The following is a 57,671-nucleotide window of genomic DNA, read 5'->3' on the forward strand; positions in this document are numbered from 1 at the left end:
GCAGTCTTCCTCGTCACCGCCACCGGAGCCATAGCCGCCACCATGGCCACCACCATGGTGACCACCGCCATGACCACCAGGCTGGTCGCAGTCTTCCTCGTCACCGCCACCGGAGCCATAGCCGCCAGCGGAATCGGAGCCGGGGTCAGAGTCCTCGGAACCGTAGCCACCACCGGAACCGGAGCCGGGGTCAGAGTCCTCGGAACCGTAGCCGGAGTCGGAATCCGAGCCGTAGCCGGAGTCGGGGTGGGAGTTGGGGTCGGGGTCATCGGACCCGTAGCCGGAACCGGAGCCGGGGTCAGAGTCCTCGGAACCGTAGCCGGAGTCGGAATCCGAGCCGTAACCGGAGTCGGAGTCGGAGTCGGAGTCGTCGGAACCGAAGCCACCGCCGGAACCGGAACCGGAGTCGGAGTCCTCGGGGTCATCCTCCGCGTACGACATGCCGAACGGCGCCGACGGGGAGGGGACGGGACGATGGGCGTGACCCGCGCCTGAGACGTTGGCGCAGAGGTTGCCGAGGGCCGGGCTGAGGGCGGCAATCAGGTCGGCCGAGTTGCCGCAGGCGTTGACCGGAGCCTCGACCGGGACTTCCGCGGCGTCCCCGGACACCACGCCGGGAGAGTTGATTGCCTCGCCGGTTGCATGCGTGTCGGCTAGGGCTGGACTTCCATACAGGGACAGAATGCTTGTCGCAGCTGCGGCCACGACCATTCCCCTGCTCAGGGTCTGTCGCAATCTCGTGGTCTTCCTGCTTGAAGAAGTGGGAAAAGGCCGGCCTTGGGTACGGAGAGAGCACTTGTCCAAGGCCGGCCTCGACACAGCCGTACGGCTGGTGGGTCAAGCCGTCAGTGGTTGACGCAGACGTTGCCGAAGGTCGGGCTCAGCACGGCGGTGACGTCGGAGGAGTTGCCGCACGCGTTGATCGGCATGTTGACGGGCATCTGGATGACGTTGCCCGACAGGACGCCCCCCGAGCCGATGGCGGCGCCCAAGGCACCGGCGTCGGCGAAGGCCGGGGCGGCACCGCCGAGAGCCAGGACGAGGCCCGCGACGACTGCGGCGCTCTTCTTCATGGAGTTTCCCTTCTCTGCGGTCACGCCCCTATGTCGGCCCGGCCGTTGACGGGCCGAACCGAGCGAGCACAGCCGGAACGGCTCGCACCATGACCTGCAGGCTGCAAACGAGACATAGACGGCGGGAGAACCTGTGGAACGGGGGCCGCAGGGGAATTCACTCGAATGCCTTCAGAGAATCGACATGGGGGACCCATAAGAGGGGAAGCGATTCACCTGAGTGGCAGAGCGAGCGCCGGGTGAAGATCGGAAAAGCAGAGGAACACATCGGTGCACGGCGCGCGGAGGCGCCCGGACGGGCCCGTGCAGAGGAAGCACGGGGCTGTCCGGGCGCGGGGCCGCGGCGTGGGTCAGCCGTTCCGGACGCCGTTGCCCGACAGGGTCGAGATGTCGTCCAGGATGTGCGACAGCGGCTCGTCGCCCTTGGCCTGGGTGGAGTTCTCGACGCACTGCTGGTTCTGCGGCGCGGACAGGACGGGGATGTCCTGGAAGCCGGCGTCGGCCACCTCGAGGATGCTCTGGACGTTGCCCTTGGCCGGCAGACCGATGCAGGGCTTGTTGAGCGAGCCCTGGACCAGCGACAGCTGCGGGCTCATGTCGCCCTTGGTCACCGAGTTGCCGAACTTTTGCGAAGCACCGTTGCCGCTGGCGGAGGTGGTGCCGCTGTCGTCACCGATGGCGAGCGCCTGGGGGGCCGCCGCCGCCGACACGCCGACGAGGGACGCTGCGACCGCCGCCGCGGCCATTGCCTTCTTGAGCATTTCGCACTTCCTTTCCTGGCTCCTGGCCAAGACGCGGGTTCCTGCCCCCCGCATCAACCCGGCGGGAGGGGATTGGTTGCGGGCCTTCACCCGATCGGTGCGTGCGCGGTCAGGGAATTCACGGACAACATCAGCGGGTGAGAACGCGCCGACCTGTTCGACGCCGTGGGCCATCGGAGTGAATCGCAGCAACCAAGCAGGCCCGGCGGAGTTGTCCAGAGCGCTCCGGTGGACGGGGTTTCTCCAGAAGGGACACACAAGTGATCAAGAAGGTACTGGCTTCCGCCGCGGTCGCCGCTTCCATCGTGGGCGCCTCTGCCGCCGCCGCGCCGCAGGCCCTGGCCATCGGCAATGACAACGGCACCACGTCCGCCAGCGGCAACGGGGCCATGCAGTCGTTCGGCAACTCCGCCACGTTCGGCAACATGAGCCCGCAGATGGCGCTCATCCAGGGCTCCTTCAACAAGCCCTGCATCGGCCTGCCGGCCAAGGTCAACACGCAGTCGCTCACCGGCACCGTCGGCGTCCAGGACGTCCCGATCCTGTCCGCGCCGCAGAACCAGCAGTGCGTCGAGAACTCCACCCAGGCCAAGGGCGACGAGCCGCTGTCGCACATCCTGGACGACATCGCGACCCTCTCGGGCAACGGTGCCGCCAACCACTGAGCATCTGTTCTGAACAGCCTCGGGGCCCAGGCTCTCGGGCCCCGCGAGCGGGCCGCCGACCACATCGGCGGCCCGCTCGCCTGTCAGGGCCGTGACGGCGGACCCGGGCCCCTGCCGTCGCCCGCAGGACCAGGTCCGTGGCGGCCTGCGGGGCGGTGGCGCGCCCCGGGGAGCCCGCCGGGGCGCGAGCGAGGCTCGCACCTGACCCGGAATGCGCTACTCCGTTCGGGGTACAAGCCGAAACCCGGAAGGCCTGCGCGCGTTGACGATCATGCAACTCCTCCCCCGGAGTCCGCCTTTCGAAGGGAACGATTATGAAGAAGCTGTGGGCGACCGCGGCTCTTGCCGCCTCCATCGCCGGCATGTCGGCGGTGACCGCCCCCCAGGCTCTCGCCATCGGTGACGACAGCGGCACCACCTCCGCCAGCGGCAACGGCGCTTCGCAGGAGTTCGGCAACTCGGTGACCAAGGGCGACATGAGCCCGCAGCTGTCGCTGGTCCAGGGCTCCCTCAACAAGCCCTGCGTCGGCCTGCCTGCGAAGCTCAACACGCAGACGCTCACCGGCACCGGCACCGCCTTCCAGGACATCCCGATCCTGTCCGCGCCGCAGAACCAGCAGTGCGTCGAGAACTCCACCCAGGCCAAGGGCGACGAGCCGCTGTCGCACATCCTGGACGACATCTCGACCCTGTCGGGCAACGGCGCGGGCAACGGCTGACCGGCCTTTGCACCGCACGGCGGGCCACCGGTTCCTCCCGGTGGCCCGCCGTTCGCATGTCCGGACGCCCCGGACGCGGGCGCCGCGGGCTGCCGCAGGCGCGGTGACCCGTGTCGACGACCCTGCGGGGCCGATACCGTCGGCAGCTCGGGCGAGGTCCACCGAGGGTGCGGCGGCGCCCCCGAAGGGGCGGGAGGAACCGCGCGACCGGCCACGACGGCGCTGCGGTCGACGGACATCGCACGGCGGACGCCCCCGGCGGACGCCCCCGGCGGACGCCCCCGGCGGAGCGCTCAGTCCCGGTGGCGGGACGCCTGGTGGACGGCGTCGGCGAGCCGGCGTACGTCCTCGTCCTCCGTGGTCCGCGCGAGGCGGTCGGCGTGCTCGGCGAGGCGGTCCAGGGCCGGGGCGCCCGGCAGGGTGCCGTGGCGGGGGTCGGGCGAGCGCAGGGCGTCGGCGAAGTACGCCGCCGTCGCCGTCACCTGGAAGCGGGGGCTCGCCCGCCACACGTCGTCCGTCAGCGAACCGGTCTCCAACTGCCCGGACCGCTCGTGCGGGGTGCGGGAGTCGGGGTCGAGCCAGCGCACCGTGGCGGTCGCCAGACGGCCGCGGGCACCGGGCACGGTGCGGACGGCGTACACAGCGGTGACGGTGTGGCCGGGGCCGACCTCGCCGCCGTCGACCCGGTCGTCACGGAAGTCGTCGTCGGCGACCCGCCGGTCGTCGTAGCCGATCAGCCGGAACTCGGCGACCGTGCCGGGGTCGAAGGCGACCTGCGCCTTGGCGTCGCGGGCTGTGAGGTCGACGTTCCGCGTGAGTTCCTCGCTGAACACCCTGCGGGCCCGCTCCTCGTCCGACACGTACACGGTGTGGCCGTCGCCCTTGTCGGCGAGGCGTTCCATGAGGGCGTCGCCGTAGTCGCTGCCGACGCCGACGCCGAAGAGGGTGATGCCGTGCTCGCGGCGGGCGGAGGAGATGCGCTCCAGGATGGAGTCCGGGTCGGTGTCGCCGGTGTTGGCGAGTGCGTCGGAGATCAGGACGACCCGGTTGGTGGCGCCCTTGCGCAGGCCCTCGACGGCGGTGTCGTAGCCGGTGCGCACACCGGCGCCGAGGTTGGTGGACTCGCGGGCCCGGAGGCCGTCGATCGCGGCGTGGATCTTCCCGCGATGACCGTCGAGGCGGGTCATGGGCAGGACCGTCCGCGCCTCGTCGGTGAAGGTGACCAGGGCCACCGAGTCGTCGTCGCGCAGCCGGTCGGTCATCACGCCGAGGGCCTTCCGCGCGAGGTCGAGGCGGCCCGGTTCGTCCATGGAGCCGGAGACGTCGATGACGAAGGTCAGCGCGGCGGGCGGGCGTTCGGCGTCGGAGCCCGCCGGGCGGGTGGCGAGGCCGACGCGGACCAGGGACCAGTCGCCGTCACCGGTCCGGGCGCCGTCGACGGTCACGGTGAAGCCGTTGCCGTCGGGCCGCGGGTAGTCCTGGCGGAAGCTGTTGACGAACTCCTCGGGACGCACCTGGCCGGGATCGGGCCGCCGGCCCTCGGACAGCAGGCGGCGGGCGTAGTCGTAGGAGGCGGTGTCGACGTCGAGGGCGAAGGTGGAGAGGAAGTCCGGCGGCGCACCGGACCCCGGCCCGTTCTCGGGCGTCCGGCCGTCGGCCCCGGTGCGGTTCGGGGCGGGTGCCGGGAGCCCGCCCCTCTTGTCGGCGGCCGAGTCGCCGATGCCTCCCGAGCTGCATCCGGTGAGCAGCAGACCGCCGAGTGCGGTGAGAGCGAGCAGGGCGCCGCGCAGCCGTCGTGTCCGGTACCGCTTCATGATCCGTTTCCCCCTGAATCGGTTGACGTCGCCTTCGACGACTGTGACGGCTCGGGGGAGGGGAGCGTGCGGGACGGGGCGTTGCGGATCGATCTCGAACAGGGCACGGCGGGGGCCGTCGGGACCGTTAGGTGATCCTCCGGTGATCCGGGCCGCGACCGGAGGGGTTCACCGGCCCGCGGCGGGCCCTTCCGGTCGCACCGGGGCCTGCGGCGAAGGGCGCCGTCGCCGGCGGGGCGGGGGCGGCACGAGTTCCCCGGCGCCCTCAGCTGACCACGTCCTTGCGGGCGAAGCCGCGGAACGCCAGGGCGAACAGCACGAGCGCGTACGTGACGGAGAGGACGGCGCCCTGGATCGTCCCGGACCACTCCGGGCGGGGCTGCACCACGTCCGCCCAGGCGAACTGCCAGTGCGCGGGCAGGAAGTCGCGCCAGTGGCCGAGCGCGGTGACGGCGTCGAGGACGTTGCCGACGATGGTCAGCCCGACGGCGCCGCCGACCGCGCCGAGCGGGGCGTCCGTCCTCGTCGACAGCCAGAACGCCAGTCCCGCGGTGACCAGTTGGGACACGAACAGGTAGGCCACGACGACCACGAGCCGCTGCGCCGCCGTGCCCGCGTCCAGCGCGCCGCCCGTGGGCAGTTCCAGCGGGCCCCAGCCGTAGGCGGCCGTGCCGACGGCCAGGGCGACCAGCGGCAGCAGCAGCATCGCGGCCAGGCTGAGCCCGAGGCCCACGGCGAGCTTGGAGGCGAGCAGCCGGGCCCGGGGCACCGGTGCCGCCAGCAGGTAGCGCAGGGAGGACCAGGACGCCTCCGACGCCACCGTGTCCCCGCAGAACAGGGCGACCGGGATGACCAGGAGGAAGCCCGCGGAGACGAACAGGTTGACGGCGGCGAAGTTGGCGCCGGACGCGGTGGCGGTGTCCATGAGGGTGAGGGCGCCGTTGCGGCTGCCCGGCTCCCTGCCGATCGCGAAGGCCGTCAGCAGCACGAAGGGCAGGGCGGCGAGGACACCGGCCATGACCAGCGTGCGGCGGCGGGTGAGCTGGCGGACCAGCTCGACGCGGAGCGGCAGGGTGCGGCGGGCCCGGTAGCCGGGGGCGGCCTCGGTGCGCGAGCTCATGCCGAGCCTCCGATCAGGGTGAGGAAGGCGTCTTCCAGACGGCGGTGCGGGCCGGCCGAGTTCACGGTCGAGCCGGACCAGGTCGGCGACCAGGCGGGCGGCGGTGCCGTCGGCGTCCAGCCGGATCAGGAGTCCTTCGTCGGCCCGCACGGCGGAGGCGACGCCGGGCAGCGCGCCGAGCTTCTCCAACACCTGGTCCGGCACGGGGGCGGCGGTGCCGACGAGCAGGGTGTCGCCGGCTCCGACGATCTCGCCGACCGGGCCGGCCTGGACGAGCCGGCCGCGGTCCATGACGACCAGGTGGGTGCAGGACTGCTCGACCTCCGCGAGCAGGTGACTGGAGACGATCACCGTGCGCCCGCCGGCCGCGTACCGGATCATCACCTCGCGCATCTCGCGGATCTGCGGCGGGTCGAGGCCGTTGGTCGGCTCGTCGAGGATGAGCAGGTCGGGCAGGCCCAGCATGGCCTGGGCGATGGCCAGGCGCTGCCGCATGCCCTGCGAGTAGGTGCGCACGGCCCGTTCGAGGGCGTCGCCGAGGTCGGCGATCCGCAGTGCCTCGTCGAGGTGGGCGTCCTCGGCCGGGCGGCCGGTGGCCCGCCAGTACAGGTCCAGGTTCTCCCGGCCGGACAGGTGCGGCAGGAAGCCGGCACCCTCGACGAAGGCGCCGACCCGGGACAGCACGGGTGCGCCGGGGCGGACGCCGTGGCCGAAGACACGGATCTCGCCGCCGTCGGGCCGGATCAGGCCCATCAGCATGCGCAGTGTGGTCGTCTTGCCCGCGCCGTTGGGGCCGAGCAGGCCGAGCACCTGGCCCTGCTCCACACGGAAGGTCAGGTCGCGCACGGCGTACCGGTCACGGGCGCCGGCGTACCGCTTGGTCAGACCGGTGATCTCCAGCGGCACGTCGGCCAGGCCGGGGTCGGGTGCGGGGGCGGTGGTGCGGCGGCGGCCCGACAGCAGCAGGGCCGACGCGGCGGCGGCGCCCGTCAGGGGCAGCCACCACACCCAGGACGGCAGGGGGGCCGGGGCGGTTCGGACGCCGGGGGCGGTGGGGACCGACAGGTCTCCCCTCAGGGTGACCGTGTAGGTGGCCGGGGCGGCCGGGGAGGCGTAGCCCAGGTCGGTGGAGGCGACGACGAGCCGCAGGCGGTGGCCCTTCCGCACCTGGTGGTCGATGGCCGGGAGGGTCAGGGTGACGTCCTTGCCGGACCGGGCGCCCTGCACGCGCAGGGGGGTCACGAGCCGGGCGGGCAGGACGGGCCGGCCGCCGTCGGGGCCGACGTCGTAGACCTTGCCGAAGAGGACGGCGTCGTCGCGGGTGGACGTGACGTGGAGGGTCGCGGTCGGGGTGCCGGTGATACGGAGGTCGTCGGCCAGGGGTGCGGACTCGAACGACGCGTACTGGCCGGGGAAGTCGAGCGAGACGCCGACGCCGAGGGAGGACAGCCGGGCGAGGCCGCCGCCCGCGCCGAGGCCGGGCAGGGCGGAGACCGCGGGCGGGGTCGCGCCGGCGGGGTGGGTGACGCGCTGCGCCCGCCCGGTGAGCGGGATGTTCCGCGGTGCGTTGCGCAGGCCGGGGTAGGTGTCGGCGCTCGCCCCCCGCAGCCGGGCGGCCCCGTCGGTGGAGTCGATGCCTCCGGTACGGGTGACGCGGAATCCGGGGCCGGTCGCGGTGCCCTTGCCGTCCTTGAGGTAGCGGTCGAACCAGGCGGTGACCCGGGCCTGGACGCGGGTGCGCTCCAGGTCGCCGCCGTCGTGGCCGCCGGCGATCCAGTCGACGTCCACGGGGGCGCCGTTCGCCCGGATCGCCCGTGCCGCGGCGTCGGCCTGGCCGAGCGGGAAGAGCGAGTCGGTCTGGCCCTGCACCAGCAGGGTGGGCACCTTGATCCGGTCGCCGATCGCGGACGGCGACCGCTGCTCCAGGAGGGTGCGGGCCTGTGCGTCAGGGGTGCCTGACTCGGCGATCCGCTCGTACATCCGGCACAGTGCGGGCTCGAAGCGGGCGCAGCCGCCGCCGCTGCTGACGAAGAGTCCGGCCCACAGCTTCTTGAACACGCCGTTGGGCAGGAGGGCGTCGGCCAGGTTCCAGTAGGTGATCGACGGGGCGATGGCGTCGACGCGGGAGTCGTACCCGGCGGCCAGCAGGGCGATCGCACCGCCGTAGGAGGCGCCGGCCATGCCGACGCGGGGGTCGCCGGCGCGGTCGAGCCGGACCTCGGGCCGCCGGGCCAGCCAGTCGACGAGCCGGGAGACGTCGGCAACCTCGCCGTGCGGGTCGTTCAGCCCGATCTTGCCGGTGGACCGTCCGAAGCCGCGGGCCGACCAGGTCAGCACGGCGTATCCGGATCCGGCGAGGTCCTCGGCCTGCCGGCGGACGTCCTCCTTGCTGCCGCCGAAGCCGTGGCCCAGCAGGACGGCCGGGTGGCGGCCGGCGGTGCCGGGGGTGAAGTAGGAGGTGTCCAGGCGCACGCCGTCGCCCAGGGCCATGATCTGGTCGGTGCGGTGCACCGCGGGGGCCTCGTCGGAGGCGACGGCCGAGGCCACGGTCCAGGTGCCGGCCCCGGCGAGGATCACGACGGCGGCCCCGGCGGCCAGGAGGCGCCGGGGCGCGCGCAGTATCCGCCGCAGGGGCGGGCGAAGATCCATGCCTCAACCGTACGGGCCGCTCCCGGCGGCCGGCGCGGTCCCGGGGGTGGAACGGCCGCCCCTCCTGCGGGAGTACGGAGGGGCCGGGCGTACCGCGCTCGCGGTACGCGGTCAGGCGCGGGCGTCCTCGGGGATCGACACCAGCCAGCGGGTGTCGCGGCGCGGCCTCAGGTACAGGGCCCAGTACAGGGTGGCCGCGGCGGTGATGCCGCCGGTCCACAGCAGGTAGGCGGCCTCCTGCCGGGCGAGGATGTAGGCGAGGACGGCGATCAGCAGGACGGGCACGGCGGGCCACAGCGGCATGCGCCAGGCGGGGGTCGCCCCGTGGGCGCCGCGGCGGCAGAGCAGGGCCGCCACCGCCACGAGCAGGTACATGGCGGTCACGGACACGCCGGTCACGCCGTACAGCGTGTCCAGGTCGACGAAGCACAGCGCCGCGCCGGGGACACCGACGGCGAGCGTGGACACCCAGGGGGAGCCGAACCGGCCGAGCTTGACGAAGACGTCGTTGACCGGCTCGGGCCAGGCCTTGTCGCGGGCGGAGGCGAACAGGACGCGCGAGTTCTGGATGACCATGACGATGCCGGCGTTGACGATCGCGAGGGCGACGCAGAGGCTGACGAAGGTGCCGACGGCGGAGTTCGACCAGGCGGTGACCATGGAGCCGATGTCGCCGCCGGTCAGTTCGGCGAGGTCCGTCGCGCCCATGGTGATCGCGGCGACCGGCACCAGGATGATCACGGAGGAGATGGCGAGAGTGGCGAGGACGGTGCGGGCGACGTTGCGTCGCGGCTCCTCCAGTTCCTCGGAGAGGTAGACGGCCGTCGAGAAGCCCTGCGTGACGAAGAGGGCGATGGCGAGGCCGGAGACGACCAGCATGGCGGTGACGGTGTCGGTGTGGCCGTCCGCGCCGGCCACCTGGAGGGAGAGCAGGCTGTCGGCGCCCCGGTGGCCGTGTGCGAAGCCCAGCACGGCGACGACGGCCGCGGCGATGACCTCCAGGACCAGGAAGATGCCGGTGATCCAGGCGTTGGCGCGCAGGTCGAGCAGTCCGGCGAGGGTGGCCAGCAGCATGACGCCGGCGCCGGTCAGGGACGGGTCGAGGTGGACGACGGGGGCCAGGTAGTCGGCGGTGCCCATCGCGATGACCGGCGGGACGATCATCACGACCAGCAGGGAGAGCACGAAGACGAGCCAGCCGGCGAGGCGTCCGGCCATCGTGGAGACCATGGCGTACTCGCCGCCCGCGCTGGGGATGAGGGTGCCCAGCTCCGAGTAGCAGAAGGCCACGGCGATGCAGAGGAGGGAGCCGATGGCGATCGTCAGGGCGGTCGCGGTGCCCAGCGAGCCGAACAGGTCGGGGACGACGACGAAGAGCGTGGAGGCGGGGGTCACGCAGGACAGGGTCAGCAGGGTGCCGCCGACGACGCCGATGGAACGCTTGAGTGTCCGGGGACCGCCGTCCTCCGTCTCGGGGACGGCTGGTGCGGCAGGGCGGAGCGTGTCGGTCATGCGGCGGTTCCGATCGACTCGTGCGGGGTGGTTCGGACGGGAGCGCTGCTATCGCCTCCGGCGGCTGGGTGGTGCGCTGCGTGGTTCGCTCCCGGCGCTGCATGGAATCCCGACGAAAACCGCGGCGTCAATAGCCGTTTGCCTACGGATTCCGTTGCCTTGATCGGCTTCTGATCGCCTGTACGTCACTCCTGCCGGACTTCCACGGGTCGAAGGTCCGTACGGGAACCGCAGCGCGGACGTCAAAAGAACGTCAGGATGTCCGCTATCCGGACAGCTGTCGGAGGCTGTCGCTACAGTCGGTGTGCACAGTCGGAACACAGACGCAACGGGTGGGGAAGATGAGGCTGAAGCACGGCACGGTCTGGGTGGGGCTCACGGCAGCGGCGCTGATGGCGACGTCCGCCTGCGGAGCGGACTCGGCCGAGAAGGCGGCCGAGGTCGCCGACAAGGCCGACTCGATCATGGCGGCGCTCATGCGAGCCAGCGACCGGACCGAGGAGATCGGGTCGGCTCAGGTGAAGATGAGCACCGACATGGGCAACGGCAAGCCGATCGCCATGGAGGGCACCTACTCCTGGGGCGACGGCTACGCGTTCGACGTCGAGATGGACACCGCGGCGGTCCAGATGCAGCAGTTGCACGCTGCTCCCCGGACCCGCACGCTGTTCGTCGACGGCGCCTACTACTACGACATCGACCCGCAGCCCTCCGGCCCGCTCCAGGGCAAGGAGTGGATGAAGATCGACGCCTCCGCGATCTTCGGCGACAAGGGCGCCCAGGCATTCGACGGCTCCGGGGACAGCCCGTCGGCCTCCATGAAGGGCCTGCGCTACGCCAACGACGTCGAGGACCTCGGCAAGGAGAAGGTCGACGGGCAGAGCGCGACCCACTACAAGGCGGTCGTCGACAAGGACCACATGGGCAAGTTCAAGGATGCCTACGGCGACCAGAACAACCTGCTCAACTCGGTCGCCGGCGGGGTCGACGCGATCACCATGGACGTCTGGGTCAACGACAAGGACCTGCCGGTCCGCATGACCCAGCACTTCGGCAGGGCGACCGTCACGATCGACTTCGAGAAGTTCGGCGGCAGCACGAAGATCCAGGCGCCGCCCGCCGCCGAGACGGGCGACCTCACCGAGCAGGTGAAGGCCCGGCAGCAGGGCTGAACCCGGACAACGGCCGTGCCCCGCCCTTCCGTGTGGAGGGGCGGGGCACCGGACGGTCGTCAGTGGTTGCGGGGGAAGCCCAGGTCCACGCCGGCCGGGGCGTCGGCCGGGTCCGGCCAGCGGGTCGTGACGACCTTGCCGCGGGTGTAGAAGTGGGTGCCGTCGTTGCCGTAGATGTGGTGGTCGCCGAAGAGCGAGTCCTTCCACCCGCCGAAGGAGTGGTAGCCGACCGGCACCGGGATCGGGACGTTGACGCCGACCATGCCGGCCTCGATCTCCAGCTGGAAGCGGCGGGCGGCGCCGCCGTCCCTGGTGAAGATCGCGGTGCCGTTGCCGAACGGGGAGGCGTTGATCAGCGCCACGCCGTCCTCGTAGGTGTCGACGCGCAGCACGCACAGCACCGGGCCGAAGATCTCGTCCTGGTAGGCCTTGGCGCCGGTCGGCACCTTGTCGAGCAGTGAGATGCCGATCCAGTGGCCGTCCTCGAAGCCCTCGACGGTGTGGCCGGTGCCGTCCAGGACCACCTCGGCACCCTCGGCCGCCGCGCCCTCGACGTAGGAGGCGACCTTGTCGCGGTGCGCGGCGGTGATCAGCGGGCCCATCTCGGACGCCGGGTCGTTGCCGGGACCGATCTTGATCTTCTCGGCCCGCTCGCGGATCTTGTCCACCAGTTCGTCGCCGATCGAACCGACCGCCACGACCGCGGAGATCGCCATGCAGCGCTCGCCCGCCGAGCCGTAGGCGGCGGACACGGCGGCGTCCGCGGCGGCGTCCAGGTCGGCGTCCGGGAGGACCAGCATGTGGTTCTTCGCGCCGCCCAGGGCCTGCACGCGCTTGCCGTTGGCGGAGGCCGTGGTGTGGATGTGGCGGGCGATCGGGGTCGAGCCGACGAAGGACACGGCCCTGACGTCCGGGTGCTCCAGGAGCCGGTCCACGGCCACCTTGTCGCCGTGCACGACGTTGAACACGCCGTCCGGCAGCCCTGCCTCGGCGAGCAGTTCGGCGAGCCGGACGGCCGCCGACGGGTCCTTCTCGCTCGGCTTCAGCACGAACGTGTTGCCGCAGGCGATGGCGAGCGGGAACATCCACATCGGAACCATCGCCGGGAAGTTGAACGGCGTGATGCCCACCACGACGCCCAGCGGCTGCCGGATCGCTGCCACGTCCACCCGGCTGGCGACCTGCGTCGACAGCTCGCCCTTCAGCTGCACGTTGATGCCGCACGCCAGGTCGACGATCTCCAGGCCGCGGGCCACCTCGCCGAGCGCGTCGGAGTGCACCTTGCCGTGCTCGGCGGTGATCAGCTCGGCGATCTCGTCGCGGTGCGCGTCCAGCAGCGCCCGGAAGCGGAAGAGGATGGACGTGCGCTGGGCCAGCGAGGACTGCCCCCAGGTGGCGAAGGCGTCCCGGGCCGCCGCGACCGCCGCGTCCACCTCCTCCACCGAGGCGAAGGCGACCTGCGTGGTGACCTCGCCGGTCGCCGGGTCGGTGACCGGCCCGAAGCTGCCCGACGTGCCCTCGACGGCCTTGCCGCCGATCCAGTGGTTGACGATCTTCGTCATGCCCGGTAACTCCTTCACAGATGGCGGCGTCGGGTCGAGACGTGCCGTTCGTACAGCTCACGTGCCTTGACCGCCGACGGTCGGGCCGCGGTCTCGGCCACAGGTACATCCCACCAGGCCTGCGCGGGCGGCGCGCCCGACACTGTGTCTGCCGTTTGGGTCTCGACGTAGACACATGTGGGAGTGTCGGCGACCCGCGCCTCCGCCAGGGCCGCGCGCAGATCCCGCACGGTCTTCGCACGCAGCACCCGCATGCCCAGGCTGGCGGCGTTGGCGGCGAGATCGACGGGCAGCGGCGCCCCCGTGTAGGTGCCGTCGTCCGCCCGGAAGCGGTACGCGGTGCCGAACCGCTCGCCGCCCACCGCCTCCGACAGCCCGCCGATGGACGCGTACCCGTGGTTCTGCACGATCACCACCTTGATCGCGATCCCCTCCTGCACGGCGGTGACGAGCTCCGTCGGATTCATCAGGTAGGTGCCGTCGCCGACCAGCGCCCACACCGGCCGGTGGGGGGCGGCGAGCTTCACGCCGATCGCGGCGGGGATCTCGTAGCCCATGCAGGAGTAGCCGTACTCCAGGTGGTACTGGTCCGCCGACCGGGCCCGCCACAGCTTGTGCAGGTCGCCGGGGAGGGACCCGGCCGCGTTGACGACGATGTCCGTCTCGTCGACCACCGCGTCCAGGGCGCCCAGGAGCTGCGGCTGCGTCGGCCGTACGTCGGGCTCGTCGGCCTCGAAGCAGGCGTCGACGCGCTGCTCCCAGCGCTCCTTGTCCTCGGTGTACTCGGCGACGTAGGAGTCGGCGACGCGATGGGCGTGCATCAGCAGTGCCTCGGTGAGCTCCTCCAGTCCGCTGCGGGCGTCCGCGATCAACGGCATCCCGGCGAGCTTGTGGCCGTCGCGGGACGCGATGTTGAGGTTGAGGAACCGGACCTCCGGCCGCTCGAACAGGGTGCCGGAGGCGGTCGTGAAGTCGGTGTACCTGGTTCCGACCCCGATCACGAGGTCGGCGGTGCGGGCGAGTTCGTCGGCGGTGGCGGTGCCGGTGTGGCCGATGCCTCCGACGTCCTGGGGGTGGTCGTGGTTCAGGGAGCCCTTGCCCGCCTGCGTGGAGGCCACGGGAATGCCGGTGTTCCCGGCGAACTCGGCGAGGGCCTGCTCGGCGCGGCTGTGGTGGACGCCGCCGCCCGCGATCACCAGCGGCCTGCGGGCCGTCCGGATCGCGGTCACGGCCTCGGCCAGCTCGGTCGGGTCCGCGCCGGGCCGCCGCACGACCCACACGCGCTCGGCGAAGAGGCCGTTGGGCCAGTCGTACGCCTCGGCCTGCACGTCCTGGGGCAGGGCGAGGGTGACCGCGCCGGTCTCCACCGGGTCGGTGAGCACGCGCACGGCCTCCAGGGCGGACGGGATCAGAGCTTCCGGGCGGGTCACGCGGTCGAAGTACCTCGACACGGGCCGCAGGCAGTCGTTGACCGACACGTCACCCGCGTACGGCACCTGGAGCTGCTGGAGCACCGGATCGGCGGGACGGGTGGCGAAGACGTCGCCGGGCAGCAGCAGCACGGGCAGGTGGTTGACGGTGGCCAGGGCGGCGCCGGTGACCAGGTTGGTCGCGCCGGGGCCGATCGAGGTGGTCACCGCGTGGGTGGACAGCCGGCCCGACTGCCGCGCGTAGCCGACGGCCGCGTGCACCATCGCCTGCTCGTTGCGGCCCTGGTGGTAGGGCATGTCGCCGGCGTGCTCGACGAGCGCCTGGCCGATCCCGGCGACGTTCCCGTGGCCGAAGATGCCCCAGGTCGCAGCGATCAGCCGGTGGCGTACGCCGTCCCGCTCCGCGTACTGCGCGGCGAGGAACCGGACGAGCGCCTGTGCGACCGTGAGCCTCGTCGTCGAAGTCATCGGCAACCCTCCGTGTGGTCCGGGTGGTCCGGGTGGTCCGGTGGTTCGGGGCGACCGGCCGGTCCGTGTGGTCCGTGTGGTCCGGGCGGTCCCGGTGAGAGCCGTGGATTCCACGATGACCCGCCGGGCCCCGGATCCGCTCTCACACCTGGGGAATACGCACGGGTGGCCGCAGCCGTTCGGGACCTCCGGCGCGGGGCCGTAGCGGGCGGGGAGTCGTCGCTCGCACTTCGCTCCTGCCAGGGCGAAGCGGTCTCCCGCGCCGGAGGCGATCAGGGTGGTGGGTGTTCCCGTGGTGCCGCGCTCTCCCTGCACGGTACAAGCACCGTGGGGAGCGGGGTAGTTGCGGGCCGTCACAACGGCCCCGGGCCGGTACCTCCGCCGGCCGGGCCGCGTCCGGCGGGCGCGGCAGCCCGGGGGCGGCGGCCGCGCCGCCCGCGACGGGCGGGCGCGTTGCGCCGCGCCTCCTGTCGTCCTGCGGCGCCCGGCCGCCACCGGCCCGGCCGGCCCTCACCGGACCGCTCCCTCGTCGAGGGCGGCCTGCACCTCGCGCGGTGTCGGCATCGCCGAGGAGCACTCCAGGCGGGAGGCGACGATGGCGCCCGCGGCGTTCGCGTGGCGCACGGTCCGGTCCAGGTCCCAGCCGGCGAGCAGCCCGTGGCACAGCGACCCCCCGAAGGCGTCTCCGGCACCGAGGCCGTTGAGCACCTCGACCGGCAGAGGCGGCACTTCGGCCTGCTCGCCGTCGCGGCCGACGGCGAGGACGCCCTTGGGGCCCTGCTTCACCACGGCCAGGTCCACGCCGATGTCCAGCAGGGCTCGGGCGGCGGCGTGCGGCTCACGGACACCGGTGGCGACCTCCACCTCGTCGAGGTTGCCCACGGCGACGGTGGCGTACCGCAGGGCCTCGGTGTAGAACGGGCGCGCCGACTCGGGGTCCCGCCAGAACATGGGGCGCCAGTCCAGGTCGAGGACCGTCGGGCCGACCCCGGCCCCGGCCCGGTGGGCGAGGGCCGCCAGTGTCGCCGCCCGGCTGGGCTCCTCGCTCAGGCCCGTTCCGGTGACCCAGAAGATGCGGGCGGCGCGGATCGCGTCGAGGTCGAGATCGCGGGCCTCGATCTCCAGGTCGGGGGCCTTGGGCCGGCGGTAGAAGTAGAGCGGGAAGTCGTCCGGCGGGAAGACCTCGCAGAAGGTGACCGGTGTGGGCAGGCCGGGCACCGGCGTGACCCAGCGGTCGTCCACGCCGAAGCCGCGCAGCGCCTCGTGGAGGTAGGCGCCGAAGGGGTCGTCGCCGGTGCGGGTGATCACGGCCGTACGGCGGCCGAGGCGGGCCGCCGCGACGGCCACGTTGGTGGCCGAGCCGCCCAGGAACTTGCCGAACGACGTGACCTCGGACAGCGGGACACCGGTCTGGAGCGGATACAGGTCCACGCCGATCCGGCCCATGGTGATCAGGTCGTACCCCATCGGCTTCCCTTCGTGTCCCGTGGCTGTCCGCAGGCGTTCCGTCGGTTTCCCGGCGCCTTCCCGTCGCATCGCCCCTCCCCGGCTTTCTAGCCCCCGGCATGACACGCTGTCAATGTTTTGTCCGGACATTCGGACCAGATGTTGTCGGGATCCGGCCGCCGCGCGGCCCGGCGGGCGCGGGCACCTTGGGAGCCCTCCGAGCAGGAAGGGGCACATGGCGCGGTCGGTACGTCTGCGGTCGGACCACGGCCCGGGGTCGACGCCGCGATCGAGGCGCCGGCGAGGGCGGCAGGGAGGCGGCGTCGACGGCGGCCGCCGGGCCACCGCGGCCGACGCTGCGGCTGTGGGCTCGCTTCGGTTCCGCCGGAGGGACTGCACCGCGCCGTCGCGGGCGCCCCGCCGGTGGGCGCGGGCCGGACGTGGACATATCAGGGCGGGGTAATTTCGACAGGCATATGCCATTGCATCACCTGTGTCACAAAGACCACTCCTCTGTCACACATGTCGCGTGCACGTGGGTCTTGCGTCACACCCGATCCACAGCCCCTGCCCCTCGCTCCCCCCGTGTCGTTCACCGGGTAGAGGCTTGATGATCGCCAGCGCAGCGCCCGGCTCCCCCGACGGCCGCCCCCGGCCGCCGCCGCGGTCTGCGCGGGGAGGTACGACCCATGACCGACCGCAGGCTCTGGTCCTACAAGGAGATCGCGGCACACATCCGCGTGCAGCCGGACACCGTACGGTCCTATCGCAAGCACGGACTGCTGCCCGCACCCGACCATGTGGAGGGTGGCAAGCCGTACTGGTACGCCGACACCGTCCGGGCGTGGGTGGCCTCACGACCCGGCAACCGGGGCCGCAGGCAGGAGTGAGGCGGTCCCCCTTCGGCCGAGCCCCCGACCACCGCGAAAACCGCCGTGTGCCCCACCGTCGCGTGGGGCACAGTGGCGAGCATGAGCTTCTCCGTGAAACCTGTTCTGACCGGCGAGAGGACCGTGCTGAGGCCCTTCACCGAGGCCGACGCCGACACGATGTGGGAGATCGTCGGCGACCCCGAGGTCGTCCGCTTCACCTTCGAACCGGACACCGACCTCACCCCGGAGCGGTTGCGTTCCTGGTACGCCACCCGAGCCGACCGGGCCGACCGGCTCGACCTGGCCGTCACCGACCGCGCCACCGGCGAACTGGTCGGCGAGGTCGTCCTGCACGAGTTCGACCCGCGGTCCCGCGGCTGCAGCTTCCGCACCCTCATCGGCCCCCGGGGTCGCGGCCGGGGTCTGGGCACGGAGGCGACCCGGCTCATCGTGGCCCACGGCTTCGAACAGCTGGGCCTGCACCGGATCCAGTTGGAGGCCTACAGCGACAACCACCGGGCGCTGCGGGTCTACGAGAAGGTGGGCTTCGTGGTGGAGGGGGTGCGACGGCAGGCCCGGCAGCAGGACGGCGAGTGGGTGGACGAGGTCCTCATGGCGATCCTCGACCGCGAGTGGGCCGCGCTCGCCGCGGCGTGACCACGGCCGCGGTGCCCCCAGCGCCCCGGCCGGTCCCCGCCTCAGCAGCCCGGGGGTACGGCTGAGCCGGCCGGCTCAGCCGGCCACCCCCACCGCGTCCCTGTCGCGTTCGCCGGGGGCCGGTGCCGCGGGCTCGCCCTCGCTGAGGCCGAACCGCCGGTGGAAGCGCCGCAACGGGGCCGGGGCCCACCAGGTGGCGCGGCCGGTGAGGCGCATGACGGCCGGGACGAGCAGACTGCGCACGACCATCGCGTCCATGAGCACGGCGAGGGCGATGCCCAGGCCGAGCATCTTGGTGTTGGTGACCCGAGAGGTGCCGATCGCGACCATCACGACCGCCAGGATCACCGCAGCAGCGGTGATCAGACCGCCGGTGCGCTGCAGTCCGTGCCGCACCGCGGCGCGGTGGTCGCCGGTCGCGTCGTACTCCTCCTTGATACGGGAGAGCAGGAACACGCCGTAGTCCATGGACAGCCCGAACGCCACGCAGAACATCAGGACGGGCAGGGTCGTCTCGATGGAGCCGGGGCTGGTGAAGCCGAGCAGCCCGGACAGGTGGCCGTCCTGGAAGACCCACACCACGGCGCCGAACATCGCGGTCAGGCTCAGCGCGTTGAGCAGCACGGCCTGGAGGGGTATCAGCACGCTGCCGGTGAGCAGGAAGACCAGCAGCAGCGTGACGACGGCGATGAACGCCGCCGCCCACGGCAGACGCTCGGCGATGGCATCCTTGGAGTCGACCAGGACGGCGGCGGTACCGGTCACCTTGGTGTCGAACGGCGTCTCGGTGGCGCGCAGTTCACCGACCAGGCGCTGCGCCGAGTCGTCGACGGACTCACCCTTCGGCTGGACCGTGAAGTACGCCAGGTCGCCCTCGACCAGTGGGCCGTCGACCCGGAGCACGTCCGGGAGGGCGGCGACGCGCTCCTTGTAGGCGGCGTACTCCTCCGGAGTGGCGCGGCCTTCCGCGAGCACCTCCAGTCCGCCGCCGGGGCTGCCCGGGAAGCCGTCCCGCAGATGCTGCTGGACGACGTGGGACTCGGCCCCGGCCGGGAGTTGGCGGTCGTCGGCGGTGCCGAACGTCACGCCGAGGAAGGGCAGGCCGAGGACGATCAGGACGGCGGTCGTGACGGCGGCGAAGAAGGGGGCGCGGCGCATCACCAGGGTCGCGAGGCGCGCCCAGGCGGTGCCGGGCTCCGCACCGGCGGGGGCGGGTCGCCGGCCGCGCCGCAGCAACCGCCTGAGATCGAGGGCGTCGACCCGGTGGCCCAGCAGGACGAGCGCCGCCGGGAGGAGGATCAGCGCGGCGGCCGCGGCGAGCAGCACCACCGCGATGCCGGCGTACGCGAAGGACCGCAGGAAGTACTGGGGGAAGACGAGCATCGCCGCCAGGGACACCGCGACGGTGAGCGCGGAGAAGAGCACGGTGCGCCCGGCGGTGCGCAGGGTGCGGGCGACGGCGTGCAGCGGGTCGGCTCCGGCGGACAGCTCCTCACGGTGGCGGCGGACGATGAACAGGGCGTAGTCGATGGCGAGGCCGAGCCCGAGGGCGGTGGTGAGGTTCATGGCGAAGACGGAGACGTCGGTCAGCTCCGCGAGTCCGGACAGCACCGCGTTGGTGCCCAGGATGGCCACGATGCCGATGCCGAGCGGCAGCAGGGCGGCGACCGCGCTGCCGAAGACCATCACGAGCAGGACCAGGGTGATCGGCAGCGCGATCGCCTCCGCCCGGGTGAGGTCCTCCTGGATGGTCGTCTGCATCTCGTGCCGTACGGCGACGATGCCGCCGATCCTCACCGAGACCGGTCCGTGTGCGCCCCGGTAGTGCGGGGCGATGCGGTCGAGGGTGCCGGCGGCCTCGCTCTCGTCGCCCGCGATGCGGGCGGCGATCAGTGCCTCGTGTCCGTCCTCCGCACGCAGGGCGGCGGCCGCCGCGGGGGCGGCCCGCCAGTAGGAGCCGATGCCGGTCACCCCGTGCTCGGCGGCCAGTTGCCGGGTCAGCCGGTCGGCCTCGGCGGCGACCGCGGGGTCGTCCACCGAGGCGTCGCCCGCCTCCACCAGGAGCAGCAGGTTGGGCTGCGAGCCGGGGAACTCCCGCTCCAGGGCCCGTGTCGCGTACGTCGACTCGGCGGCCGGGTCCTGCCAGCCCCCGCTGCCCAGCTTGTCGGCGACCCCGCTGCCGGCGAGCACGGCGAGGAGCGTGAGCACCAGGGCCGCCAGGAGGGACAGCCGGGGGCGTGCGGTGACCAGGGCGGTCCAGCGGCCCACCGGCGGGCCCCCCAAGTGGGCCGGTCCGGCGTCGGATGCGGTGGCCCTCGTGGCTTCGGTCATCGTGCGGTGTCCCCTTCACCCTCACTCGGCCCCGGCCGGCCGCCGCGCACGCAGGCTGCACGGGCAGGCAGCATGGGTATGTCATTGCCGTAGGCTCAAAACACGAGAGATCTCTCGCGTTCCCCAAGAATGCGAGCGACCGCTCGCGTTTGTCAATCTCATGCGGAGAGCTGGGGATCACGCGTGCCCGAACACCAGACCACCGAGCAGCCGCGCCGCCGCCAGGCCCGCGGCGAGCGCCGCATCGCCCAGCTGCTGGAAGCGGCGGCCCAGGTCTTCTGCACCACCGGCTACACGGCCGCCTCCACCAACGCCATCGCCCGCGAGGCAGGGGTCTCCCCCGGCACGCTGTACCAGTTCTTCCCGAACAAGGAGGCCATCGCGATCGAACTGGGCGACCGGCTCATGCAGACGATGCGCACCACCTACGGCGAGGCGCTGGCCCCGGTCGACCCGGCGACCCCGCTGGAGGAGGCGGTGGGCGCCGCCGTCGACCGGTTCATCGACTTCAACTGCGCCCACCCGGCCTTCTTCGCCCTCATGCACGGCCCCGACATCCCCGGCCGGATCGGCGAGGAGCACGACGCCCTGCACGCCACCCTGCTCACCCGCATCGAGGCCCTGCTGTCGTCGTTCCTGCCGTCGGCGCCCCCCGCCGAGCTCACCCGCACCGCCCACATGTGCCTCGGCCTGTACAAGGCGGGCCTGGAACTGGTGCTGGCCCACGAGGGCGCCGAGCGCGAGGCCTACGTCCAGGAACTGAAGAACGCCCTCGTCCGCTACCTGGCCCCCCTCGCCGGCGACCGGACCGGACCGGACTCCGGCAGCCGCGACTGACCCCGCCGGCCCGCCGGGCCCACCGCACCGCCCCGCGGGCCACCCGCCGACCCCCTCACACAGAGCGGTGAACCGGGAGCCAGGCCCGCCCGGAGACCCCCTTCCCGAGGACCCCTCCGCCTCGACCGGAACTCCTCGCCGGGAGCCCGCCGACCCGGAAGCCCTCCCCGGACGCCCCGCGCCGCGGCCGGAGCCCGCCGGAGTCGCCCTCGGCGGGCCCTCGACCGGAGATTCCGCCACCCGGGGGCAGCCCGACCCGGAGCCGGATCCGCCCACCACCGCCGGGCACCCCGCCCCCCTATCCCCCTGGGTTCCCGAACCGCGCCATCACGGACACTTGCTCAAGGTGCGGCCATATCGCCTGCCGGAACGCGAGGGAACCCGCCGCACCTCTCGGCTGCGCCCCGGGAATTCCGCCCCCGCACCGCGCGGACACCGGCGCCGATCCGTCGGAACCTCCTTTGAGAAATACCCCCTAGGGGTATAGTCTGGGTTCTGGAAGGGCTCCCCGCGGGTCCCGTCCGCCCCACACGCCTCGACGAGGAGTAACGACATGACCACCCAGACCGACACCCAGGGTTCCGTCACCACCGTCTACAAGGTGAGCGGGATGAGCTGCGGACACTGCGAGGGGTCCGTCTCCGGCGAGATCTCCGAGATCGCCGGCGTCACCTCGGTGCAGGCCGTGGCCGCCACGGGTGAGGTCACCGTCGTCTCCGCCGTCCCACTGGCCGAGGAGGCCGTCCGCGCCGCCGTCGACGAGGCCGGGTTCGAACTCGTCGGTCAGGCCTGAGCACACTTCCCGCGACGGCGGATCCCGGCAGACCGGATCCGCGGCACGCATCCCCCGGAACGGCTCCCGCCGAGCGGGTGCCCGCTTCCGGGGGCGCACATTCCTTCGGTTTCCCGACCGGGCCCTGCCGACCGGCTGATACCGGTTCCGCACGGCCCGGTCCGTCGTCTGGAGCCCGGACATGACCAGCACCACCCCGCACAGCGGGATAGCAGAAACCACCGACACGGCCGAGATCGAACTACTCATCGGCGGGATGACCTGCGCCTCCTGCGCGGCCCGCGTCGAGAAGAAGCTCAACCGCATGGACGGCGTCTCGGCCACGGTCAACTTCGCCACCGAGAAGGCGAAGATCTCCTATCCGGCCGGCATCGAGGTGGCCGATCTCGTCGCCACCGTCGTCCGGACCGGCTACACCGCCGAGGAACCCGCGCCGCCACGGCCCGAGGAGCCGGAACCGGCCGAGTCCGACACCGACCCCGAGCTCATGGCCCTGCGCACCCGGCTGCTGGTCTCCGCCGTGCTCGCCGCACCGGTCGTGCTGCTCGCGATGGTGCCCGGCCTGCAGTTCGACAACTGGCAGTGGCTCTCCCTGACGCTCGCCGCCCCGGTCGTCGTCTGGGGCGGCCTGCCCTTCCACCGGGCCGCCTGGACCAACCTCCGGCACGGCGCGTCCACCATGGACACCCTCGTCTCGCTGGGCACGCTGGCCGCGTTCGGCTGGTCGCTGTGGGCACTGTTCCTCGGGGATGCGGGCATGCCCGGCATGCGGCACGGCTTCGACCTCACCCTCTCCCGCGCCGACGCCTCCTCCACGCTCTACCTGGAGGTGGCCGCCGGCGTCACCGCCTTCCTGCTCCTCGGGCGCTACCTGGAGGCCCGCTCCAAGCGGCGGGCGGGCGCCGCCCTGCGGGCCCTGATGGAACTGGGCGCCAAGGACGTGGCCGTGCTCCGGGGCGGCAAGGAGGTGCGCGTGCCGGTGGCTCAGCTGGCCGCGGGCGACCGCTTCGTCGTCCGGCCCGGCGAGAAGATCGCCACCGACGGCACCGTCGTCGAGGGATCCTCGGCGATCGACGCCTCCTTGCTCACCGGCGAGTCCGTGCCGGTGGACGTGACGGCAGGCGACACGGTCACCGGCGCGACGGTGAACGCCGGCGGCCGCCTCGTCGTCGAGGCCACCCGGGTCGGCGCGGACACCCAGCTGGCCCGCATGGCCCGGCTGGTGGAGGACGCGCAGAACGGCAAGGCCGAGGTGCAGCGGCTCGCGGACCGGGTCTCCGCGGTCTTCGTCCCGGTCGTCCTGCTCGCCGCAGCGGCCACCTTCGGCGTGTGGCTCGGCGTCACCGGGGACACCGTCGCCGCCTTCACCGCGGCCGTCTCGGTACTGATCATCGCCTGCCCGTGCGCCCTGGGCCTGGCCACGCCGACCGCGCTCATGGTCGGCACCGGCCGCGGCGCGCAGCTCGGCATCCTCATCAGAGGGCCGGAGGTGCTGGAGTCCACCCGGCGCGTCGACACCGTCGTCCTCGACAAGACCGGGACCGTCACCACCGGTCGCATGACCCTCCAGGACGTGTACGTCGCCGACGGCACCGACGAGCAGGAGGTGCTGCTGCTCGCGGGTGCCCTGGAGCACGCCTCCGAGCACCCCGTCGCCCGTGCGATCGCCGCCGGCGCCGAGGAGCGCGTGGGCACGCTCCCGGGGGTCGAGCACTTCGAGAACGTCCCCGGGCGGGGTGTGCGCGGACACGTGGACGGCCGCGAGGTGGCCGTGGGTCGGCTCGCCGAGAACGGCGACGGCCTTCCCGAGGAGCTGGCGCGTGCGCGGAAGGAGGCGGAGCGGGAGGGACGCACGGCGGTCGTGGTCGGCTGGGACGGCGCGGCCCGCGGCGTCCTCGCCGTCGCCGACGCGGTGAAGGAGACCAGCGCCGAGGCCGTGCGGCGGCTGCGCGCTCTGGGGCTCACGCCGGTGCTGCTGACCGGTGACAACCGCACGGTGGCGGAGGCCGTCGGGGCGCAGGTCGGCATCGACGAGGTGATCGCCGAGGTCCTGCCCGAGGACAAGGTCGACGTCGTACGGCGGCTCCAGGGCGAGGGCCGCGTGGTCGCCATGGTCGGAGACGGTGTCAACGACGCCGCCGCGCTGGCCGGCGCCGACCTGGGCCTGGCCATGGGCACCGGCACGGACGCGGCGATCGAGGCGAGCGACCTGACGCTGGTGCGCGGGGACCTGCGGGTCGCCGCGGACGCGATCCGGCTCTCCCGCCGGACGCTGGCCACCATCAAGGGCAACCTCGTCTGGGCCTTCGGCTACAACGTGGCCGCCCTGCCGCTGGCCGCCGCCGGGCTGCTCAACCCCATGATCGCGGGGGCGGCGATGGCCTTCTCCTCGGTGTTCGTGGTGACCAACAGCTTGCGGCTGCGGGCCTTTCGCTGAGGCACGGAACTCACATAAGCTCTTCACAAGTCTTGCGCATCGTCCTCGCGCTCGGACTCCGATGGTCATATCAGGGCCCTGGCGCATCTAACGGACAAATGCAAGAGACACAGATCACAGTGATGTGAACGTAACCATCGAAGGGGTTCGACGGTCTAAGTTGGCGATGTCAGGAAGGCGTCTTGGGGGGCGCCGACTGGCACCTGGGGATGTCTTGGGGGACTTCTCCAGAATTGCGTTGCCGGGGCACGTACACCGGGAAGCTTTGAGCGGCCCTCCCAGCGTGCGCTGTCCCGGCAGACCGCACACCGAGCAAGTGAGCAGTCCGCACGACACGAACCGCGCGAACGGTACGAGGAGTAGTACGAGCGGTTCTGCTCATTCTGCTCAACAGCGATTCAGGCGCTGTGTCCTCACAGGCGCCCGGCCGGATCCCGTGGGGGGAATCCGCACCGGGACATGGGAAGGCGCCCTGGTCGTCGGCCCGTGGGGGGACCGGCGCACCGGGGCGCCTTTCGCCTTGCGGGCGCCGTGCAGCACCACCAGGGCCCGGCGCCGCCGGAACCACCGCCCCGCCGCCGGGGTGCGCCCGGGCACGCGAAAGGGCCGCCCTCGCGGACGGCCCCTGCCGGGCACGGGCCCGGCCGGTGACGGGGCGCCGCGGACCGGCACCCCCTCAGGCTGCGGTCAGCGCTCCTCGACCGGGACGAAGTCGCGCTCGACGATGCCGGTGTAGATCTGGCGCGGGCGGCCGATGCGGGAACCCGGCTCCTTGATCATCTCGTGCCACTGGGCGATCCAGCCCGGCAGCCGGCCGAGGGCGAACAGGACCGTGAACATCTCGGTCGGGAAGCCCATGGCCCGGTAGATCAGGCCGGTGTAGAAGTCGACGTTCGGGTAGAGGCTGCGCGAGACGAAGTAGTCGTCGGAGAGCGCGTGCTCCTCCAGCTTCAGCGCGATGTCCAGCAGTTCGTCGGACTTGCCGAGGGCGGACAGCACGTCGTGCGCGGCGGCCTTGATGATCTTGGCGCGAGGGTCGAAGTTCTTGTAGACCCGGTGGCCGAAGCCCATCAGGCGGACGCCGTCCTCCCTGTTCTTCACCTTGCGGATGAAGGAGTCGACGTCGCCGCCCGAGTCGCGGATGCCCTCCAGCATCTCCAGCACCGACTGGTTGGCGCCGCCGTGCAGCGGGCCCCAGAGCGCGTTGATGCCGGCGGAGATCGAGGCGAACATGTTCGCCTGCGAGGAGCCGACCAGGCGGACGGTGGAGGTCGAGCAGTTCTGCTCGTGGTCCGCGTGCAGGATGAGGAGCTTGTCCAGGGCGGAGACGACGATCGGGTCGAGCTCGTACTCCTGCGCCGGGACCGAGAAGGTCATGCGGAGGAAGTTCTCCACGTAGCCCAGGTCGTTGCGCGGGTAGACGAACGGGTGACCGACCGACTTCTTGTAGGCGTACGCCGCGATCGTCGGGAGCTTGGCGAGCAGACGGATCGTGGAGAGGTTGCGCTGCTGCTCGTCGAACGGGTTGTGGCTGTCCTGGTAGAAGGTGGACAGCGCCGAGACGACCGACGACAGCATCGCCATCGGGTGCGCGTCACGCGGGAAGCCGCGGTAGAAGTTCTTGACGTCCTCGTGCAGCAGGGTGTGCCGGGTGATCTCGTCCTTGAACGAGGTGAGCTCGTCGACGGTCGGCAGCTCGCCGTTGATCAGCAGGTAGGCGACCTCCAGGAAGGTGGAGCGCTCGGCCAGCTGCTCGATCGGGTAGCCGCGGTACCGCAGAATGCCCCCTTCGCCGTCGAGATACGTCACGGCGGATTTGTAGGCGGCGGTGTTGCCGTACCCGCTGTCCAGGGTCACCAGACCGGTCTGGGCGCGCAGCTTCCCGATGTCGAAGCCCTTGTCGCCGACGGTACTGTCGACCACCGGGTAGGTGTACTCGTTGCCGTCGTACCGCAGTACTACAGAGTTGTCGCTCACGTCTTCCCTCACCGACGTTGTGCCTCATCTTCGAGGTGCCCTGACTGTCTCTACCTTCCCCCACTCGGCTCAGGAGAGTGCACTCGGGGTCGACCATCGGGCCTATCGACGGCACTGAGTGCCGCCAACTTTCTCATCCTGCCCCTTGTGTTCCCCATCCGGAAGGCCTCTGTGACCTTCACGACTCATTTGATCGATCATTTTTTGCGAAGTCTCACGATCTGCTCGTGAACGCTTGCCCCGCACCGGCCACGTCACGAGGCACCGCGTGCCAGGAAGCGCGAGGTCACAGCCCGGCCAACCGGTAGTCGAGGGCGGTACAGCGCCGCCCGGCCGAGACCGTGCGCACCGCCTGGCCGATCGCCTTGCGCGAACCCACCAGGACGACCAGCTGCTTGGCGCGGGTCACGGCCGTATACAACAGGTTGCGCTGCAGCATCATCCATGCACCGGTGGTGACGGGGATCACCACTGCGGGATATTCACTTCCCTGCGAACGGTGGATGGTCACCGCGTAGGCGTGCGCCAGTTCGTCCAGTTCGTCGAATTCGTACGGCACCTCCTCGTCCTCGTCGGTCAGCACCGTCAGACGCTGGTCGACCGGGTCGAGCGAGGTGACCACGCCCACGGTGCCGTTGAAGACACCGTTCTCCCCCTTCTCGTAATTGTTGCGGATCTGGGTGACCTTGTCGCCGACCCGGAAGACCCGGCCGCCGAACCGCTTCTCCGCCAGGTCGGGCCGGCCCGGCGTGATGGCCTGCTGGAGCAGGCCGTTGAGCGCGCCCGCCCCCGCCGGACCCCGGTGCATGGGGGCGAGCACCTGGACGTCCCGGCGCGGGTCGAGCCCGAACCTGGCCGGGACACGGTGCGCCGCCACGTCCACGGTGAGCCGCCCCGCCTCCTCGGTGTCGTCCTCGACGAACAGGAAGAAGTCCTTCATCCCGTCCGTCAGGGGATGCCGGCCGGCGTTGATGCGGTGCGCGTTGGTGACGACGCCGGACTGCTGGGCCTGCCGGAAGACCCGGGTCAGCCGGACGGCGGGGACGGGGCTCCCGTCGGCCAGCAGGTCCCGCAGCACCTCCCCCGCGCCGACGCTGGGCAGTTGGTCCACGTCCCCGACGAAGAGCAGATGGGCCCCCGGCGGGACGGCCTTCACCAGCTTGTTCGCCAGCAGCAGGTCCAGCATGGACGCCTCGTCGACCACCACCAGGTCGGCGTCAAGCGGCCGGTCCCGGTCGTAGGCCGCGTCGCCGCCGGGCTTCAGTTCCAGCAGCCGGTGGACGGTGGAGGCCTCCGCGCCGGTGAGCTCGGCAAGGCGCTTGGCGGCGCGGCCGGTCGGCGCCGCGAGCAGCACCTTGGCCTGCTTGGCGCGGGCCAGCTCCACGACCGAGCGGACCGTGAACGACTTGCCGCAGCCGGGACCGCCGGTGAGGACGGCGACCTTCTCGGTCAGCGCGAGCTTCACGGCCGCCTCCTGCTCGGGAGCCAGCTCGGCCCCGGTGCGCTGCCGCAGCCAGCCCAGCGCCCTCCCCCAGTCGACGTCCCGGAAGGTCGGCATCCGGTCCTCACCGGTCCGCAGCAGACGCAGAAGCTGCGCGGAGAGGGAGAGCTCGGCGCGGTGGAAGGGGACGAGGTAGACGGCCGTGACGGGCTCGGCCCCGCCGCCCGGACCGGGCACCTTCTCCCGGACGACACCGGGGTCCTCGCCCTCCTCCGGCGGCGAGGACAGCTCGGCCAGGCAGTCGATGACCAGCCCGGTGTCCACCCCGAGCAACTTGACCGCGTCGGCGATCAGCCGCTCCTCGGGCAGGAAGCAGTGTCCCTGGTCGGCGGACTGCGACAGCGCGTACTGCAGACCGGCCTTCACACGCTCGGGGCTGTCGTGCGGGATGCCGACGGACTGGGCGATCTTGTCGGCGGTGAGGAAGCCGATGCCCCAGACGTCCGCGGCGAGCCGGTACGGCTGGTTCTTCACCACCGAGATGGAGGCGTCCCCGTACTTCTTGTAGATCCGCACGGCGACGGACGTCGACACCTCCACCGTCTGGAGGAAGAGCATCACCTCCTTGATCGCCTTCTGCTCCTCCCAGGCGTCGGCGATCCGCCGGGTGCGCTTGGGGCCGAGGCCGGGGACCTCGATGAGCCGCTTCGGCTCCTCCTCGATGATCCGGAGGGTGTCCAGCCCGAAGTGCTGCGTGATCCGGTCGGCGAAGACCGGCCCGATCCCCTTGACCAGCCCCGAACCCAGGTAGCGGCGGATGCCCTGGACGGTGGCGGGCAGGACGGTGGTGTAGTTGTCGACGTGGAACTGCTTGCCGTACTGGGGATGCGATCCCCATCGCCCCTCCATGCGGAGTGACTCGCCCACCTGGGCGCCCAGCAACGCGCCGACGACCGTGAGGAGGTCGCCACCGCCTCTGCCCGTGTCGACCCGGGCGACCGTGTAGCCGTTCTCCTCATTGGCGTACGTGATCCGCTCCAGTACGCCTTCGAGCACCGCCGGCCGCCGTTCACCGGCGGACGTTCCCTCCTGCTGAGCCATGATCCGACGGTACCGGTGGCCGCCGACATCCGTGGGCGGGCCCGGGGGCGGCCCGGCCCGAGCGAGGGCCGGACCGGCGCCCCGGACGCGCCGCCCGGCGGGCGCGGGACGCCCTGAACCGGACAGGGACGGGTCATTCCGGAGAAGGGGCCCCGGAAACCGCGCGCCCCGGGATACTGAATCCCTTCCCCACCCCCGGTTCCCCCGTGGCCGGTCCCCGGCGTCGGCCCGCACCGGGGTGGCGCGGCGCGGGGTCGCGCCCGGCCGCGCACCGTCGAAGCGGGCACGCCGCACGCGTCGGTGACGCATCGGCCGCGCCGGCTCGGCAGGATGGCGGTGGACAACGCGCCCGCGGCACCGCACCGAGGAGGGAGCGAACGGATCGGGCGGTCGAGCGGGTCGAACACATCGAGCAGGCAGCAGGTCGAGCAGGTCCGAGCGGAGGGTCGAGAGGCCGGTGGCCGTGGTCGCGCAGCGGAGGTCTCACGGAGAGCGGCCGGGCGGCACGGGCGGACGGCCCGGACGCCGGCGGCCCGTGCGAGTGGAGTGGGAGTCACGTCATGTACGACTACGACCTGCTGGTCGTGGGGTCGGCCAACGCCGACCTGGTGATCGGTGTCGAGCGGCGCCCGGGTGCAGGGGAGACCGTCCTCGGCTCCGATCTGGCCGTCCACCCCGGCGGCAAGGGCGCCAACCAGGCCGTGGCGGCGGCCCGGCTCGGCGCGGACACGGCGCTGCTGGCCCGCGTCGGCGACGACGTCCACGGCCGGATGCTGCTGCACTCGCTGCGGGCGGCCGGTGTCGACACCGTCGGGGTGCTGGTCGGCGGCGCGCCGACGGGGGTGGCGCTGATCACCGTGGACCCGTCCGGGGACAACAGCATCGTGGTGTCACCGGGCGCGAACTCCCGTCTCGCCCCGGAGGACATCCGGGCGGCGGGCAGTCTCTTCCACGCCTCGCGCGTGGTGTCGGCGCAGTTGGAGATCCCGCTGGAGACGGTCGTGGAGGTGGTGCGCTGCATGGCGCCGGAGAGCCGTCTCGTCCTCAACCCGTCCCCGCCGCGCCCGCTGCCGCGGGAGGTGCTGGACGCCTGCGACCCCCTGATCGTCAACGAGCACGAGGCGAGGGTCGTCCTCGGTGACGCCTGCGTCAGCGACCTGCCCGAGGACTGGGCGCGACTGCTGCTGGCGAAGGGCCCGCGGTCGGTGGTGGTCACGCTGGGCGCGCGGGGCGCTCTGGTGGCGTCGGCGGCGGGGGTCTTCAGGGTGGCGTCGGTCGAGGTCGAGGCAGTGGACACGACAGGGGCGGGCGACGCGTTCACGGCGGCGTTGGCGTGGAGGCTCGGCACGGGGGCGGACCTGCCGGAGGCGGCTTCGTACGCGGCCCGGGTCGGCGCGGCGGCCGTGACGAAGCGCGGCGCGCAGGAGTCGTACCCGACCGCGGGCGAGGTGGAGGCACTGTAGGGGACGACCTTGCGGGGCAGCCCCGGCGACGGCCGCCACACCTTCACGATGCCGTCGTGACTCCGGATGGGGAAAGACCGTGAGCCGGGCGGCCGGCGGACGCCGCGCAACGTGTTCCTCATCGTGACCGGGACCTGTGCCGCGGTGCGCCGACCGCCGCGATCACCGGCTGCACCGGTGGCGACAAGCCCGAGGCGGCACCGAGCCCGGCCGCGACGGGGAGTGGCGGCGGGCACGGTGAACGCCCCCGCCCAGGGGGTCGGTTGCACGCACGCCGGCTGCGCCGGCACGGACCCAACGGCCAGGGGGTGCGCACGGGGCGGGCAGACACTCGCGCTGATCCGCAACGCCCAGACGGCGATCGAACTCCGCTGCGGCCGGGCCCGGCCGCGGCCCGGGGAGGATCACCCGCACCGAGCCCCGGCCGATCGTCGACGCGGCCGACTCCGCCGGCGTCACCCGGGCCGACCCGGTGCACCGGGGCAACGACGCGTACTCCCCGCTCGCCGAACTCGGCGGCAGCCGGCGCGCGTGGGCGTGCGGAACGCAGCCGAACGGCGAGGACCGCACCTGCACCGAACACGCCTTCGCGTCCCCGGCCCCCCTGCGCGGGACCGGCCCGGGGCGGCACATGCGGCAGTCGGTGCGCCGGCGGCCCTGCTGCGGGACCGCGAGCGACACCGCGAGGGCAGGGCGGTCGAGGGCCGGGGCCGACGACGGCGCCCGTCAGATGCGAGGGGGCCCCGGTCCGTCGACCGGAGCCCCCTCGGCTCGCCCCCTCCATGTCAGAACCCCCGCGGATCCCCCCGGATCCCCCCTCCAGAAGTTCTGATGCCTTCTACGACACGCTGTCCGCGGAAAGGGTTGCACCTGATGCCCAAGATTTTTCCGCTCGGGCGGACGGCCGTCCGGTGCCTCCCGGGAGCGCTCAGGACATCACGTGCCGCAGGAAGCGGTCCGCCGTCCCCCGCCGGCACCTCCTGCCCGTCCCCGGCCCACAGCCAGGAGTCGAACAGCTCGACCTCGATGGGCGTGTCACGTCAGTCCCTTCGTGGGCGCGGGGCGCCCGGTGGTCCGGGTGATGCCGGCATTCGCGCAGCAAGCGCAGTCTGCACCGAGAAGACGGCCTCCGGGCAGGACCGGCGACAAGGGTGCGCGGGACCCGGAGTTGTTCGAGGAGGCGAACAACGCGGCCGTGTGGCCGTATGGTCGGCTCGGAACCGAAGGCGTGGGCCCGCATGTGTACAGGGCGTACGACGAGTTGCGCGACCGGAGGACGAGGACATGACGGTGACCCTGGCGGACGTGGCGGCCCGCGCCCAGGTCTCCCCCGCGACGGTGTCGCGCGTACTGAACGGCAACTACCCCGTGGCCGCATCCACGCGCGAGCGGGTCCTGCGCGCGGTGGACGAACTGGACTACGTACTGAACGGCCCGGCGAGCGCCCTGGCCGCCGCCACCTCCGATCTCGTGGGCATCCTCGTCGACGACATCGCGGACCCCTTCTTCGGCGTCATGGCCGGCGCGATCCAGTCCGAGATCGGCGGCCCCGGCGGCCGGGCCGGCGGCGAGCGGCTCGCCGTCGTCTGCAACACCGGCGGCTCCCCCGACCGGGAGCTGACCTACCTCACCCTGCTCCAACGGCAGCGCGCGGCGGCGGTGGTGCTCACCGGCGGCGCGGTGGAGGACGCGGCGCACCAGGCGGCCGTCGCACAGAAACTGCGCCGACTCGCGGACGCGGGGACGCGGGTGGTGCTGTGCGGCCGGCCGCCGGCCGAGGACACCCCGTCGGTCGCCCTCACCTTCGACAACCGCGGCGGCGCCCGTGAACTGACCCAGCACCTCATCGGCCTCGGCCACCGGCGCCTCGGGTACATCGCGGGCCCCGAGGAGCGCACGACGACCCGGCAGCGCCTGGAGGGCCACCGCGCCGCCCTCGCCACCGCCGGCATCGCGCAGGATCCCGGCCTCGTCGTACACGGCCGCTACGACCGCCGGTCGGGCCACGAGGCGACCCTCGAACTGCTGCGCCGCGACCCCTCCCTGACGGCCGTGGTCGCCGCGAACGACTCCGTCGCCCTCGGCGCCTGCGCGGCACTCAGGCAGTCGGGCCTGCGGATCCCCGAGGACGTGTCCGTCGCCGGTTTCGACGACCTGCCCTTCAGCATCGACGCGGTGCCCTCGCTGACGACGGTGAGGCTGCCGCTGGCCGAGGCGGGGGCACGGGCCGGGCGCATCGCGACGGGCCGGGAGGAGCCGCCGCCCGGGGCGATCGCCATGGTGCGCGGCGAGCTGATGGTGCGCGGGTCCTCCGCGGTGCCGCGCGGCTGAGCGCCCGCGGGGGGCGTGGTGCGCATCCCGCGTGGGAACAGGCCGCGGTGACCGGTGCCGTGCGCCGCGAGGCGGAGGAGCACCCTCGTAGCGGGCGTACGCGGGCGGCTCGGCGACGCTGTGGGGCGCGGTGCCCGGGCGCGGGCCGGCCGTCCTTTCGGAACACGCCCCACCGGGGCTCGGGGCCGTGCCAGGGGGCGCGGCGGCCGGTCCCGGTCGGCCTCGCCACCCCGGTTTCACGACCTCCGCTCGGGCCGGCGAACCGTTAGAGTCCGGGAGCATGAAACTCGCGTTCTCCACGCTCGGTGTGCCCGGTCTCCCGATCCCCGATGTGCTGCGGCTCGCGACCGGGCACGGGTACCACGGCGTGGAACTGCGCGCCCACCCCGAGGAGCCGGTCCACCCCGGGCTGACGCCCGGCGACCGGGCCGACGTGGCGGCGCAGTTCCGGGCGGCCGGCGTCGAGGCACTGGCCTTGGCCGGGTACGCGCGCGTGGCCGCACCGGGTGACGACGAAACCGTCGTCGCGGAGATCCGGGGCCTGCTGGAGCTGGCCCGGGACCTGGGCGCCCCGTTCGTCCGGGTCTTCCCCGGCGGCTCCCCGGACCAGAAGACCGAGGAGGCGGACGCCGTCGCCGCCCGCCGCCTCGGCACGGCCGCCGAGTACGCCGCCGACCTGAGGGTGCGCATCCTGCTGGAGACGCACGACTCGCACCGCACCGGCGCGGACGTGATCCGCGTCCTCGGCCCGGTCGGGCACCGCCAGGTCGGCGCCCTGTGGGACGTGATGCACACCTGGCTCGGCGGCGAGCAGCCCTCCGAGACGTACGCGGCCCTCTCCCCGCACCTCGGCTATGTGCAGGTCAAGGACATCGCCTCGGCCGACGACACCACCCCGCTGCCGCTGGGCGCCGGAGTGCTGCCGCTCTCGGAGTGCGTGGAGGTCCTCTCCCGCGGGGGAGGGTGGGACGGCTGGCTGTGCTGGGAGTACGAGAAGCGTTGGTACGAGGCCGCCGCCCCGCTGCCCGGGCTGCTCGGCGCCGGCCGCGAGCACCTGGGGCGCCTGCTCAACGACTCCGCCTGAGCCCCGGCCCGGCGCGCAGCTCCGGGCGACCGGCGCCGCCGACCGCACGGGGCCGTGTGAGGTCACGCGGGGTTCCGCGGCGCCGGAGGGCACCGCGGTGCCGGTGCGGCGGGCGACGCCCTGCGGCGGGGGCCGGGCGTGCGGGCGGGGCCACCCGGCAGCCCGCCTACGCGCCCTGAGCGCGGGCGGGCGGGGGCGGGAGCGCCGTGCACGGCACGTCGGCGCCGATCGGTGCGGCGCGCCGCGGGCCCGTGACCGGCGAGCCCCACATCGTCCACCACGCCGACGAGAACCCCACCCTGGTCGCCCTGACCGCCGCGGGGCTCGGCATCTGCCTCGTGCCGCGCCTCGGGCGCGGGCCGCTGCCCGCGGGCGTCGCGGAGGTGGCACTCGAACCGGCGCCGGTACGAGTGCTGTACGCGCTGTGGCGTGCCGACGCGACGGGGCGGCCGTCGATCACCGAGACCGTTCGCATGCTCCAGGCGCACGGAGCCGGCCCGGACTCCCACGCACCCCGCTGACCACAGCGTCCCGGACCTGCGGACGGGGCCGTTGCGGGGAACCCCGGCACCGCCCCGCCCGTCCCACCCGCCTGCCGGAGAGTCACCTCGGCGCGGTGTCGGCCTCGCTGACGGGTGCGCTCGCCGACCGCCCTCTCGGCCGTGCCGCGGCCGGTGGCACGCCGTCGTCGGCGCGCCCCCTGCGAAGCGCCGACGACGGCCCCTCACCCGTCGCGGCGCACCCGGGGCGCTTCCGGCGCATCACGCCACGCCTGACGTCCGCGCCCTTTCTTGACCGGAAGAAACTTCCCGGATATTGGTGACTCCTTGGCAGTTTCCTTCAGCAGCGCGGGTCCTCTCCGGAAGGAGCGCACGTGCACGACGACAGCACGGGTACGGGAAACACCGAAACCCCCTCCAGACGCAGCGTCCTCGCGGCGACGGGGGGCCTCGCCGCGGCCCTGACGGTCGGCGGCACCGCACAGGCGGCCGGCCTCGACGAGCACCGGCTCCGCTCGCTCGTCTCCCGCATGACGCTGGAGGAGAAGGTCGGCCAGCTGTTCGTGACGCGGGTGCACGGCCACTCGGCCACCGCGCCGGACCAGGCCGACGTCGACACGAACCTCCAGGAGCTCGGGGTGCGCACCGCCGCCGAACTGATCGCCCGCTACCGGGTCGGCGGGATCATCTACTTCGCGTGGGCGCACAACACCCGCGACCCGTTGCAGATCGCCGGCCTGTCCAACGGCATCCAGCGGGCCTCCCTCGACCCGCCCGGCGGGCTGCCGGTGCTCATCTCCACCGACCAGGAGCACGGCATCGTCTGCCGGGTCGGCAAGCCCGCCACCCTCCTGCCCGGCGCGATGGCGATGGGCGCAGGGGGCTCGCCGACCGACGCGCACACCCTCGGCCGGATCTCCGGGGCCGAACTGCGCGCCATGGGCATCCGCCAGGACTACTCCCCCGTCGCCGACGTGAACGCCGACCCGGCCAACCCGGTCATCGGCGTGCGGTCCTTCGGCGCGGACCCCAAGACGGTGGCCGATCTGGTGGCCGCGGAGGTGCGGGGCTACCAGGGCAGCCGGGTCGCCGCGACCGCCAAGCACTTCCCCGGGCACGGCGACACCGCCGTGGACAGCCACTACGGCTTCCCGGTCATCACCCACACCCGGCAGCAGTGGGAGACCCTGGACGCGGTGCCCTTCCGGGCCGCGATCGCCGCCGGCATCGACTCGATCATGACCGCGCACATCCAGTTCCCCGCGCTGGACGACTCCGGCGACCCCGCCACGCTCTCCCACCCCGTCCTCACCGGCATCCTGCGCGGGGAACTCGGCTACGACGGCGTCGTCGTCACCGACTCCCTCGGCATGGAAGGGGTGCGCAGCAAGTACGGCGACGACCGGGTGCCCGTGCTCGCCCTGAAGGCCGGCGCCGACCAGCTCCTCAATCCGCCGTCCCTGGACGTCGCCTGGCACGCCGTGCTGAACGCCGTCCGGTCCGGGGAGCTGACCGAGGAGCGGCTCGACACCTCGGTCCTGCGCATCCTGCGGCTGAAGGCGAAACTCGGGCTCTTCGAGCGGCCGTACGTCACCCGGTCCGGCGTCGCGCGCACCGTCGGCACGCCCGTGCACCTGGACACCGCCGACCGGATCGCCGAACGGACGACGACCCTGCTCGTCAACGAGGGCCCGCTGCTGCCGCTCTCGCCCCGCGGGCACCGCCGGATCCTGGTCGTCGGCGCCGACCCCGCCTCCCCGTCGGGCACCACCGGCCCGCCCACCGGCGTCCTCGCCGCCGCGCTGACCGGGCTGGGGTTCACAGCGACCGCGCTTCCCACCGGCACGGCCCCCTCGGCGGCGGACGTCGACAGGGCGGTCGCGGCGGCGGGCGAAGCGGACGCGATGGTGGTCACCACGTACAACGTGTCGGCGGCCGACGGTCAGCGGACGCTGGTGCGGCGGCTGCTGGCCACCGGGCGGCCGGTCGTCGCGATCGCCGTGCGCAATCCCTACGACGTGGCGCAGCTGCCCGGCGTCACCGCCTGCCTGGCCAGCTACGCGTGGACGGACGTCGAACTGCGGGCCGCCGCGCGGGTCGTCGCGGGGCGCGTCAACCCGAGCGGACGGCTGCCGGTGCCGGTGCAACGGGCGGACGACCCGACGCAGGTGCTGTACCCGATCGGGCACGGCCTGTCGTACTAGCGCTACGGCGGGTGCCCGGTGCGGCGACCCCAACGCGCGCAAAGCCCCCCGCGCGGCTGGCGTGCGCCCGCCGGCGCGGGCCACGCTGGACGCGGGGATCAGGGGGGCGGGATGCGCGAGAGATGGTCCGCGGCGCTGTGGTGCGTCCTCGCCGGCCTACTGGCGGCGGGGTGCTCCGCCGACCCGGGCGCTTCCGGCGCGGGGGCCGCCGGTACGGGGGGCTTCACCGCCGGTTCCGGGGCTGGGGACGGCCGGTCGAGGGCGGAGGCGACAGGCGGGAGCAGCCCCGGTTTCGGTGGCCGGTTCCTCGACGTCGACGAGTGCAGCTCGTTCGGCACGACGAGCTTCACCGAGGTGCCGTGCGCCGGTGAACGGGCGGCGGCCCGCGTCGTGGCCCGGTACGACGGCGCGGCGGAGGACGGCCCCCCGTGCCCGGCCACCACCGACTTCGTGCTGCACATCGGCGCGCAGGAGCTGTCCGCGGGCGGGAGCGTGGCCGTGCCCCGGGGCTACGCGTGCATGCGCAGCCTCGAACCGCCCCACCCCGGTGATCCGGGCGGCGGGGGCGGGCCGCGCACCATCGTCGGCGACTGCGTCTACGGATCGGGCGGCGGGCAGGTGCGGGAGACGGCGTGCGACGGCTCCGGGACGAGGAAACCGCAGTACGAGGTGGTGACGGCCGTGGACGCGCGGGACAGGTGCCCGGCGTCCACGGCCCTCTACGTCCAGCTGGGCGGTGAGGAGCCGGTGGGCTGCGCCCGCCGGCTCCGTCCGCCGCAGCCCTAGGGGCGCAGCGCCGGCGCGCGCTCCACGTCGCGCACGTCCAGGCGGGCGTCGAACGCGGCGAGCGGCCGCGCCTGCGCCGCCGTCGCGGGGGCGAGACCGGCCCACCGCAGGATGCGGTCGGTGGCGAACGCCTTCTGCTGCGGCACCAGGCCGGCGACGTCGGCGCCGTGGTTCAGCCCGGGGGCGGTGAAGACGTACGCGTCCCGGGCGCCCCGGTCCACGCGGAACCGCTCGGCGCCCCACGGGTCGTTCTGGCCGTACACGAAGAGCATGTGACGGGCGTGGTGGCGCACCCAGGTGTCGACGTCGCGCATGGCCCACGGCTGGAACCGCATGCCGATGTCCCGCGGGACGAAGTCGCGCGGCGGCTGGTAGCCGTAGCGCAGGTACCGCTTCTCGATGTGCGGGAAGTGGATCGTCGGCGCGCCCAGCTGGGTGCCGGCCTGGTAGTAGTACGGCGTGTAAGGCTCCAGGCCCTGGTCGGTGTAGAAGGAGAAGCCGGAGATCGTGTCGACGGACGTCCAGATCTCGTCGTCGGTGGCCTGCGCGGCGCTCGCGGGGACGGTGTCGCAGTCGGAGAGCAGGCTGTACTGCCAGAAGCCCCAGACGTAGTCGAGGACGACCGCTTCGTAGGCGCGGTCGAGGGAGCCGACGGTGTCGAAGGTGTAGCCGTTCTCCGCGGCGTACGCCGCGTACCGCTTCTCCAGTGGCGCGCGCCGCACCAGCGCCTCGCGCTGGACGCCGTTCAGCCGGTCGCGGCACTCCTGGGTGCCGACGGTCTCGAAGAAGCGGTCGTAGGCCGAGTCCTCCCGGTTCACCACGTCGTTGGGCGCGACGTAGGCGACGACGCCGTCCATGTCGCGCGGGTAGAAGCGCTCGTAGTAGGTGGCGGTCATGCCGCCCTTGGAACCCCCGGTGGAGATCCAGTTCCTGGAGTAGATCGGCTTGAGCGCCTGGAAGATGCGGTGCTGGTCGCTCGCCGCCTGCCAGATGTTCAGCTTGGACCAGTCGGCCGGTTCGGGGCGGGACGGAGTGAAGAAGCGGTACTCCATGGAGACCTGGTTGCCGTCCACGATCCGGGTGGGCTCGCGGCGGCTGGGGTTCGTCGAGACGTGGTAGCCGCTGGTGTGGAACACCGTGGGCCGGGTGACGTCCTTGTGCAGCACGGTGATCCGCTGCTGGAAGGTTCCGGCCGACGGGTGCCGGTGGTCGACGGGCTGGGTGTATTCGAGGACGAAGAAGCGGTAGCCCGGATACGGCTTCTCCTGGACCAGGCTCATGCCCGGTACGGACAGCAGCCGGTCCTTGATGTCGGTGGTGCCGGCTCCGGGTTCGGCGGCGGTGGCCGCCCCCGCCGTACTCAGCGTGCCCATGAACACGGTGAGCGCCAGCAGCCATCTGAGCGCCTTGCGCATGCGCGTGCACCTCTCCTGTGAGACAGATGTGCGCCGGAAGTTATCGGAGCAACACCTATGGCACCAGAGGCAGTTGATGTTTCAGGCCGCTGTCAGCACAGGATCCAGCCGGTGGCGGTCGAGCCGCCGCCCACCGAGCCCCTCACCCGTACACAGCGGTGCCCGGCGTACACGGTGACCGGTCCGGCGTGGTACCTGTAGCGCCCCTTGTCGACGACGGGGCGCCCGCCGCGGGCCTGGACGCCGACCGACATCGTCGTCCACGCGCCGGGCCGGTCGGGGACGGTGAGGGCGCAGACGTAGCCATTGCCCTTGTAGACGCGGGTGACGCCGGTGGAGAAGACCAGCGTCTTCACGTGCCGCCCCGCGCAGCGGCCGGCCGCGACGGCCTGGGCACTGCCCGGCGCGACGAGGGCGAGCAGTCCGGCGGCCGCCAGCGCGGTCGCACCGAGTGCCAGCCACCGGCCTGTGCCCCTGTCCACCGTGGTCCCTCCCCGTACCGCGCCTCGGATCGTACGGAGGTACGGACGCAGCGTGTGTGTCCGATGGTTGCGCGACCACCACCGCTCCCCGGAGGGACGGCCACCGCTGCCCCGGGGCGCGGGCGGGGCGGGGCTCCCGGCCGGACCGAGCAGGGGGCACGAGCGGCGCTCGACGTCGTCGGCGTCGCCCGGACGCGCACTGTCGACTCCACCACCGGCCGGCTGCTCCCCCGACGCCGTCGCCCCTCACACCGTTCACCCGATCGGCCGTCGACCCCGCCACTCGTGCCGGTGGGGTCACCTGTCCGGCCCCGGCATCGGCGGTGGCGGCGCCAGGGGCCGCGGAGTCTCGCCGACACGGGTGCGGGGCACGGACTTGGGCCGCGGGAACGGGAGTAGGCGGTCCCGTTCGCCACACCCACCACCGGACCGCCTCGGGCCCGGCGGGGGCGGGTGACGCGGCCGAGAAGGCCTCCTCGCGGCGGCCCGCCGCCGCGCGCCGCGGTGTCGGGCGGGCCCGGCTCACGAGCATCCGGCGATGCGTCCGCTCGGCGGGAAGCCGCCCCGGACGAAAGTCCGGTGGCCGCCGCGCGGCCCGAGCGGGCGGGCCTTCCGATCGCGGCGCCGGCGCCGCCGCCGGTTCACCGGCACGCCGGCTGCCCGGTTCACACGACGGAGCCCACCGGCTCCTCCCCTTCGGGGGCGCCGACGAAGGTGCGCCACAGGCGGGCGTAGCTGCCGCCGCGCGCGAGGAGTTCGTCGTGTGTGCCGTCCTCGGCGATCCGCCCGTGGTCCATGACGACGACGCGGTCGGCGCGAGCCGCCGTGGTGAGCCGGTGGGCGACGACGAGGGTGGTACGGCGTCCGGCCAGCCGGTCGGTGGCCTGGTTGACCTGGGCCTCGGTGGCCAGGTCCAGCGCGGCCGTCGCCTCGTCGAGCAGCAGGACGTCGGGGGCGACCAGTTCGGCGCGGGCCAGCGCGATCAGCTGGCGCTGGCCGGCCGACAGGTTCCGGCCGCGCTCGGCGACCTCGTGCAGGTAGCCGCCCTCCAGCGTGGCGATCATCTCGTGGGCGCCGACCGCCCGGGCCGCCGCCTCCACCTCGGCGTCGGTGGCGTCGGGGCGGCCGTAGGCGATGGCGTCGCGGACGGTGCCGGGGAAGAGGTAGGCCTCCTGCGGCACCACGCCGAGGCGGTGCCGGTAGGAGGTCAGGTCCAGGGCCCGCAGATCCGTGCCGTCGACCGTCACCCGGCCGCTGGTCGGGTCGTAGAACCGTGCCACCAGCTTCACCAGCGTCGACTTGCCCGCGCCGGTCTCGCCGACGAAGGCGACGGTCTGCCCTGCGGGGATCCGCAGGTCGATGCCGCTCAGGGCGGCGGCGCTCCGCTCGGGGGCGCCCGCGCCGGCGGCGTTCCCGTCCGCGGCGTTGTAGGCGAAGTGGACGCCCTCGAAGGCGATCTCGCCGCGCAGGGCACCGATCCGCCGGGGCGCGTCGGCGGGAGCGGTCGACGCCGGTTCGCGCAGCAGCTCCTGGATCCGGCCGAGGGAGACGGTGGCCTGCTGATAGCCGTCGAAGACCTGGGAGAGCTGCTGGACGGGGGCGAAGAACAGGTCGATGTAGAGGAGGTAGGCCACCAGCGCGCCCGTCGTGAGCGTGGCGTCGTCCACCCGGCCCGCGCCCACGATCAGCACGGCCGCCGCGGCGGACGACGACAGCAGCTGCACGAACGGGAAGTAGATCGAGATCAGCCACTGCCCCCGGATCCGGGCCCTGCGGTAGGCGTCGCTGCGCTCGGCGAAGCGCCGCCCGCCGTCCTGCTCGCGCCGGAAGGCCTGCACGATCCGCAGCCCGGAGACCGACTCCTGGAGGTCTGCGTTGACCGCGGAGACGCGCTCGCGGGCCAGCTCGTACGCCTTCACGCTCGCACGGCGGAAGAAGAACGTGGCGACGATCAGCGGCGGCAGGGCCGCGAAGACGACGAGCGCCAGCTGGAGGTCGATCACCAGCAGGGCGACCAGGATGCCGAGGAAGGTGACGACGGAGACGAAGGCGGTCACGAGGCCGGTCTGGAGGAACGTGGAGAGCGCGTCGACGTCCGTCGTCATCCGCGTCATGATGCGGCCGGTCAGCTCGCGCTCGTAGTAGTCGAGGCCGAGCCGCTGCAACTGGGCGAAGATCTTCAGGCGGAGCGCGTACAGCACACGTTCGCCGGTGCGGCCGGTCATCCGCGTCTCGCCGACCTGCGCCGCCCACTGGGCGACCACGGCGAGCAGGGCCACCAGCGACGCCGCCCAGACCGCGCCGAGCGCGAGCCGTGTCACGCCCTGGTCGATGCCGTGCCGGATCAGCACGGGCAGCAGCAGGCCCACGCCGGCGTCGGCGGCGACCAGCACGAGGCTGAGCAGCAGCGGCAGCCCGAAACCGCGCAGCAGGCGCCCGAGTCCGTAGGACTCCTCGGGGCGGACCGCGCGGGCCTCGTCCACGTCGGGGGTGTCGGTGGCCGGGGGCAGCGCCTCCACCTGGGCCAGCAGTTCCGGGGTGGCGGGGCTGCCGGAGAGAGCGGCGTCCCGCGGCTCCCGCTCCCCCGCCCACAGCCGGGGTGTGATGCCGCGCTCGGCGTCGAACTCGGCGTCCAGCTCCGCGCGGACGGACGTGTCCTCCTGCGGTGCGACGGGCTGGGTGTGCCCCGGGGAGACGCCGCCGAGTTCGTCGGGGTCGGTGAGCAGGCGGCGGTAGAGCGCGGAGCGCTCCTGGAGTTCCGCATGGGTGCCGATGTCGGCGAGGCGGCCGGCGTCGAGGACCGCGATGCGGTCGGCGAGGTTGAGGGTGGAGCGGCGGTGGGCGATCAGCAGGGTGGTGCGGCCCCGCATGACCTCCTTGAGCGCCTCGTGGATCTCGTGCTCGACGCGCGCGTCGACGGCGGAGGTGGCGTCGTCCAGGACCAGCAGGCGCGGGTCGGTGAGCAGGGCGCGGGCGAGCGCGACGCGCTGGCGCTGGCCGCCGGAGAGGGTCAGGCCGTGCTCGCCGACCTTGGTGGCGTAGCCGTCGGGCAGTTCCCGGATGAACCCGTCCGCCTGGGCGGCGCGGGCCGCCTCCTCGATCTCCTCGTCGGTCGCGTCGGGACGGCCGTAGGCGATGTTGTCGCGGACGGTGTCGGAGAAGAGGAAGGAGTCCTCGGGGACGAGCCCGATCGCCGCGCGCAGCGACTCCAGCGTCAGCTCCCGCACGTCCCGGCCGCCGACGAGGACGGCGCCGTGGGTGACGTCGTAGAAGCGCGGCAGCAGCAGGGAGAGCGTGGACTTGCCGGAGCCGGAGGAGCCGACGACGGCGAGGGTCTCACCGGGGCGGATCTCGAAGGAGAGGCCGTCGAGGACGGGGTGGGCGGGGTCGTAGCCGAAGCAGACCCCGTCGAACTCGACGCTCGCGGGCGCGTCGGCGGGCAGGGACTTCGTGCCGTCCTCGATGGCCGGCTCGGTGTCGATCAGCTCCAGGACGCGCTCGGTGCCGGCGCGGGCCTGCTGGCCGACGGTGAGGACCATGGCGAGCATGCGGACCGGGCCGACCAGCTGGGCGAGGTAGGTGGAGAAGGCGACGAAGGTGCCGAGGGTGATGTGCCCGCGTACGGCCAGCCAGCCGCCGAGTGCCAGCATGGCGACCTGCCCGAGCGCGGGCACGGCCTGGAGGGCCGGGGTGTAGGTGCTGTTCAGCCGGATGGTGCGCAGGCGTCCGGCGAACAGTCTGCGGCTGACCTCGCGCAGTTTGCCGGTCTCCTGGTCCTCCTGCCCGAACCCCTTCACCACGCGGACGCCGCCGACGGCGCCGTCGACGACGCCCGCGACGGCGGCCGCCTGGGCCTGGGCGTACCAGGTGGCCGGGTGCAGCCGGGCCCGGGAGCGGCGGGCGATCCACCACAGGGCGGGTGCCACGGCCAGCGCGACCAGGGTGAGCGGCAGGGACAGCCACGCCATGATCGCCAGGGAGATCACGAAGAGCAGGATGTTCCCGATGGTCATCGGGAGCATGAACAGAAGGCCCTGGATCAGCTGGAGGTCGCTGGTGGCCCGGCCGACGACCTGGCCGGTGGACAGCTCGTCCTGCCGGCGCCCGTCGAGGCGGGTGATCGACCGGAACATCTGCGTCCGCAGGTCGTGCTGGACGTCGAGGGCGAGCCGGCCGCCGTAGTAGCGGCGGATGTAGGTGAAGGCGTAGACGAGGACTGCGGCACCGATCAGGGCGGAGGCCCAGGGCGCCATGCCCCGGGTGTGGTCGCCGACGACGTCGTCGATGATCAGCTTGGTGATCAGCGGGACGACGGCCATGACGGCCATGCCCGCCAGCGACGAGCCCAGGGCGAGCACGACGTCCTTCGGGTAGCGCCAGGCGTACCCGGCCAGTCTGCGCGCCCATCCCCGCTGCCCCGCCACGTCGGTGCCTCCCTCTCGGCCTGATCTTCCGGAAGGCACCAACACGGACGGAAGCGGATTTCATCCCTCCGCAGTGGTCGGAGTCGGCCGGAGGCGCACCCGGAGCTGGTAGAAGCGGGTCGTCTGGGCCGGGTTCCCGTTGTCGTCGCTGACGAGGACGACCTTCAGGCGGTCCGCGGAGCGGCCGGTGACCGCCATGCCCTCGATGTTGTCCAGCAGCGGATTGGGCTGCGGCTGCCCGGCGGTGGCGCCGAGGCTCGGGCAGGCGGCGAGATCCGCGAGGAGCCGCTTGCCGATCAGCCGCACCCCGCGGTCCCGGCCGGTGAGCTGCTCCACGTCGCGGGTGTCCGTGGCGTGCCGGGGATCGGCCAGGTAGAGGCGGACGGTGTTGCCGACGCCGGGTGTCCAGCCGCGCTCCAGGACGAGGAGCCGTCCGTCGGGGGTGGCCTGCACCTCGGGGACGCCGAGGCCGGCGTCGGTGCGGTAGGCGTACTGCGCGGCGAGCCGGAAGTGGTTGCCGGGAGTGCGCCGCCAGGTCTGGAAGCGGACGACGTCCGCGGCGTCGCCGGCGAGCGCGTACTCCATCGACGCCAGCAGCGTCCGGCCGCCGGGCAGCAGGGTCAGGCCCTCGAAGGTCCCGTTGGCCCGGGCCCGCCCGTCCGGGGCGACACGCAGCGCGGCGGGCACGGGCAGCCGGTCCAGGATCCTGCCGTCCGTCGCGTAGCGGCGCACGGACGGTTCGGTCTCCGACGTGATCAGGCGCGTGCCGTCGCGGTCGACGACCAGCCCCTCGGAGTCGAGCTCGGCGCCCCGCTCGTCGGCGAGCGCGACGACACGGGTCGGCGCGAGGGTCCGGGCGTCCAGGGAGAGCAGCGAGGAGCGGTCCTCCAGGGCGGCGAGCGAGCCGTCGCGGTCCACGGCGAGCGCGGAGAGGTTGCCGACGAAGGTGCCCTGGTACGTCGTCTTGTCGAGCGTGTCGGAGAAGCGGTCGATGCGGACGGACGCGGAGCAGGCGTGGTTCTCCCCCGCTCCGGCCGGCTGGGCGGCGGTGAGGCCGGTGGCCGCGGCCAGGGTGGCGCTCGCTGTGGCGAGTAAGAGTCTCAGGCGCATGGGCGTCACCGTAGAGCGCTTCGGTGACGGGAGGGAGACCGCGTCCTCGCACGCGGGGACGCGGAACGGGCGCGGCTCGGCGGCCCGGGGCGCGGCGTTCACAGGTGACGGCCAGCTTCGGCACAGCCATCGCTCATCACGGCGGTGAACTCTGCGGGGGTGACTGCCACCGATCCCCATTCCCGTACCGAGACCGCGCCCGCCGACGGGCCGCCCACAGCGGCGCCGTCCGGGGCGGCCCCGCGCTGGTCCGTCCCGGCACTGCTCGCGATCCTCGCCCTGGCGGCGGTGCTGTACTCCTGGAACCTGTCCGGATCGAGCCTGAACAGCTACTACAGCGCGGCCGTGCTCAGCGGCACGCACAGCTGGAAGGCCTGGTTCTTCGGCTCGCTGGACGCGGGCAACTTCATCACCGTCGACAAGCCGCCCCTGGCCCTGATGGTCATGGGCCTGTCGTGCCGGGTCCTGGGCTTCGGCACCTGGCAGATGATGCTGCCGATGATCGTGCTGGCGCTGGCGACGATCTGGATCCTGCACGCCTCGGTGAAGCGGGTGTGGGGCCACGGCGCGGCGGCGCTCGCGGCGCTGGTGCTGGCCCTGACCCCGATCACGGTCGCCATCGACCGGGACAACAACCCCGACACACTGCTGGTGTTCCTGATGGTGGCGGGGGCGGCCCTGGCCCTGCGCGCCGCTCGCGACGGCAGGCTGCTGCCGCTTCTGGGCTCGGCGGCCTGCTTCGGCCTGGCCTTCAACACCAAGATGCTCCAGGGGTACATCGCCCTGCCGGCCGTCTTCGCGGTGTACCTGTACGCGGCGCGGCCGCCGCTGGTCCGCCGGCTGTGGAACCTGCTCGCGGCGGCCGTGGTCCTCGCCGTCTCCAGCTTCTGGTGGGCGGCGGCGGTCTCGCTGGTACCGGCGTCCGAGCGGCCCTACATCGGGGGCTCCACGGACGGCACCGCCTGGGACCTCATCATGGGCTACAACGGTCTGGGCCGGATCCTCGGCGGCGAGGGCAACGGCGGAGGCGGTGGAGGCGGCGGTGGAGGCGGTGGAGGCGGCTTCTCCGGCACGGCCGGGATCGGCCGCCTGTTCAACGACATCCTGGGCGGCCAGATCTCCTGGCTGATCCCGTTCGCGGCGATCGCGTGCGTCGGCGGGCTGGTGCTGTGCGGACGGGCCCCGCGCACGGACCCGACCCGTGCCGCGCTGGTGCTGTGGGGCGGCTGGACGGCCCTGCACTACCTCACGTTCGCCCTGGCCGAGGGCGTCATGCACCCCTACTACACGACCGCGCTCGCCCCGGGCGTCGCGGCGCTGTGCGGGGGCGGCGGACTGATGCTGCTGCGCGCGTTCCGCACCGACCGGCGGTGGGTGTGGGTCCTGCCGGCGGCGCTGGCGGTGACGGCGGTGTGGGCGGTCGTGCTGCTGCGGCGCGCCTCTGACTGGAACGGCTGGCTGTGGCCGACGGTCGCCGTGCTCATGGCCCTGGCGATCACCGGACTGCTGGTCTTCCGTTCGGGCGGGCGGACGCGGCTGCTCGCGGTGTCGCTGGCGGCGGCCGTCGTCGCGGCGGTCGCCGGCCCGGCGGCGTACGCCTGGTCCGTCCCGTCCGGTTCCGGCGGCGGGGGCGGCAGGGGCGGCGGCACGAACCCGACGGCGGGGCCGTCGACGGGCGGCGGCATGGCCGGGCCCGGCGGCCGGGGCGGGTTCCCGGGCGGCGGCAGGATGCCGGGCGCGGCACCGTACGGGGATGCGGCCGGCCCGGCCGGCGGCCGGCCGCAGGGCGGCTTCCCCGGCGGCGAGTCACCCGGCGGCGGGGCGATGCCGGGCGGGCCGGGGCAGGGCGGCGACGCGGACGGCGCTCCGGGCGGAGCGGACGGGCCCGGCGGCACGGACGGACCGGGCGGAGCGGGCGGAGCGGGCGGCCCCGGAGGTATGGGGGGACCGGGCGGCCGGGGCGGCGCGGACAGCGAGCTGATCGCGTACCTGAAGAAGCATCAGGACGGTGCCACGTGGCTGCTGGCGGTGTCCAACTCGCAGAGTGCCGCGCAGATCGAGCTGAGCAGCGATGTCCCGGTCGCCTCCATGTGGGGCTTCACCGGCAGCGACCGGGCGATGACGGTGGCCGCGCTGAAGGAGCTGGTGAAGAGCGGCGCACTGCACTACGTGCAGCTCGGCGGGGGCACGGGCGGTGGTCCCGGCGGCGCGAACGAGCTGACCGCCGAGGTGACGGAGTGGGTGCAGCAGCACGGCACGGCCGTCGACGAGAGCGAGTACGGCGGCACCGCGCAGTCCGGCTCGACGGCGGGCACCGGCGCGGGCACCGACACGGGGGCGGGCACCGGCCGGTCGGCGACGTCGACGCTCTACCGGCTGGATCCGTCGGACGTGAGCTGATCCGGCCCGCGCCACGCGCCTCCCGTGCGGCCCTCGACCACCGGTCGGGGGCCGCACGGCCGTCCCGAACCACCCGCAGTGGCGGCTCCTTGGCCGGATCCCGTCACCGAACCGACATGTTCGCGTCACCCAAAAGCCTGCATGCCCATGTCACGCTCACGTCTGCCGCCTTCATTCAACCCGCGTAGATGGGACCCCCACATGTCGGCATCACGCACGCACCGCTGGAAAGCAGTGGCCCTGGCCACCGCTGCCGTCCTGGCCGGACTCACCACCCCCGCGCTCACGGCGACCCCGGCCGCGGCGACGACGACGTCGTACGACTCGACCTACTACAAGAACGCGGTCGGCAAGTCGGGCACCGCGCTGAAGTCGTCGCTGCACACGATCATCAGCAACCAGACGAAGCTGTCGTACTCGGCGCTCTGGAACGCTCTGAAGAACACCGACCAGGACCCGGACAACAGCAACAACGTCATCCTGCTGTACTCCGGCGTCTCCCGCAGCAAGTCCCTCAGCGGCGGAAGCGTCGGCGACTGGAACCGCGAGCACGTGTGGGCCAAGTCCCACGGCGACTTCGGCACCTCGACCGGCCCCGGCACCGACCTGCACCACATCCGCCCCGCGGACGTGCAGGTCAACTCCATCCGCGGCAACAAGGACTTCGACAACGGCGGCAGCAGCTTCACCAACTCCGGCGGCAGCCTCACCGACTCCGACTCCTTCGAGCCGCGCGACGAGGTCAAGGGCGACGTGGCCCGCATGATCCTCTACATGGCCGTCCGCTACGAGGGCGGCGACGGCTGGCCCGACCTGGAGCCGAACGACTGGGTCTCCAACGGATCCGACCCGTACATGGGCCGGCTCTCCGTCCTGAAGCAGTGGAACGACGAGGATCCGCCGGACGCCTTCGAGGAGCACCGCAACCAGGTCGTCTACGACAGCTACCAGCACAACCGCAACCCGTTCATCGACCACCCCGAGTGGGTGGACGCCATCTGGTAGGCAGTGCACCGACCCGCGGCCCGTGGAGGGACCCGATCCGAGGGCGCGGACCGGCGCAGAGGCCGCGGTCCGGTCCCGGCCGGCACCGGGACCGGTCCGCGGGCGCGCACATCGAGGCGGGGTCCGGCCGACCGGACCCCGCCTGTCGTGTGCCCCTGTCCCGGCGCCCACCCGGCCGACGACGCGTCACCCGGGAGCGACGCCGCGCGCGTAGCCCGCAGCCCCCGGCCGGCTGCCCCCGTGGCCCCGTCGGCCGTGTCCGGGGGGCGGCGCGCGCTCAGTCCAGGTGCGTCGGTGCGAACATCCGCAGCACCGCCGGGAGGACGACCACGCCGGGCCCCGGCGTCGCGAGCGACTTCGCCAGGTCGGACTCCAGTGCCTCGGGGGTCGTCCGGACGGCGGGCACGCCGAAGGACTCGGCCAGGGCCACGTAGTCGGGCCGGGTCAGCTCGGTGGCCGCCTGCGTGGTCCGGCCGAAGGTGTCGGTCAGGTACTCGCGCAGGATGCCGTAGCCGCCGTCGTCGACGATCAGCCAGGTGACGTTCAGGTCGTGCTGCCGGGCCGTGGCCAGCTCGGCGACGGAGTACAGGGCGCCTCCGTCGCCCGACACCGCCAGCACCGGGCGGGTCGGATCGGCCACCGCGGCGCCGAGTGCGGCGGGGAAGCCGTAGCCGAGGCCGCCGGCACCCTGGGCGGAATGCATACGGTTGGGGCCCCCGGCGTCGAAGGCCGACCAGGCCCAGTAGGCGAGGATCGTCATGTCCCAGAAGGACGGGGATCCGGCCGGGAGCGCCCTGCGGACCGACGCCAGCACCCGCTGCTCCAGGGTGAGGTCCTGGGCGGCGATGCGCTCGCGCACCCGGGCCAGCAGGTCACGCACACGTTCCCGGGCCGTCGGGTCCTCGCGCCGCGACACCGTCTCCAGCAGGGCCTGCAGTGCCGGGCGTGCGTCGGCGTGGATGCCCAGCGCGGGGTGGTTGGACTCCAGCTTGCCGAGGTCCGCCTCGATCTGGATCACACGGCCCTTCGGCCTGAACGTGTGGTAGTTCGAGGAGAGTTCGCCGAGGCCCGAGCCGACGACCAGGAGCACGTCCGCGTCCTGGAGGAACTCCGTGGTGTACCGGTCCTCCAGCCAGGACTGGAGGGACAGCGGGTGCGTCCACGGGAAGGCGCCCTTGCCGCCGGGGGTCGTGACGACGGGCGCCTGGAGCCGTTCCGCCAGTTGCCTGAGCTTGCCGCTCGCGTCCGCCCGGACCACTCCCCCGCCCGCGATGACCGCGGGCCGGACCGCGTTCGACAGCAGGTGGGCCGCCACCGCCGTCAGTTCGGGGCGCGGCGGCAGGTCCTCCGGCGTGGCGTCCACCCCCGTCACCACCGGCAGACGCGCCTGCGCCAGCAGCACGTCCTGCGGGATCTCCACCCACACCGGGCCGTGCGGGGCGGTCAGCGCCGACTTCCAGGCCGCGGCGATCGCGGAGGGGATCTGGGACGGGGCGCGCACGACGTGGACCGACTTGACGACACCTCTGAACGAGGCCGCCTGGTCGGGGAGTTCGTGCAGATAGCCGTGCCGGCCGCCGCCCAGCCCGGCCGTCGGGACCTGACTGCTGATCGCCAGCACGGGCGCCGAAGCCGCCGCCGCCTCCTGCAGCGCGGCCAGCGACGTCAGCGCGCCCGGTCCCGTGGACAGCAGCAGAGGAGCGGCCTCGCCGGTGATACGGCCGTACGCGTCCGCCGCGAACCCGGCGTTGTTCTCGACCCGCAGGCCCACGTAGCGCAGGTCCGAGCGGCGCAGGGCGTCGATCACGCCGAGGGCGTGCTGGCCGGGCAGGCCGAAGACGGTGGACGCGCCGAGCCCGGCCAGGGTCTCCACGACCAGGTCTCCGCCGATGCGTCCGGCGGGAGGGTTCAGCGCCTGCGAGATCTGCGTCTCGGTGGGCCGCAGCACCGGGTCGTGGTCGTGGGTCACTGCGTCTGTGCTCCCTTGTGGGCCGCGGCGATCTGGCGGGACATGATCGTCGTCAGTTCGTACGCCGTGTGGGACGCCGCGACCGACGTGATCTCGGCGTGGTCGTACGCGGGGGCCACCTCGACGACGTCCGCCGAGACCAGGTTGCACGACGCGAGCCCGCGCAGGATCTCCAGCAGCTCCCGCGAGGTCATACCGCCGGCCTCCGGGGTTCCCGTGCCGGGCGCGTGGGCCGGGTCGAGGCAGTCGATGTCGATGGAGATGTACAGCGGGCGGTCGCCGATGCGCTGGCGCAGCTGGTCGGCGACCTCGTCGGCGCCGCGGCGGTAGATGTCGGCGGAGGTGACGATGCCGAAGCCCATCTTCTCGTCGTCGGTGAGGTCCTGCTTGCCGTACAGGGGGCCCCGGGTGCCGACGTGGGAGAGGGCGGACGTGTCGAGGATGCCCTCCTCCACGGCCCGGCGGAACGGCGTGCCGTGGGTGTACTCGGCGCCGAAGTAGGTGTCCCAGGTGTCCAGGTGGGCGTCGAAGTGGAGCAGGGCCACCGGGCCGTGCTTCTTGGCGACGGACCGCAGCAGCGGCAGGGCGATGGTGTGGTCGCCGCCCAGGGTCATCAGGCGGGCGCCGGTGCCCAGGAGTTCGTCGGCGGCGGCCTCGACGGTCTCGACGGCCTCGTTGATGTCGAAGGGGTTGACCGCGATGTCGCCGCCGTCCGCGACCTGGGCGAGGGCGAACGGCGAGGCGTCCTGGGCGGGGTTGTAGGGGCGCAGCAGCCGGGACGCCTCACGGATGGCGTTGCCGCCGAAACGGGCGCCCGGCCGGTACGAGACGCCCGAGTCGAACGGCACGCCCACGACGGCGACATCGGCGCGGCCGACCTCGTCGAGGCGGGGCAGCCGGGCGAAGGTCGCGGGGCCGGCGTACCGCGGGATGCGGGAGGAGTCGACGGGACCGCGGGGCGTCTCGTTGCTGCTCATGGTCACATGCCTTCTTTCTCACGCTTCATCGCGTATGTACTGCCTTGTCCATGACTCTACTGATGGGCCCGGACAGCGGCGGGCACGGGCCCTGGAGGCGGCCGGCGAGGCGCTCGCGCCGGGTGGCGAGGACGGCCTCGACGCGGAGCCGGCAGGGATCAGGGGACCTCCCGCACCCGCGACTGTCGGTCGGATTCGACCCTAGGTGGCCGGAAGGCGACTGCGAAGTGTACGTTTCCTCCATCCGAGATGCCTTCACTGGATGGATCGCACACCATGTCGGACCCCGCCGCCACCCCCGTGCCGCCCACGCCGCCGGTGCCCCTGTCGGCACTCCTGGCCCGGGAGGATCTCGGCCTGCGGCAGCTCGCCGGCCCCGCCGCGGCCGACGTCGTCGTCCACTGGGCGCATGCCTCCGAGATGGCCGACCCCTTTCCGTACCTGCTCGGCGGGGAGCTGCTGCTGACGGCCGGCGTGCACGTCACCCGGGCGGCGGCCTCCTCGGCGGGCACCCCCGGCAGGCCCGCGTCCGGGTCGGGCGGTTACTTCGACGGCTACGTCTCGCGGATCGTGGCCGCGGGCGGCGCGGCCCTCGGCTTCGGTCTGGCGCCCGTGCACGACACGGTGCCCCACGCGCTGGTCGCGGCCTGCGAGGCGTACGGGCTGCCGCTGATCGAGGTGCCGCCCAGAACCACCTTCTCCGGCGTCGCCCGTGCCGTCTGGCAGCTGATGGCGCAGGCCCGCACGGCCGAGCTGCGCCGGGTGACCGAGGCCCAGCAGAGCCTCGCCACCGCGGCGGCCCGGCCCGATCCCGTGTCCTCGGTCCTGCGACGGCTCGCCCGGCACGTGGACGGCCGGGCGGTGCTGTACGGCCCCGGGGGCACCCGCGTCGCCGAGGCGGGCCGCGACCAGCCGGAGGGCGTGGACGGGGCGCTGACCGAACTGGCCGCGACGGTGACCCGCCGCGCCTCCGCGACCGCCACCGACACCGCCGCGGGGGTCCACCTCGCCGCCTACGCGCTGGGCGCGGGGCAGGGCTTCGTGCTGGGCGTCGCGGCCCCGCACCGGGGCCGGGGCGACCACACCCTCTCCTCGGTCGCCGCGGTCCTGCTCACGCTTCTCACCGGCGACCAGCTCAGCAGCACCGGCGCGGCGCGCTCCGCGGCGCTGGTACGGCTGCTGCTGGGCGCGACGCCGCAGGACGTGGCCCCGCTGGTCGGCACCGGCCGGACGGTCGTCGTCCACGCCCGCCCCGACGCGCCGGCCGCCCGTCCCCCCGGCGGCGGCCGGGCCGCGGCCCCCGCAGACCCCGCAGACCCCGCCGCCCGCCGGGTGGCCGTCGGGCCGCCCGGCGTCCCCGACGCGGTGGCCGCCTCCGCGCTGGGCGCGGCCCTGGGCTCTGCCCTGGTGGACCTCGCCGACGGTGTCGTGCGCATCCTGCTGCCGGACGACCGTGCCCCGGGGCCCCAGCCGGGCTGGACGCTCGGCGTCAGCGCACCCGCCTCCCCCGCCGACTGGCCCGCCGCCGACACGCAGGCCGCCCGCGCCCTGGCCCGCGCCCGCGCCACCCGCGCCCCGCTCGTCCGGTACGGCGACCGGCCCGGTCTGGTGGACCTGGTCCCCCGCGACGCGGCCGAGGCGCACGCCCGCACCCTCCTCGCGCCCCTCTCCCCGGCCCTCGCCGAGACCCTGCGCGCCTGGCTCTCCCTGCACGGCAGCTGGGACCGTACCGCCGTCGCCCTGTCCGTCCACCGCAACACCGTGCGGCAGCGGATCGCCCGGTGCGCGAGCCTGCTGGACGCGGACCTGGACGACGCGGACGTGCGGATGGAGCTGTGGTTCGCGCTGAGGCAGACCTGACGGCCGGGGCCCGGAGGGCACGCCCCGGAGTGACGCGGAGCCGGGGCCGGTGGGCCGGGGCGGGCGTGCCGGGGCGGGCGGCGGGCGCAGGGGCCGAGGCGGACGGGCGCCGGGTCCGGCGGAAACGGGGTGCGGGACCGGGCGGCCGGAGGACGACGGCGGAAACGGCCTGTGGAACGGGGGCGGGCGACGACGGGTGCAGGTGGGGCGCCGGGTGGGACGGGGTGAGTGACACCCGTCGCAGCGCGCGGGAGAGCCGGTGGGCGCACAGCCGGCTGCCTCACAATGGTGACCATGCCGATACCCGGGACACCCAGCCGCGCCGAACTCGTCGAACACCTCGTCCGCACCCGCATCGCGGGCGACGTCGCCACGCCCCGCGAGAACAACCTCTCGCACTACCGGAAACTGGCGAACGGCGACCGCAACTACTGGCTCGGACTGGAGCTCGGCGACCGCTGGAACGACGAGCAGGACGTGCTCGCGGTGATGGCGGAGCGGGTCGGCGTCAACGACGACCCGGAGTACCGGTACGGCCAGGACACCATCGACCCGGAACTGACCGTCGCCGCTCTGGAGCGCCTGGCCGGGCGGCTGCGCAAGGCCGCCGACGGGCAGCAGCGGGTGCTGTTCGCCACCGGGCACCCCGGCGGCCTGCTCGACGTCCACCGCGCCACCGCCGCCGCCCTGCGCGCGGCGGGCTGCGAGATCGTCGTCGTCCCGGACGGACTGCAGACCGACGAGGGGTACGTGATGCAGTTCGCCGACGTGGCGGTGCTGGAGCACGGCGCCAGCCTCTGGCACACCCACTCGGGGGAACCCATGCGCGCGATCCTCACGGCGCTGGAGCGGTCGGGCCGCCCGCTGCCCGACCTGGTCGTCGCCGACCACGGCTGGGCCGGGTACGCCGGCCGGCACGGCGTCGACTCCGTCGGCTACGCCGACTGCAACGACCCGGCGCTCTTCCTCGCGGAGGCGGAGGGCACGCTCCAGGTAGCCGTGCCGCTGGACGACCACGTCACCAGCCCCCGCCACTACGACCCGATGACGGCGTACCTGCTGGCGGAGGCGGGGCTCGGGGACCGGTAGACCGGGCGGGTCACGGCCGGGGGCACGGCCTCTGCTCCCGGCACCGCGCGGACCTCGGGGTCCGACCGGGGCAGACCTCCGGTTCGGATCAGGGCGACCGGGACGACGCCGGGGAATGCCTCTCGGCCCCCGCCCTGCCCGCTCGCGCCTCTTCTCGATCCGAACGGCGCCCGCGTCGCGGCGACCGACCCGAGGGGCCGCCGGGACCCCGCAGGGGCCGTCGACGAGGGCGGCGACCGGTCCGGGAGGCGGGCGACACCGCACGACCGCGGCCACGGCCTCCGCCTCGACCGGGCCCCCGCCCCGGCGCACGACGCCGGCGTCCCGACGCGCGGGGCGCCGACGGCTCACCGCGGAACCACGCCTCGCCGCGGCAGGCGCAGCGCCTTCAGCGCGGGACGCGGACCACGCCCTCCTGGATCACCGAGATGGCGAGCCGGCCGTCCTGGGTGTAGATGCGGGCCTGGCCGAGGCCCCGGCCGCCGGACGCCGAGGGGGACTCCTGGTCGTACAGCAGCCACTCGTCGGCGCGGAAGGGCCGGTGGAACCACATGGCGTGGTCCAGGGACGCCCCGACGACGTCGCCGACCGCCCAGCCGCCCCGGCCGTGCGCGAGCAGGACGGAGTCGAGGAGCGTCATGTCGGAGACGTAGGTGGCGAGGACGACGTGCAGCAGGGGGTCGTCGGACAGCTTGCCGTTGGTGCGGAACCACACCTGGGAGTGCGGTTCGCGCGGCTCGCCGTACCTGCCGTAGGGCGGCTCCTCCACGTAGCGCAGGTCGATCGCCTCGCGGGCCTGCAGGAAGCGGAGGACGACGTCGGCGTCGAGGTGGTCGTAGCCGCCGAACCGCTCGCGCGAGGTGGGCAGCGAGGCCGGGTCCGGCGCGGGTGGCATCGGGACCTGGTGGTCCAGGCCCTCCTCGTACGTCTGGAACGACGCCGACAGGACGAAGATCGGCCTGCCGTGCTGGACGGCGACCACCCGGCGGGTGGTGAACGAGCGGCCGTCGCGGAGGCGCTCGACCGTGTACACGATGGGGGCGCCCGGGTCGCCCATGCGCAGGAAGTACGCGTGGAGCGAGTGGGCCGTCCGGTCCGCCGGGACCGTCCGCCCCGCGGCGACCAGCGCCTGGGCGGCGACCTGCCCGCCGAAGACGCGCGGGACGACGGCGGAGCGGGACCGGCCGCGGAAGATGTTCTCCTCGATCTGCTCCAGGTCGAGCAGATCGAGGAGATCCTGGAGTGCCTGGCTCATGGCGTTCGGCTGCAGCGGCCGGTGGCCGCTCTCGCCCTACAGCCCCATGTCCTTGGCGATGATCGTCTTCATGATCTCGCTGGTGCCGCCGTAGATGCGGTTGACGCGGTTGTCGGCGTACAGGCGGGCGATCGGGTACTCGTTCATGAACCCGTAGCCGCCGTGCAGCTGGAGGCAGCGGTCGATGACGCGGTGGGCGACCTCGGTGCAGAAGAGCTTCGCGGAGGCGGCCTCGGCAGGGGTCAGTTCACCGGCGTCGAGGGCCTCCGTCGCGCGGTCGGCGACGGCCTCGGCCGCGTCGACCTCGGCCTGGCAGGCGGCCAGCTCGAACTTGGTGTTCTGGAAGGCGGCGACGGGCTGGCCGAAGACGACACGGTCCTGGACGTACTGCTTGGCGAACCGGACGGCGGCCTTGGCCTGCGCGTAGGCGCCGAAGGCGATGCCCCAGCGCTCGGAGGCCAGGTTGTGGCCCAGGTAGTAGAAGCCCTTGTTCTCCTCGCCGAGGAGGTCCTCGACGGGAACCTTCACGTCGACGAACGCCAGCTCGGCGGTGTCGGAGGTCTTCAGGCCGAGCTTGTCGAGCTTGCGGCCGACCGAGTAGCCCTCGGCCTTGGTGTCGACCACGAAGAGGGAGATGCCGTGGCGGCGGTCCTCGGCGGTGGGAGCGGCCGTGCGGGCGCAGACGATCATGCGGTCGGCGTGCACGCCGCCGGTGATGAAGGTCTTGGCGCCGTTGAGGACGTAGTGCGTGCCGTCCTCGGAGAGCTTGGCGGTGGTCTTCATGCCCGCCAGGTCGGAGCCGGTGCCCGGCTCGGTCATCGCGATGGCCCACATCTCCTCGCCGGAGACGAACTTGGGCAGGTAGCGCTTCTTCTGCTCGTCGGAGGCGAGCAGCTTGATGTAGGGCAGGCCGAGCAGGACGTGCACGCCGGAGCCGCCGAAGGAGACACCCGCGCGAGCGGTCTCCTCGTACAGGACGGCCTCGAACTTGTACGAGTCGATGCCGGCGCCGCCGTACTCCTCGTCGACGCGGATGCCGAAGACACCCAGCTCGGCGAGCTTGTAGTAGAAGTCGCGCGGCGCCTGGCCGGCTGCGAACCACTCGTCGTAGACGGGTACGACCTCGGCCTCGATGAAGGCGCGCACGGTCTCCCGGAACGCCTCGTGATCCTCGTTGAACACCGTACGGCGCACGCCGCCACCTCCAGCTACCTGTCTAAGCGCTTGCTCAGACTTGAAGATACCGGTGAGTACGGCAACTCGTCCAGGGTGAGGTGCGCCACCCGACCGCCCGGGAACGGACGGCGAAGCCGGACGCGCGGCGCCCGCGGTCGCGCCGCCGCGGGGAAAGGGGCGGGTTCGCGGACCCCCTCAGCCCTGCGCCGCACCGGCCGCCGCGAAGGCCCCCCGGGCCATCCGGTGCAGTAGTTCGGCCGTCACCCCGCGACCCGGCAGCGTCCCGCCCCGCCCGAGGTACGGCGTGGAGTTCAGCAGGCCGAAGACCGAGTGCACCGCCGACCGGGCCGCCGCCTCGCCCAGTTCCGGGTAGACCTCGCGCACGACCTGCACCCACAGCTCGACGTACTGCCGCTGCAGCTGGCGGACCAGCTTGCGGTCGCTGTCGCGCAGCCGGTCCAGCTCCCGGTCGTGCAGGGTGATCAGCGGGCGGTCGTCCAGCGCGAAGTCGATGTGCCCCTCGATGAGCGAGTCCAGCACCTCGCCCGCCGCCACCCCGTCCGCCTCGGCGACCCGCCGCTTCGCGCCCGTCAGCAGCCGTCCGCTGATGCCGACCAGCAGCTCGGCGAGCATGGCGTCCTTGCCCGGGAAGTGCCGGTACAGGCCCGGCCCGCTGATTCCCACGGCCGCGCCTATCTCGTCCACGCCGACGCCGTGGAAGCCGCGGTCGGCGAAGAGCCGGGCGGCTTCCTTGAGGATCTGCTCACGGCGGGTCGGGGCGTCGGTTCTGGTGGCCATGCCTGCAATTCTAGACAGGCAGGTTAGCGGTCGTTAACCTGAAGGAAATGGTTAACGCTCATTAACAGTCACCGCTGGGTGAGGGGACCGCAGGATGCAAGAGGCACCGGAGCTGACGAGCGCGGCCGACCCCGCGTCGGAGGCCTGGCAGGCCAACGAGGAAGCGCACCGCGCCCTCGTCGAGGAGTTGCGCGGCAAGCTCGCCGCCGCCCGCCTGGGCGGCGGCGAGAGGGCCCGCGCCCGGCACACCGCGCGCGGCAAGCTGCTGCCGCGGGAGCGGGTGGACACGCTGCTCGACGCGGGCTCGCCGTTCCTGGAGCTGGCACCGCTGGCCGCCGACGGAATGTACGACGGGCAGGCCCCGGCGGCCGGGGTGATCGCCGGGATCGGCCGGGTCAGCGGCCGCGAGTGCGTGATCGTCGCCAACGACGCCACCGTCAAGGGCGGCACGTACTACCCGATGACCGTGAAGAAGCACCTCAGGGCCCAGGAGGTGGCCCTGGAGA

General features: G+C 73.2%; 39 protein-coding genes and 2 pseudogenes (1 of these 41 running past the window's edge). 19 read left to right on the top strand and 22 right to left on the bottom strand.

Features of this window, described 5'->3' with window-relative positions:
• From JS756_RS29285 to JS756_RS29295, 3 genes are all read right to left on the bottom strand, one after another.
• A partial coding sequence (locus JS756_RS29285; RefSeq protein WP_240204547.1) for a chaplin occupies positions 1-711 on the bottom strand: 711 nt, incomplete at its 3' end.
• A gap of 134 nt (positions 712-845) precedes the next feature.
• Positions 846-1,073 (bottom strand): chaplin, encoded by a 228-nt coding sequence (locus tag JS756_RS29290; RefSeq protein WP_205386265.1) that lies wholly within the window; start codon positions 1,071-1,073, stop codon positions 846-848.
• A gap of 350 nt (positions 1,074-1,423) precedes the next feature.
• Positions 1,424-1,834, bottom strand: a complete 411-nt coding sequence (locus JS756_RS29295; RefSeq protein WP_205386266.1) for a rodlin — start codon at positions 1,832-1,834, stop codon at positions 1,424-1,426.
• 260 nt (positions 1,835-2,094) lie between these two features.
• Between JS756_RS29295 and JS756_RS29300 the strand changes: the two genes are divergently transcribed.
• Together JS756_RS29300 and JS756_RS29305 are read left to right on the top strand one after the other, a co-directional pair.
• Entirely contained in the window at positions 2,095-2,499 is a 405-nt protein-coding gene (locus tag JS756_RS29300; RefSeq protein ID WP_205386267.1) for a rodlin, read from the top strand.
• Positions 2,500-2,813: 314 nt separating this feature from the next.
• On the top strand, positions 2,814-3,218 hold the full coding sequence (locus JS756_RS29305; RefSeq protein ID WP_205386268.1) for a rodlin: 405 nt from the start codon (positions 2,814-2,816) through the stop codon (positions 3,216-3,218).
• Positions 3,219-3,511: 293 nt separating this feature from the next.
• On the opposite strand, the gene JS756_RS29310 is transcribed toward JS756_RS29305, so the two are convergent.
• The 4 genes and pseudogenes from JS756_RS29310 to JS756_RS29325 form a co-directional block, all read right to left on the bottom strand.
• Positions 3,512-5,032, bottom strand: coding sequence for a vWA domain-containing protein (locus tag JS756_RS29310; protein ID WP_205386269.1), 1,521 nt, complete (start codon positions 5,030-5,032; stop codon positions 3,512-3,514).
• A gap of 265 nt (positions 5,033-5,297) precedes the next feature.
• Positions 5,298-6,152, bottom strand: a complete 855-nt coding sequence (locus JS756_RS29315) for an ABC transporter permease (RefSeq protein ID WP_205386270.1) — start codon at positions 6,150-6,152, stop codon at positions 5,298-5,300.
• Positions 6,149-8,801, bottom strand: a pseudogene (locus tag JS756_RS29320) (alpha/beta fold hydrolase). The gene JS756_RS29315 and the pseudogene JS756_RS29320 overlap by 4 nt, the downstream one beginning before the upstream one ends.
• 111 nt (positions 8,802-8,912) lie before the next feature.
• A complete protein-coding gene (locus tag JS756_RS29325; protein WP_205386271.1) occupies positions 8,913-10,313 on the bottom strand; it encodes an APC family permease in 1,401 nt (466 codons plus the stop codon).
• A gap of 341 nt (positions 10,314-10,654) precedes the next feature.
• Here JS756_RS29325 and JS756_RS29330 point away from each other — a divergent pair, with 341 nt between their 5' ends.
• The gene (locus tag JS756_RS29330; RefSeq protein ID WP_205386272.1) at positions 10,655-11,485 is read left to right on the top strand and encodes an SCO4651 family lipoprotein; all 831 of its coding nucleotides are present in this window, start codon (positions 10,655-10,657) and stop codon (positions 11,483-11,485) included.
• A 59-nt stretch (positions 11,486-11,544) separates the two neighbouring features.
• Here the strand turns inward: JS756_RS29330 and mmsA are convergent, their stop codons facing one another.
• The 3 genes from mmsA to iolC all read right to left on the bottom strand — a co-directional run bounded on the left by mmsA (position 11,545) and on the right by iolC (position 16,412).
• On the bottom strand, positions 11,545-13,047 hold the full coding sequence (mmsA, locus tag JS756_RS29335) for a CoA-acylating methylmalonate-semialdehyde dehydrogenase (RefSeq protein ID WP_205386273.1): 1,503 nt from the start codon (positions 13,045-13,047) through the stop codon (positions 11,545-11,547).
• Between the two features lie 14 nt (positions 13,048-13,061).
• Positions 13,062-14,945 (bottom strand): 3D-(3,5/4)-trihydroxycyclohexane-1,2-dione acylhydrolase (decyclizing), encoded by a 1,884-nt coding sequence (gene iolD, locus JS756_RS29340; RefSeq protein ID WP_205386274.1) that lies wholly within the window; start codon positions 14,943-14,945, stop codon positions 13,062-13,064.
• A 510-nt stretch (positions 14,946-15,455) separates the two neighbouring features.
• A complete protein-coding gene (gene iolC, locus JS756_RS29345) occupies positions 15,456-16,412 on the bottom strand; it encodes a 5-dehydro-2-deoxygluconokinase (protein ID WP_205386275.1) in 957 nt (318 codons plus the stop codon).
• Between the two features lie 668 nt (positions 16,413-17,080).
• Here iolC and JS756_RS29350 point away from each other — a divergent pair.
• A complete protein-coding gene (locus JS756_RS29350) occupies positions 17,081-17,281 on the top strand; it encodes a helix-turn-helix transcriptional regulator (RefSeq protein ID WP_205386276.1) in 201 nt (66 codons plus the stop codon).
• An 81-nt stretch (positions 17,282-17,362) separates the two neighbouring features.
• The gene (locus JS756_RS29355; RefSeq protein ID WP_205386277.1) at positions 17,363-17,920 is read left to right on the top strand and encodes a GNAT family N-acetyltransferase; all 558 of its coding nucleotides are present in this window, start codon (positions 17,363-17,365) and stop codon (positions 17,918-17,920) included.
• Between the two features lie 75 nt (positions 17,921-17,995).
• On the opposite strand, the gene JS756_RS29360 is transcribed toward JS756_RS29355, so the two are convergent.
• Positions 17,996-20,251, bottom strand: a complete 2,256-nt coding sequence (locus JS756_RS29360; RefSeq protein WP_205386278.1) for an MMPL family transporter — start codon at positions 20,249-20,251, stop codon at positions 17,996-17,998.
• A gap of 129 nt (positions 20,252-20,380) precedes the next feature.
• On the opposite strand from JS756_RS29360, the gene JS756_RS29365 reads away from it, so the two are divergent.
• The 3 genes from JS756_RS29365 to JS756_RS29375 all read left to right on the top strand — a co-directional run bounded on the left by JS756_RS29365 (position 20,381) and on the right by JS756_RS29375 (position 24,318).
• Complete coding sequence (locus JS756_RS29365) at positions 20,381-21,088, top strand: TetR/AcrR family transcriptional regulator (RefSeq protein WP_205386279.1); 708 nt, start codon at positions 20,381-20,383, stop codon at positions 21,086-21,088.
• A 553-nt stretch (positions 21,089-21,641) separates the two neighbouring features.
• Positions 21,642-21,881, top strand: coding sequence for a heavy-metal-associated domain-containing protein (locus JS756_RS29370; RefSeq protein ID WP_205386280.1), 240 nt, complete (start codon positions 21,642-21,644; stop codon positions 21,879-21,881).
• A 181-nt stretch (positions 21,882-22,062) separates the two neighbouring features.
• Complete coding sequence (locus JS756_RS29375) at positions 22,063-24,318, top strand: heavy metal translocating P-type ATPase (RefSeq protein WP_205386281.1); 2,256 nt, start codon at positions 22,063-22,065, stop codon at positions 24,316-24,318.
• A gap of 687 nt (positions 24,319-25,005) precedes the next feature.
• On the opposite strand, the gene JS756_RS29380 is transcribed toward JS756_RS29375, so the two are convergent.
• A complete protein-coding gene (locus tag JS756_RS29380; protein WP_205386282.1) occupies positions 25,006-26,295 on the bottom strand; it encodes a citrate synthase in 1,290 nt (429 codons plus the stop codon).
• A gap of 286 nt (positions 26,296-26,581) precedes the next feature.
• Complete coding sequence (gene recD2 / locus JS756_RS29385) at positions 26,582-28,837, bottom strand: SF1B family DNA helicase RecD2 (RefSeq protein WP_205386283.1); 2,256 nt, start codon at positions 28,835-28,837, stop codon at positions 26,582-26,584.
• A gap of 560 nt (positions 28,838-29,397) precedes the next feature.
• Between recD2 and JS756_RS29390 the strand changes: the two genes are divergently transcribed.
• From JS756_RS29390 to JS756_RS29415, 6 genes and pseudogenes are all read left to right on the top strand, one after another.
• Positions 29,398-30,300, top strand: a complete 903-nt coding sequence (locus tag JS756_RS29390) for a ribokinase (RefSeq protein ID WP_205386284.1) — start codon at positions 29,398-29,400, stop codon at positions 30,298-30,300.
• Between the two features lie 1,284 nt (positions 30,301-31,584).
• A complete protein-coding gene (locus JS756_RS29395; protein ID WP_205386285.1) occupies positions 31,585-32,631 on the top strand; it encodes a LacI family DNA-binding transcriptional regulator in 1,047 nt (348 codons plus the stop codon).
• Positions 32,632-32,911: 280 nt separating this feature from the next.
• Positions 32,912-33,715: a sugar phosphate isomerase/epimerase family protein gene (locus tag JS756_RS29400; protein ID WP_205386286.1), complete on the top strand. Its 804-nt coding sequence runs from the start codon at positions 32,912-32,914 to the stop codon at positions 33,713-33,715.
• A gap of 260 nt (positions 33,716-33,975) precedes the next feature.
• A pseudogene (locus tag JS756_RS29405) lies at positions 33,976-34,236 on the top strand (LysR substrate-binding domain-containing protein); the annotation flags it as partial.
• A gap of 353 nt (positions 34,237-34,589) precedes the next feature.
• Positions 34,590-36,419: a glycoside hydrolase family 3 protein gene (locus JS756_RS29410; RefSeq protein ID WP_205386287.1), complete on the top strand. Its 1,830-nt coding sequence runs from the start codon at positions 34,590-34,592 to the stop codon at positions 36,417-36,419.
• Between the two features lie 111 nt (positions 36,420-36,530).
• Complete coding sequence (locus JS756_RS29415) at positions 36,531-37,205, top strand: hypothetical protein (RefSeq protein WP_205386288.1); 675 nt, start codon at positions 36,531-36,533, stop codon at positions 37,203-37,205.
• Here JS756_RS29415 and JS756_RS29420 read toward each other — a convergent pair.
• From JS756_RS29420 to JS756_RS29435, 4 genes are all read right to left on the bottom strand, one after another.
• Positions 37,202-38,620: a S28 family serine protease gene (locus JS756_RS29420; RefSeq protein ID WP_205386289.1), complete on the bottom strand. Its 1,419-nt coding sequence runs from the start codon at positions 38,618-38,620 to the stop codon at positions 37,202-37,204. The two genes, JS756_RS29415 and JS756_RS29420, sit on opposite strands and share 4 nt — an antisense overlap.
• Before the next feature lie 92 nt (positions 38,621-38,712).
• Positions 38,713-39,102 (bottom strand): hypothetical protein, encoded by a 390-nt coding sequence (locus JS756_RS29425; protein WP_307791195.1) that lies wholly within the window; start codon positions 39,100-39,102, stop codon positions 38,713-38,715.
• A 665-nt stretch (positions 39,103-39,767) separates the two neighbouring features.
• On the bottom strand, positions 39,768-43,526 hold the full coding sequence (locus tag JS756_RS29430) for an ABC transporter ATP-binding protein (protein ID WP_205386290.1): 3,759 nt from the start codon (positions 43,524-43,526) through the stop codon (positions 39,768-39,770).
• Between the two features lie 60 nt (positions 43,527-43,586).
• Entirely contained in the window at positions 43,587-44,636 is a 1,050-nt protein-coding gene (locus JS756_RS29435) for an esterase-like activity of phytase family protein (RefSeq protein ID WP_205386291.1), read from the bottom strand.
• A gap of 159 nt (positions 44,637-44,795) precedes the next feature.
• Between JS756_RS29435 and JS756_RS29440 the strand changes: the two genes are divergently transcribed.
• Both JS756_RS29440 and JS756_RS29445 read left to right on the top strand, forming a co-directional pair.
• Positions 44,796-47,036 (top strand): ArnT family glycosyltransferase, encoded by a 2,241-nt coding sequence (locus tag JS756_RS29440; protein WP_205386292.1) that lies wholly within the window; start codon positions 44,796-44,798, stop codon positions 47,034-47,036.
• Positions 47,037-47,237: 201 nt separating this feature from the next.
• Positions 47,238-48,041 carry an endonuclease I family protein gene (locus JS756_RS29445; protein WP_205386293.1) on the top strand — a complete coding sequence of 268 codons (804 nt, stop codon included), beginning with the start codon at positions 47,238-47,240 and terminating at the stop codon, positions 48,039-48,041.
• Positions 48,042-48,318: 277 nt separating this feature from the next.
• On the opposite strand, the gene JS756_RS29450 is transcribed toward JS756_RS29445, so the two are convergent.
• Together JS756_RS29450 and speB are read right to left on the bottom strand one after the other, a co-directional pair.
• Positions 48,319-50,010 (bottom strand): thiamine pyrophosphate-binding protein, encoded by a 1,692-nt coding sequence (locus JS756_RS29450; protein WP_205386294.1) that lies wholly within the window; start codon positions 50,008-50,010, stop codon positions 48,319-48,321.
• On the bottom strand, positions 50,007-50,987 hold the full coding sequence (gene speB / locus JS756_RS29455) for an agmatinase (protein ID WP_205386295.1): 981 nt from the start codon (positions 50,985-50,987) through the stop codon (positions 50,007-50,009). The genes JS756_RS29450 and speB overlap by 4 nt, the downstream gene beginning before the upstream one ends.
• A gap of 276 nt (positions 50,988-51,263) precedes the next feature.
• Between speB and JS756_RS29460 the strand changes: the two genes are divergently transcribed.
• Positions 51,264-52,847, top strand: coding sequence for a PucR family transcriptional regulator (locus JS756_RS29460; RefSeq protein WP_205386296.1), 1,584 nt, complete (start codon positions 51,264-51,266; stop codon positions 52,845-52,847).
• Positions 52,848-53,141: 294 nt separating this feature from the next.
• Positions 53,142-53,936, top strand: a complete 795-nt coding sequence (locus JS756_RS29465) for a phosphatase (protein WP_205386297.1) — start codon at positions 53,142-53,144, stop codon at positions 53,934-53,936.
• 388 nt (positions 53,937-54,324) lie between these two features.
• Here the strand turns inward: JS756_RS29465 and JS756_RS29470 are convergent, their stop codons facing one another.
• The 3 genes from JS756_RS29470 to JS756_RS29480 form a co-directional block, all read right to left on the bottom strand.
• Entirely contained in the window at positions 54,325-55,191 is an 867-nt protein-coding gene (locus JS756_RS29470; RefSeq protein ID WP_205386298.1) for an acyl-CoA thioesterase, read from the bottom strand.
• Between the two features lie 36 nt (positions 55,192-55,227).
• Positions 55,228-56,385 (bottom strand): acyl-CoA dehydrogenase family protein, encoded by a 1,158-nt coding sequence (locus tag JS756_RS29475; RefSeq protein WP_205386299.1) that lies wholly within the window; start codon positions 56,383-56,385, stop codon positions 55,228-55,230.
• 177 nt (positions 56,386-56,562) lie between these two features.
• Entirely contained in the window at positions 56,563-57,165 is a 603-nt protein-coding gene (locus tag JS756_RS29480) for an SACE_7040 family transcriptional regulator (protein ID WP_205386300.1), read from the bottom strand.
• 94 nt (positions 57,166-57,259) lie between these two features.
• Between JS756_RS29480 and JS756_RS29485 the strand changes: the two genes are divergently transcribed.
• Positions 57,260-57,671 carry the start of a carboxyl transferase domain-containing protein gene (locus tag JS756_RS29485; protein WP_205386301.1) on the top strand. The gene runs 1,220 nt beyond the window's last position, so 412 of the gene's 1,632 nt are visible here — the first part of the coding sequence; it begins with the start codon at positions 57,260-57,262; its stop codon lies off the right edge, out of view.

Origin of the sequence: Streptomyces actuosus, from assembly GCF_016921115.1 — a bacterium.
In the GTDB taxonomy this organism is placed as follows: Bacteria; Actinomycetota; Actinomycetes; order Streptomycetales; family Streptomycetaceae; genus Streptomyces; species Streptomyces actuosus_A.

Bases quoted from the DNA above. Each gene is read 5' to 3' on its own strand.
- JS756_RS29290 (WP_205386265.1), bottom strand. From the start codon at position 1,073: ATGAAGAAGAGCGCCGCAGTCGTCGCGGGCCTCGTCCTGGCTCTCGGC.
- JS756_RS29295 (WP_205386266.1), bottom strand. From the start codon at position 1,834: ATGCTCAAGAAGGCAATGGCCGCGGCGGCGGTCGCAGCGTCCCTCGTC.
- JS756_RS29305 (WP_205386268.1), top strand. From the start codon at position 2,814: ATGAAGAAGCTGTGGGCGACCGCGGCTCTTGCCGCCTCCATCGCCGGC.
- JS756_RS29310 (WP_205386269.1), bottom strand. From the start codon at position 5,032: ATGAAGCGGTACCGGACACGACGGCTGCGCGGCGCCCTGCTCGCTCTC.
- JS756_RS29315 (WP_205386270.1), bottom strand. From the start codon at position 6,152: ATGAGCTCGCGCACCGAGGCCGCCCCCGGCTACCGGGCCCGCCGCACC.
- JS756_RS29325 (WP_205386271.1), bottom strand. From the start codon at position 10,313: ATGACCGACACGCTCCGCCCTGCCGCACCAGCCGTCCCCGAGACGGAG.
- JS756_RS29330 (WP_205386272.1), top strand. From the start codon at position 10,655: ATGAGGCTGAAGCACGGCACGGTCTGGGTGGGGCTCACGGCAGCGGCG.
- mmsA (WP_205386273.1), bottom strand. From the start codon at position 13,047: ATGACGAAGATCGTCAACCACTGGATCGGCGGCAAGGCCGTCGAGGGC.
- iolD (WP_205386274.1), bottom strand. From the start codon at position 14,945: ATGACTTCGACGACGAGGCTCACGGTCGCACAGGCGCTCGTCCGGTTC.
- iolC (WP_205386275.1), bottom strand. From the start codon at position 16,412: ATGGGGTACGACCTGATCACCATGGGCCGGATCGGCGTGGACCTGTAT.
- JS756_RS29350 (WP_205386276.1), top strand. From the start codon at position 17,081: ATGACCGACCGCAGGCTCTGGTCCTACAAGGAGATCGCGGCACACATC.
- JS756_RS29355 (WP_205386277.1), top strand. From the start codon at position 17,363: ATGAGCTTCTCCGTGAAACCTGTTCTGACCGGCGAGAGGACCGTGCTG.
- JS756_RS29360 (WP_205386278.1), bottom strand. From the start codon at position 20,251: ATGACCGAAGCCACGAGGGCCACCGCATCCGACGCCGGACCGGCCCAC.
- JS756_RS29365 (WP_205386279.1), top strand. From the start codon at position 20,381: ATGCGAGCGACCGCTCGCGTTTGTCAATCTCATGCGGAGAGCTGGGGA.
- JS756_RS29370 (WP_205386280.1), top strand. From the start codon at position 21,642: ATGACCACCCAGACCGACACCCAGGGTTCCGTCACCACCGTCTACAAG.
- JS756_RS29375 (WP_205386281.1), top strand. From the start codon at position 22,063: ATGACCAGCACCACCCCGCACAGCGGGATAGCAGAAACCACCGACACG.
- recD2 (WP_205386283.1), bottom strand. From the start codon at position 28,837: ATGGCTCAGCAGGAGGGAACGTCCGCCGGTGAACGGCGGCCGGCGGTG.
- JS756_RS29390 (WP_205386284.1), top strand. From the start codon at position 29,398: ATGTACGACTACGACCTGCTGGTCGTGGGGTCGGCCAACGCCGACCTG.
- JS756_RS29395 (WP_205386285.1), top strand. From the start codon at position 31,585: ATGACGGTGACCCTGGCGGACGTGGCGGCCCGCGCCCAGGTCTCCCCC.
- JS756_RS29400 (WP_205386286.1), top strand. From the start codon at position 32,912: ATGAAACTCGCGTTCTCCACGCTCGGTGTGCCCGGTCTCCCGATCCCC.
- JS756_RS29415 (WP_205386288.1), top strand. From the start codon at position 36,531: ATGCGCGAGAGATGGTCCGCGGCGCTGTGGTGCGTCCTCGCCGGCCTA.
- JS756_RS29420 (WP_205386289.1), bottom strand. From the start codon at position 38,620: ATGCGCAAGGCGCTCAGATGGCTGCTGGCGCTCACCGTGTTCATGGGC.
- JS756_RS29435 (WP_205386291.1), bottom strand. From the start codon at position 44,636: ATGCGCCTGAGACTCTTACTCGCCACAGCGAGCGCCACCCTGGCCGCG.
- JS756_RS29445 (WP_205386293.1), top strand. From the start codon at position 47,238: ATGTCGGCATCACGCACGCACCGCTGGAAAGCAGTGGCCCTGGCCACC.
- speB (WP_205386295.1), bottom strand. From the start codon at position 50,987: ATGAGCAGCAACGAGACGCCCCGCGGTCCCGTCGACTCCTCCCGCATC.
- JS756_RS29460 (WP_205386296.1), top strand. From the start codon at position 51,264: ATGTCGGACCCCGCCGCCACCCCCGTGCCGCCCACGCCGCCGGTGCCC.
- JS756_RS29465 (WP_205386297.1), top strand. From the start codon at position 53,142: ATGCCGATACCCGGGACACCCAGCCGCGCCGAACTCGTCGAACACCTC.
- JS756_RS29470 (WP_205386298.1), bottom strand. From the start codon at position 55,191: ATGAGCCAGGCACTCCAGGATCTCCTCGATCTGCTCGACCTGGAGCAG.
- JS756_RS29480 (WP_205386300.1), bottom strand. From the start codon at position 57,165: ATGGCCACCAGAACCGACGCCCCGACCCGCCGTGAGCAGATCCTCAAG.